Source organism: Limnobacter sp. UBA7229 (assembly GCF_002473065.1).
In the GTDB taxonomy this organism is placed as follows: Bacteria; Pseudomonadota; Gammaproteobacteria; order Burkholderiales; family Burkholderiaceae_B; genus Limnobacter; species Limnobacter profundi.
This window is the reverse complement of sequence record NZ_DKTN01000022.1, coordinates 56,344-113,707: the sequence shown is the minus strand read 5'-3', so window position 1 is coordinate 113,707 and position 57,364 is coordinate 56,344. Positions and strand designations below refer to the sequence as shown.

Genomic DNA, 57,364 nt, shown 5'->3' with positions numbered 1-57,364 from the left:
AACCCTATGAATTTCCAGACGCCACCGGCCATTTCGGCCCCTACGGCGGTACTTTTGTGTCTGAAACCCTGGTTCACGCCCTGGAAGAACTGAAAAGTGTGTACGCCCATTACCAAAACGACCCCGAATTTTTGGCGGAGTTTGAAAGTGAACTGAAACATTTTGTGGGTCGCCCCAGCCCCATTTATCACGCCAAGCGCTGGTCTGATTTGGTCGGTGGTGCACAAATTTACTTCAAGCGGGAAGACCTGAACCACACAGGTGCCCACAAAGTGAACAACTGCATTGGGCAGGCCATGCTCGCCAAGCGCATGGGCAAGCCCCGCGTAATTGCGGAAACAGGTGCGGGCCAGCACGGTGTGGCCACGGCCACTGTGGCTGCGCGTTATGGCATGAAGTGTGTGGTGTATATGGGTCAGGAAGATGTGGCCCGGCAGGCACAAAACGTGTTTCGCATGAAGCTGTTGGGTGCCGAGGTTATTCCGGTCACTTCTGGCTCCAAAACCCTGAAAGATGCGCTGAACGAAGCCATGCGCGACTGGGTTACGAACGTGGAAGACACGTTTTACATTATTGGCACCGTGGCGGGTCCACACCCATACCCCATGCTGGTTCGTGACTTCCAAAGCGTGATTGGTCGCGAATGCATTCAGCAAATGCCGACCATGGTGGGCAAGCAACCTGATTATGTGCTGGCCTGTGTGGGTGGCGGATCGAACGCCATGGGTATTTTCCATCCCTACTTGAACGTGGATGGCGTGAAGTTGGTGGGCGTGGAAGCTGCGGGCGAGGGCATTGAAACTGGCAAGCATGCTGCATCGCTGAGCGCTGGCACGCCAGGCGTGTTGCATGGTAACCGTACCTACCTGTTGCAAAGCGATGATGGGCAAATTATTGAAACCCATTCGGTTTCCGCGGGTCTGGATTATCCCGGTGTTGGCCCTGAGCATGCATGGCTGAAGGATTCTGGCCGGGCTGAATACGTGGGCATTACCGATGCCGAGGCGCTTGAAGCCTTCCACCAGTGTTGCCGCATTGAGGGCATCATCCCGGCGCTGGAAAGCAGCCATGCCTTGGCGCATGCTGCGAAGCTGGCCAAAACCTTGCCCAAAGACAAGGTGATTTTGGTGAACTTGTCTGGCCGTGGCGACAAAGACATGCACACCGTGGCGCGCTTGAGTGGTGCCGAGTTTTATTGCCACCCCGATTGCAAAACAGGTGCAGAAATGGCCTGCAACAAGAAATAAATTTCAATTACAACCATGTCAAGAATCAAAGCAGTATTTGCAAAATTAAAAGAAGAAGGTCGCAAAGGCCTGATTCCGTTCGTCACTGGCGGTGATCCTGACCCTGGCCAGACTGTGGCCATGTTGCATGCCTTGGCCAATTCGGGTTCCGATGTCATCGAGCTGGGTGTGCCGTTTTCCGACCCCATGGCTGATGGCCCGGTTATTCAGCGTTCCAGCGAACGTGCGCTTGAAAAGGGAGTGACTTCCCGCAAAATTCTGGATTATGTGGCTGAGTTTCGTCAGACCAACCAGCACACACCGATCGTGCTCATGGGGTACGCCAACCCCATCGAACGCATGGGTGTGGAAAAGTACGTGGCTGAAGCCAAGAAGGCCGGGGTGGATGGTGTGCTCGTGGTGGATTACCCACCCGAGGAGTCACTTGAGTTTTCCAAATACCTGCGTGCAGCCGAGCTGGATCCTATTTTTTTGCTGGCGCCAACTTCTTCAGATGAGCGAATTGAAAAAGTGGCAAAGGCAGCCAGCGGTTATGTGTATTACGTGTCGCTGAAAGGCGTGACTGGTGCGCAAAACCTGAATGCCGCCGAAGTCAGTTCTAAATTGCCCACCATTCGCAAATTCACCGATGTACCCGTGGGTGTGGGCTTTGGTATTCGCGATGCCGAGTCGGCATGCCGTGTCGCACAATCCGCAGATGCCGTGGTGATTGGCTCTGCACTGATTCAGTTTCTAGAAGCAGGCAGCCCACAAGAGGCCGCCGCTTTGGCGGGCAAGTTCATTGCCCCGATTCGTGCTGCGCTGGATGCGCAATTTGGCATGAAACAATAACTTCCAAAAGAAATCCTCAGCAAGGGAAAGTGTATGAGTTGGTTTGACAAAATTATTCCGCCGCGCATTTCCTCAAAAACACCCGGCGACGCAGCCAAGAAAAGCGTTCCCGAAGGTATTTGGGCGAAATGCAAAAGCTGTGATGCAGTGCTTTACCAAAATGATTTGGTGAGCAATGCCATGGTATGTCCCTCGTGCACTTACCACATGCGCATAGGTTCGCGTGAGCGTTTGAATTTGTTGTTCGACAATGATGAGCGCATCGAAATTGGGCGTGAAGTATTGCCCATGGATACCCTGAAATTCAAGGACAGCAAAAGCTACACCGCGCGTTTGAATGAAGCCAAAGAGGCCACAGGCGAAACCGATGCCCTGGTGGTTCAAAAAGGCACCATGAACGGCCTGGAAGTGGTGATAGCCTGCTTCGAGTTTGAGTTCATGGGCGGTTCTATGGGTTCTGTGGTGGGCGAGCGCTTTTGTCGCGGCGTGCAGGCGGCGCTTGACGCCAATATTCCGTTTATCAGCATTGCAGCCTCTGGCGGCGCACGCATGCAGGAAGGTTTGGGTTCGCTAATGCAAATGGCAAAAACCTCGGCCATGCTGGCCAAGCTGAGCCAGGCCAAACTTCCCTATATTTCTGTTTTGACCGACCCTACCATGGGTGGCGTTTCCGCCAGTTTCGCGTTTTTGGGCGATGTGGTGGTTGCAGAACCCAAAGCCTTGATTGGTTTTGCCGGCCCACGCGTGATTGAACAAACCGTTCGTCAAACCTTGCCTGAAGGTTTTCAGCGTGCCGAGTTTTTGATGGAAAAGGGTGCGGTGGATTGCATTGTGGATCGCCGTGAAATGAAGAAAACCCTGACCAGCCTTTTGGCGCTGTTGATGAAAAAACAGATTGACCAGCCGGCCTGAAACTGAGCGGCCTGAAAACTAGCAGCCTGAGTATTTATGAACCAAGCAGTACCCCAACCAGACCCTTCCAAACCGGTCAAGCCAGCTTCCAACGCCACATTGAATGCGTGGCTGGCTTATCTGGAATCGATTCACAGCAAGCCGATTGACATGGGGCTGGACCGCTTGAAGGTGGTGCAGCAACACATGGGTTTCGCCTTGAGTGGCCTTGTGTTTACCGTAGCGGGTACCAATGGCAAAGGGTCCACCTGCGCCATGCTGGAAAGCATTCTGATTCAGGCGGGCTACAAGGTGGGCATGTACACCTCGCCGCATCTAATCCGCTTCACTGAACGCGCCCGCATCAATGGTGCCGAGGTGGCGGAGCCAGAGCTGATTTCCGCCTTCGAACAGGTGGAACAGGCCCGCATCGCAACGGGTATTTCCCTGACTTATTTTGAGTTCACCACGCTGGCGGTGGCCCTGGTGTTCTCTCGTCTGGATCTGGATGCCGTCATTCTGGAAGTGGGTCTGGGTGGACGACTGGATGCGGTCAATATTTTTGACACCGACTGCGCGATTTGCACCAGCGTCGATATTGATCATCAGGCCTTTCTTGGGCCCGACCGGGAAAGCATTGGTCGTGAGAAAGCCGGCATATTTCGGCCGGGTAAACCTGCAATTGTTGGCGACCCAAAGCCGCCACAAAGCGTGATTGACCATGCAAATTCAATAGGTGCCGACCTTTGGCTGTTTGCGCGCGATTACAACTACAGCGGTGACAAACAGCAGTGGGCCTACGGCGGGCGCAGTATGCGCCGTGCTGCCCTGGCTTACCCGGCTTTGCGGGGCACCAACCAGTTGTTGAATGCCTCAGCAGCTTTGGCTGCGCTTGAGTCTGTGCGGGATCGCTTGCCAGTACCGGCACAATCGATTCGACAGGGTTTTCTCTTGGTGGAGTGGCCAGGGCGTTTTCAGGTGCTGCCGGGTCAACCCACGGTGGTTCTGGACGTTGGACACAATCCCCACGCTGCTGCGCATTTGCGTGAAAGCCTCGACAACATGGGTTTTTTTCCATACACCCATTGTATTTTCGGGATGCTGGCCGATAAAGATGCTGTTGAGGTGGTCAAGGCCTTGAAAGACAGGGTAGACCATTGGCACCTGGTGCCGCTTGAAGGTGACAGGGGGCGCAGCACAGTGCAGTTGAAGCAACAACTTGAACTGGCCGGTGTGGACGCAGGGGCTTTTGACTGGGTTGGCAATTCCCAGGCACTGGCCAAAGGGGGTATTGCAAAGCAGCCCCCAGAAAAAAGCGTGCAGAGCTACGAAAGTGTGGGTCAAGCGTATGCGGTGGTCACTTCTGCGGTGCCACCCAATGATAGAATTCTGGTTTTTGGATCCTTCCTGGTTGTGGCGCAGGCCATGCAAGCCAAAGAAGCGCTTCGAAAACGTCCCGGTTAATTTTTTCAGGAGTGCAGGTGAGTTCAAATTCGCGTTCTACTGCCAGGAACAAAGTCAACAACGATCCGGTTGATGAGTTGAAACGCAGGTCCAGAAGGCGGTTGGTGGGCTCCATTGCGCTTTTTCTGGCAGCCATCATCATCGTTCCCGCTTTGGTTGAAAATGAACCATCCCAAACCAGCAGCGACGTGGAGTTGGTGGTACCTGATCGTCCATCTGCAGAAATTCCAGCCCAGGCTGCCAAGGTTCCCGAGCAAGCAAAGATTGAGGCACCGCAGTCGACCCAAGAACAGGCCGTGGCAATTGCACCAGTTGCGCCTGCCGTAGAACCGCCCCCTATTGTTTCTGAACCGGCGCCTGAGCCTAAGCCCAAGCTCGAAACTAAGCCCGAAACTAAGCTGGAAACTAAGCCAGCAAACAAGGTTGAGCCCAAGCCGGAACCTAAAGTTGAACCCAAGGCTGAACCCAAGGTTGAAGACCCAATTGCGGCATTTGCCAAGGCTGAGGTGTATTGGGTGCAGGTTGCTGCTGTCAGCGACAAGGCTCGCGCAGATGCACTGAGCAAAGAATTGAGTGGCAAGGGTTTCCCGGCGAAGGTGGAGTCCACAAGCACTGGCAATGGCACGGTATACCGGGTCAGGGTGGGGCCAATTTCAGGTCAGACCAAGGCCGATGAAACCAAAGCCAAGTTGGCCGCTGCGGGTTACTCCTCAGGGAGAGTAGTGCAGTGACGATATTTGATTACATCGTTATTGCGGTGGTGGTGCTGTCGGTCATTCTGGGTTTGTTCCGGGGCATGGTCAAAGAAGTGCTTTCTTTGGCCAACTGGGTGTTGGCCTTCTGGGTGGCAAATCGCTATGGCGCAGATCTGGCTGTTTACATGGATTGGGCTGAATCGCTGAGCCCGCCCATGAAAGCACTGATTGGTTGTGCCGCTGCGTTTTTTGCAACCATGTTGGTGGGTGCCATTCTGATTTCTCTGTTGGGCAAAATTGTTGCTGCAGCGGGTTTGGGTTTTGCGGACCGTGGCCTGGGTGCCACGTTCGGCTTCGCGCGTGGTTTATTTATTGTGTTGGTGCTGGTTACTGGGGCAGGCTTCACCTCGCTTCCGGAACAGCCATTTTGGCGAAATGCCATGTTGTCCCCTTTGGCAGTGGATGCGATGAGAGAAATCAAACCGCATTTGCCCGAAAGTGTGGCCAAGTGGGTGCGCTACTAGGAGCTTTCAATGTGCGGGATTGTCGGTATTGCCGGTTTTTCTCCTGTTAATCAAATTCTTTACGACAGCCTGTTGTTGCTGCAACACCGAGGCCAAGACGCCGCGGGCATTGCCACTGCGCACAGCAATTCGTTTTCCATGTCCAAAGGCAATGGGCTGGTACGCGACGTGTTTCGCACACGCAATATGCGTTCATTGCCCGGCAATATGGGCATTGGCCATGTGCGTTACCCCACAGCTGGTTCGGCCGCCAGTTCAGATGAAGCGCAACCTTTCTATGTAAACGCCCCTTATGGCTTGGTGTTGGCCCACAATGGCAACCTCACGAATAGCGAGCGTTTGAAGGCTGAATTGTTCAAGAACGATCGCCGCCACATCAACACCAATTCAGATTCCGAGGTGTTGCTCAACGTGTTGGCCCACGAGCTGCAATCCAACGCCTCGGGTTACTCGCTTGACCCGGTCACCATTTTCCGCGCGGTGGCGGGCGTGCATGCCCGTGCGCGCGGTGCGTATGCCTGCGTGGCTCAAATTGCAGGCTATGGTTTGTTGGCATTCCGCGATCCGTTTGGCATTCGCCCCTTGGCTTTGGGCAAGGCTGAAACAGAGCAGGGCACCGAGTACATGTTTGCATCAGAATCGGTGGCTTTGGTGGGCATGGGCTTTGAGTTTGTGCGCGACATTGATCCGGGCGAGGCCGTGTTTGTCGATCTCGACGGTAAGCTTCATGCCCAGCAATGTGCGGAAAAATCGTCGCTGAACCCCTGTATTTTCGAGTACGTCTATTTGGCTCGCCCCGACTCCGTGATGGATGGCATTAGCGTGTATGAAGCCCGTGTGAAAATGGGTGAATACCTGGCTGACCAAATTCGCAAGGGCATGCCTGCCGGTGAAATTGATGTGGTTATGCCCATTCCCGACTCCAGCCGTCCGGCTGCGCTGGAACTGGCGAACCAGTTGGGTGTGCCTTACCGCGAGGGTTTTATCAAGAACCGTTACATTGGCCGCACTTTCATCATGCCCGGGCAAGCTGTTCGCAAAAAAAGCGTTCGTCAAAAGCTCAATGCCATTTCTGTTGAATTCAAAGGCAAAACAGTGCTGTTGGTAGACGATTCGATTGTGCGCGGCACCACAAGCCGGGAAATTGTACAAATGGCTCGTGAAGCGGGTGCCAAGAAGGTAATTTTTGCCTCGGCTGCGCCTCCCGTGCGTTTTCCGAACGTGTATGGTATTGACATGCCCACGCGCGATGAGTTGATCGCTTCAGGTCGCACTGACGACGAAATTTGCGCTGAAATTGGCGCAGATGCTCTGTTTTATCAAGACATCGCCGACATGAAGCGTGCTGTGCGTGACTTGAATCCAAAAATTCAAACTTTCGATGCCAGCTGTTTTGATGGTTCGTACATTACCGGTGATGTCACCACTGAATACCTGGATCGCCTGGAATACATGCGCAAGCACCCAGAGGTATTGGAATCGGGTGGCTTGCAAATGAATCTAGGGTATTCGGCGAACCAGTAAGCGGGGGTTCACAATCGCTGACTTTTGACCAAGCGGAATTCATGCTTTTGTCAGTTTTAAGTCAGCGCTTGGGGTAAAATGTTCAACTGATTGATTTAAAAGCGCGAAATGGTTCGCGCTTTTTATTTGTGCAGGGCGATCTGACTATGTCACTGATAGTACATAAATACGGTGGCACCTCCATGGGGTCCACAGAACGTATCAAGAATGTAGCCAAGCGTGTCGCCAAATGGCATCGCGCGGGCTTTCAAATGGTGGTGGTGCCATCGGCCATGTCTGGCGAAACCAACCGTCTAATTGGCCTGGCCAAGGAAATTCAGGCTGAGCCTGATCCCCGAGAACTCGATATGCTGTGTTGCACAGGTGAGCAGGCATCTGTTGCCTTGTTGGCCATGGCTTTGAAGGCTGAAGGCCTGGAAGCAATCAGTTTCTCTGGCTGGCAAGTACCTATAAAAACCGACAGCAGCCACACCAAAGCACGCATTGAGTCGATTGACGACACTCGAGTGAAAGCCGAATTGAATGCTGGCAAGGTGGTGATCATCACCGGTTTCCAGGGCATTGATGAGGCGGGTAACCAAACCACGCTGGGTCGTGGTGGTTCTGATACCTCTGCGGTGGCCATTGCTGCCGCCATGGGTGCGGCTGAGTGCCTTATTTACACCGATGTGGATGGGGTGTACACCACCGACCCCCGCGTGGTGCCCGAGGCACGCCGCATGCGCGTTGTGAGTTTTGAAGAAATGCTGGAAATGGCCTCTTTGGGCTCAAAGGTTCTGCAAATCCGCTCCGTTGAATTTGCAGGCAAGTACCGTGTGCCCACTCGTGTGCTTTCTAGCTTGACCGACCCAATGATGTCGCTGGACGAAGAAAAAGTGTCTGGCACGCTGATTACTTTTGAGGAAGATGAACATATGGAACAGGCTGTTGTTTCCGGTATCGCTTTCAACCGTGATGAAGCAAAAGTGACCATTCGTGGCGTGCCTGACAAGCCCGGTGTGGCCTACCAAATTTTGGGTCAGGTTGCTGAGGCAAATATCGACGTGGACATGATTATTCAGAACCAGGGTTCGGATGGCACCACCGATTTCACTTTCACCGTACACCGCAACGAATTCAACAAAACCATGGATTTGTTGAAAAACAAGATTCAGGGTAGCGTGGGTGCACGTGAAGTGGCGGGCGACACCAACGTGTGCAAGGTATCGATTGTGGGCATCGGCATGCGTTCACATGTGGGCGTGGCCAGCCTGATGTTCAAAACCTTGTCGGAAGAGGGCATCAACATTCAGATGATTTCTACATCTGAAATCAAGGTGTCGGTGTTGATCGACGACAAGTACATGGAATTGGCAGTTCGTGCGCTACATAAGGCCTTCGGTTTGGAAAAAGAAGCGGCTTGAACTGGAGTTTGGGCTGAGTTTTGAGTGATGGGAATGCGGTGCAATTTGCGTGAAAGCGATTTGCGCCAGCATTCAACATTTTGGCCGAAACCGTGTATAATTCGGCCTTCTGGAGACGTGGCCGAGTGGTCGAAGGCACTCCCCTGCTAAGGGAGCATACCCCAAAAGGGTATCGGAAGTTCGAATCTTCTCGTCTCCGCCAGAATGAAAAAGGGATCCCGCTTGGGATCCCTTTTTTTATTCCATCGCCACAAACTGCACTGCCGGGGCGCTGCTGATTTGAATCGAAGACAATGGCGCGTGCACATCGCCATCCAGCTGCCAGGCTGTGGGCGAATCAAACTGAAATTCAATTTTGGCTACGGTACTTCGTTCCACGCCAATGCTACGCGGCATGGCACCGAACCAAATTCTGATCAAATTTAGCACCAGAGGCAGTTTGTTCGGTACACCGGCAATCAGGCACATGTCTTGTTTGGCTTTGTTACCGCCACTGGTAGAAACACGAAACCGCAATGGCAAGCACTGAATACTGAGCGCCAAGCAGGCCTGCCATGCAAACCTTTGTGGTGTGGCATTGTCGCGAGCTTGCTGCCCTTTGACCGTAGAGAACAGGTTTTCTACGAACGGACTGCGTCGAATGATTCCCCACGCTATTTTGGCCAACAGTTTTGTAGCCGCAATTGGACCACTGCCCATGCTGTAGTAAGCATGCATGAAGTTCACTGTGACGCCAAAACCAAACACAAAGCCATATTGTGCACTGGAGGTTTTAATGGGGTAACGCGGCGAGCTGTGCAGGTGCGTGTCTGCTTGGTGCTCAACCAACCACCGCAGGGCTTTGAGAGGTGCTGTTTTTGGGTACACGTCCCAGGCAATCATGTTCATGGTGCCCGCATGCAAGGGGAAAATGGCCGGTATTGCGTGGTCTCCCCACACCTTGGCTGCAGCGCCCAGTACCGCTGAAACCGTGCCGTCGCCACCAAAGGGGACAATGACCGAGGGTGGGGCGTCTTTGTAGGACAAAAGCGCCTGCTCCAGTTCTGCGGCATTTTGAGTTAATGCCACATGCCCGGCATTGCCCAAGATGCGGTGAATTTCCGCAAGACTGCCACTTGAGTTGCGTGTTTTGAGATACCCGGCTTTGGGGTTTGCAATGACAAGAATCACGGTGATTTTGTTACGTAATGATTTAAATTGAATTTAACTGATTTCTCCACCCGCAAACCGATGATTAAGCGGGCTTTTTTGTGGTTTGTAGGATGTCACTTACACCATGTTCAGAGAAGGCCGACCTACTTTCTCGCAAATGGCTTTTACAGTAGGCGTCAACCGTTTGTTAACCCGAGGAGTTGACTATGTTGCACTACGCTGTTGTGTTTTTTGTCATTGCATTGGTTGCAGCCCTGTTTGGTTTTGGCGGTATTGCTGCGGGCGCAGTGGAAATTGCCAAGGTCTTGTTTTTCATTTTCATCGTGCTTGCAGTGGTCACGTTCGTTTTTAACTTGATTAAGTCCAAACCTTAGCACCATGCCGTCATCCGTCAAACGTCAAATTCGTCCCTACTGGCTTTTGGCGTTTGGCTGCGTGATGGTGCTTGCCTTGTTGGGTATCACTTATACCCATTCCCGAATGAATGCCGAGGTGGTGGCCCTGTCGGACATCAATCAAAAGCGCATAGATCGTCTGGACCAATTGTGGGTATTGCTGGTGGATGCACAAGCCAGCGCATTGTCTTTTTTGTTGATGCGCAACGATATCTATCTTGAGCCGTACCGCAGTGCTGCGGCGCGGTTGGAGCCACTCATGGCCTCTATGAACTTCGATATTCCGCCAGGCTCGGATGACCATGCCGATTTGCAGGACTTGAAGCGTTTGGTGGATGCGAAGTTTCAGTACCTTGGTGATATGTTGAGCCAGGGCAAGGCACCTGTGGCTGTGTCAGAAGAGCACGGTGAGCTTGGCAAGCAACTGATGGACGAGATTCGGGTTCGCCTTGCGATACTAAAAGCGCGAAGGGAGAAGGCGCATCAGGATCTTGAAAACATGTATTTGGCGCGCGCCGGGAAAATTCAGTATGTGGGGTATGCGCTGGGTGCTGCCTCGCTTTTGCTGATCCTAAGCCTGTTTGTGGTGCAACAAAGGCAGGTGGCATTGCGCGCCAGAATTCAGGAGTTGTTGAAAACGGAAAACAGTCGCCTTGAGGCCAAGGTACAGGCGCGCACCGTTGAATTAAGCAATTTGGCAACCAACCTGACCACTGCGCAGGAAGCGGAGCGCCAGCACATTGCCCGCGAGTTGCATGATGAAATGGGGTCGGCGTTGACTGCTGCGAAAATGGACGCCAGCTGGTTGCGACGATCGTTGGGTGCACACGTGGACGACAGTATTCAAGAGCGGATGCTGCGTTTGATTGAAAACATTGGAAGCACCATTTCACTGACGCGCCGTTTGGTCGATGACCTTCAGCCCCCTTTGCTCAAGGGTCTCGGTCTTGTTGAAGCGCTTCGCTCATTGGGGCAGCAGTTTGAAATTGACATGCCAGTGGAGATGCACTTTTCTGAGCATTCCGTGAACTTGTCGCCAGAGCAATCGCTGGCTTTGTTTCGTGTGGCGCAGGAATCGTTGACCAATGTCCGGAAATACGCCAAAGCCAGCAAGGTTGAGTTGAGCTTGATTGAACAGCCGGGAATGGTAGTTCTTAGTGTGCGTGACAACGGCATTGGTTTTAACACCGACAACATCGAGTTGCATGGCCATGGCATTGCGGGCATGAAACACCGCGCCCAAATGTTCAATGCACGGCTGGTACTTGCTTCATGCATGGGCCAAGGCACACGCATTGAAGTGCACATGCCCATTTAAACAACCTTGGCTTGCTTAATCAAGCACCAAGCAGTGTTGGTGCGCATAGGTGGCCAGCTCGGCATTGCTGTTCACGCCCAGTTTTTCAAGTAGCCTTGACCGATAAGTACTGATTGTTTTTACGCTCAGGTGCAGTGCCTGTGCAATTGTAGACACACTTTCTCCCCTCACCAGGCGCATGAAAACCTGCATTTCTCGTTCAGACAGTTCCTGATGCGCTGGCTTGTCACTTTCGCCAGCCATTTCACGGGCCAATAGTTCAGCTGTGTTGGCGGAAATATAGCGCCGACCCTGCGCCACTGTGTGGATCGCATTGATCAGATCGCTGCGGTCGCAGTCTTTACACAAGTAGCCACTCGCCCCACTACGAATCATGGACAAGGCGTAGCGTTCTTCTGAGAAGCTGCTGATGATCAACACCTGTGTTTCTTCATGGCGTTGTTTGACTGCCCGCAGCAGGTCGATGCCATTTTGATCGGGCAAGGACAGGTCAAGCATCAACACATCACAGTTGTGTTGACGCAGCAGGCTTTGGGCTTCTTCTGCGGTGCCGGCTTCAAACTGAATGGACATGCCCAGTTCTTCATTGAGCATTTCCCGAAATCCTGCACGCACAATTGCATGGTCATCAACAATGGCCAGTCTAATCATTTGAATATTCCTTGTGTTGTTATCAGGTGGGTAGGCCAGACTGGTCCTACAAGCGAATCGTCTTTGTCGGACAGATCAACGTTTGGACACTCCGTAGTATTGAACGCATGAAGCTTGATCAATACATACCTTTGATCTCGATTTCTTGTCAGTAGTCAGTTCAATAACCTTGAAGGAGTACAACCATGAAAAAATTGATCACTCAAACCTTGATCGCCTCTGGTGTTGCGTTGTCTGCGTTGAGCCCTGTGTACGCAGCCGAGCAGGGGAAGGAACCCATGAAAGCAGTGGGACAGTATGTGGATGACGCCACCATTACCACCAAGGTGAAGGCCAAACATGCAGAGGACGAAACCGTGAGCGCCTTGCGTGTGAATGTGGAAACCAAGCAAGGTGTAGTGGTGCTGTCGGGCGAGGCCAGAACTGAAGCAGAGGTTGAGCGTGCCGAGGTGTTGGCCAAGCAGGTGGAAGGCGTGAAAGCCGTTTCCAACAAGATTGAATTGAAGCCCAAGTCATAAGCTCAGATTGAGCCGACTTTAACCCAGTGCCCTGCTGGCCCTCGTGCTGGCGGGGCGTTGCAGGTGTCTGCCCATGAAACAGAATTGTACAAATTCATTGCCTTTGCGTGTGTTGCTGGTGGAAGACTCGATTGAATTGCAGGCGATGCTACAGGCCATGTTGAGCGAAATTCCCAGTGTTGAGGTTATTGCCAGTGTGGAGTCTGAAAACGATGCCTTGGCGGTGATGAGGGATGATCACACCGATTTGGCAATTGTGGACCTGGAATTGCGGTCTGGTACTGGCTTGGGTGTGCTGAAAAACCTGCACGACAGCCTGGATGGGAACAACAGACGAATTGGCGTTGTGGTTTTTTCCAACTATTCAAATTTGATAATTCGACACCGTTGTTTAAGCTTGGGCGCGAAGGCCTTTTTTGACAAATCGTTTCAAATTGATGAGTTGCTTGAGTTTGTGCAGAAACAAGCCTCGGGCCATGCCAAAGGCTTGTCAGTCTGATTGTTGAATGGCTTTAAATGGCTTGTGCAGGCCCAAAAAACTCAAAATGCTGACGCTCGGCAGGTACGCCCAGCTTGCCCAGCATGTTCTTCACTGCGCCCATAAAGCCAACTGGGCCCAAAAAGTAAACCTGTGCATTGTTGGGCAGGTTTTTCGCAATGGTTTGGGGGTTGAGTAAACCATCCTGATTTTCATAAATGTACTCGGCAGTGATGTTGCTGTGCTGGGTACTTAATTGCTCGGTCAAGTTCTTGAAAGAGTGTTGCGCTGCATTCTTGCAGGCATGAATAAATCGTATCTCGCGTTGGCCTGCGGCTGCTTTCAGCATGGCGATGGCGGGGGTCAGCCCAACACCAGCAGTAATTAGCACCAAGGGGTCTTTGCTGTCATCGAGTACAAACTCACCGCAGGGTGGGCTTAGTTGTACTGTGTCGCCCACGGCCAGGTGCTTGTGCAAATGGTTGGAGACCACGCCGCCTTCTTCACGCTTGACCGAGATTCGATAGTGTTGCCCGTTGGGTGCGTCTGACAGGGAATAGTTGCGCATGACCGTTGTGCCATTCACGTTCAGGTGCAGGGTGATGTATTGCCCCGGCTTGAAAGCCATGATCTCTTTGCCATCCAAAGGTTTCAGATAAAAAGAAGTGACCAGTTCGCTTTCTTGCTCTTTTTCGGCAATTGTGAAAGCACGTTGCCCCTCCCACCCTCCGGTGGACATGGCTTGTTTGGCATACAGATTTGCTTCGGCGTTGATCAAAATATCGGCGAGCTGGCCATAAGCCGCCGCCCAGGCGTCGATAATTTCAGGTGTGGCCGCGGCGCCCAATACTTCCTTCATCGCTTGCAGCAGGCATTCGCCCACAATCGGGTAGTGCTCGGCCTTGACACCCAGGGCTACGTGCTTGTTGACGATGAGGGTAACCGCGTTCATCAACACGGCAGGGTTGTCGATGTGTTTGGCGTAGGCCAGAACTGCATTGGCCAGGGCGCGGGGTTGAGTGCCCTTTTGCTGGTGTGCGGGATTAAAAAAGGTGGCAGTAACAGGGTATTTACTGAACATCAGTTTGTAGAAGTGCGTGGTCAATGCCTCGCCACCCTGTTCAAGTGCGGGAATGGTTGCCTTGATCCACTGTTTCTGTTCTGTGCTGACTGACATGCTGTGTTTCCTTTCTGTTCGATTGTAAACTGACTCATGATTCTCAGTGACAAACACTATCAAGATGCATGCCAACCCATTGTCTGTTAATAAGTTATTGAAAATAAAAGTTAATAAGAAATATGATTTTGTTAAATATTTCAAATCATTGTTTGATCAACAGCGATTTGATATTGTGATTAAAACAATGGTTGTTAAATTAACAATTAAGGTATCAAACCGTGGAAATGTCCAGTTTTGTGTTGGCAGTGATTGAAGACCTGGGCGCAGACCTTGATCCATCAACCCGCTATATGCGCTATGTCAATTCCCTGGCTGCAGCATTGCCCGGCAACGCATGTGCCTTGCTGAGAAAGGAAGGCTCGGCCTTGAGGCCACTGGCTGTTCGTGGTTTGACTCCCGACAGCCTTGGGCGCCGCTTTGAATTGAATGAGCATCCACGTTTGAATGCGATTGTGACTTACCGGGGGGTGACGCATTTCCCGAACAAGTCCACCTTGCCCGACCCTTATGATGGATTGCTTGAAGGCGTGCACGCCGGGGATTTGAATGTGCACGACTGTATGGGTTGCGCCCTGCATGTGAATGGCAGATTGTGGGGTGCCATTACATTGGACTCATTGAAGGCCGGTGTTTTTGATGTGAAAGTTGAACGCGCCATGGCCATGTTTGCACGTTTGGGCGAGGCGGTTGTGCATGTGGCTGAACTGACTGAAAAAACTGAGCGACATTCGAACTCTTTGTCGCTGGGGCAGGGTGAGGGCAATGGTTTGAATGCTCTGGAAGGTGTTCAGCTGTCTCGCCGTGAAATGATCGGGGACAGCATGCCCATTCGTGAACTGAAACATGAAATTTTGACTGTTGCCAACAGTCAACTGGCGGTTCTGATTCACGGAGAAACTGGTGTGGGCAAAGAATTGGTGGCCCAAGCTTTGCACGCCATGTCCAGCCGGGCCAGTTTACCCTTGGTGGTGATTAATTGCGCGGCACTGCCAGATCAATTGATTGAAAGCGAATTGTTTGGCCACGTTAAAGGCGCATTTTCTGGTGCAGAGCGCGATCGCCAAGGCAAGTTTGAATTGGCCGACGGTGGTACTTTGTTTCTGGATGAAGTGGGAGAACTGAGCGCATCGGCACAGGCCAAGCTGTTGCGGGTTTTACAAAGCGGACAGGTGCAACGCGTGGGCAGTGACAGGGAGCATCGCGTAGATGTGCGTATTGTGGCAGCCAGCAATCGCGATTTGTCGGTTGAAGTGAAAGCAGGGCGGTTCAGGGCTGATTTGTATCACCGTTTGTGTGCCTACCCTTTGCACATTCCGCCACTTCGCGAACGCGGAGACGATGTGGTGTTGCTGGCTGGCTATTTTCTGGAGCAGAACCGCAGCCGTTTGGGCTTGCGAAACCTTCGCTTGGGGCGGGGGTGCGAGGCTGCCCTGAAGCGCTACAGCTGGCCGGGCAATGTGCGGGAATTGGAACACACTTTGGGGCGAGCCGCATTGAAAGCGCGCCGGGATGAACCAGGCCCCATGGTGACTGTAGAACTAGAGCACTTGGACCTTGTGAGTGAAGCAGGGCACACACATGCCCTGACTGCCCAAGGCCTTGCAACAATTCCGAATGCGGGAATGGTCACCCCGACAGAAGGCATGCCTTACCGGGATGCTGTGGATGCTTTTTCCAGGGCCCTGGTACAGCAGGTGCTGGATAACACGGATGGAAATCGAGCCGCAGCTGCAAGGCAGCTTGGGCTTGATTCCGGTAACTTTCACCGCATGCTCAAGCGGCTTGGCCTTTAAGCAGATACCCGTGCGGGCTCGCCTGTGGTGTTTTCCTGCAGGTATTGCAATGCTTCATTGACCTGGTCGATCAAGACCAACACCAAGTGGTCTGGGCCTGTTTCGTCCAGCGCCATTTGAATGGCCTTGAATTCACCGCGTACTTCGACCACGGATGGTTTTTTGTCGCCGGAGGCAAGTGCTATGCCCTGTTGAAGCAGTGCCAGCGTTTCACCATCTGGGCGGCCACGCTGGCAGGCGTCTTCATACAAAATAATGTGATCAAAAAACCCACCCACCAAACGACCTTGCTCGGTGATGTCCTGATCGCGGCGATCGCCTGCGGCGCTGATCACCACGGTGCGCCGAACGGCCGGGATGTTTTTAAGCGTGTTGACCAGTGTCGACACTGCATCGGGGTTGTGGCCGTAATCGGCAATCACAGAGCCCCCTTTGTGCTTGAAGAAGTTAAAGCGGCCGGGCACCGTGTCGGGAGTAGACTGAAAGCTCCCGAGCGCGGCACGAATGGTGTTGAATGGCACGTTCAGGCCCAAGGCGGCGGCCATAGCACACATCACGTTTTGCACCTGAAAGGTAAATAAACCATTGTTGGTCAGCGGTACATCCATCAGGTCAATGGTTTTTTCCATGTCGTCGTAGCTGATGTTGATAACGCGGCCATCGTGAATAATCACAGGGCGACCTTTGGCTTTGTGCGCGGCCACAATCGGGTTGTCTGGGTTGCTGGTGAAAAACAGCACGCGTCCTGGGGTCAGCTTGGCCATGTTGGCGGCATGCCGGTCATCTGCATTCAGCACGGCCAAACCGTTGGGGGCCACGTTTTGAACCAGCACGCTTTTTAGCAAGGCCAGGTCTTCAACGCTGTCAATGAAGTTCAGGCCCAGGTGGTCGCCCTCGCCAATATTGGTGACAATCCCCACATCGCACATGTCAAAGCCCAAGCCCTCACGCAGCATGCCACCACGCGCACATTCAAGTACGGCAGCGTCGGCCTCGGGGTGCACCAGCACCTTGTGTGCGCTTTTCGGCCCACTGCAGTCGCCTGTGTCGATCAGGTGCCCATTCACCACCACGCCTTCAGTGCCGGTAAAGCCAACGCGCAAATTGTGGTAACGAAGAATTTGCTCGATCAGGCGAACCGTGGTGGTTTTGCCGTTGGTGCCTGTGACTGCTACCACTGGAATGCGGCCGTTTTCATCTTTCTTGAACATCAGGTCGATCACGGCTGCGCCCACATCGCGCCCCTTGCCAATCGATGGCTCCAAGTGCATTCGCAAGCCCGGTGCAGCGTTCAATTCAACAATGCCGCCACCTTGCGATTCAAGTGATTCGTCTACGCGCTCACACACCACGTCGACACCGCAAACCTCAATACCAATTTGCTGTGCGGCCTGAATCACCATTTCTGCCATGGCAGGGTGAACGTTGTCGGTCACATCGGTGGCGCTGCCGCCGGTGCTCAGGTTTGCGTTGTTGCGAAGTACTACCCGCACGCCTTGTTCAGGCACCGATTCAGCTGTAAAGCCCTGTTTCTTGATTCGTGCAATGGCAATTTCATCCAGGCGAAGTTTGCTCAATGCACTGCCGTGACCCTCGCCACGCAAGGGGTTGCGGTTTTCAATTTCGACCAGCTGGGCAATGGTGTGCACGCCGTCCCCAACCACAGAAGGAGGTTCGCGGCGTGCGGCCGCCACCAGTTTGTCGCCCACCACCAGGAAGCGATAATCGTGGCCGGGAATGAACTCCTCGACGATGGGCACGCCACTGCCGTATTTTTTTGCAGCGTCAAAGGCAACCCGCAAGTGCTCTTCGTCCACAATATTGACAGTTACGCCTTTGCCTTGATTGCCGTCGCTGGGTTTGATCACAACACCTTTGTTGGTGGCCTTTGTTAGTTCACGAAAGGCTTCCAGGGCTTCTTCAAATGTTTTCACCAGTTTGCCGCGGGGTGTGGGAATTCCGGCTGCGGACAAAATGGTTTTAGTCAGGTCTTTGTCCTGGGCTATTTCTTCAGAAATGGCGCAGGTTGTGTCGGTTTCTGCAGCCTGAATTCGGCGCGCTTTTGAACCCCAGCCCAGTTGCACAAGGCTGCCCTGAGTAAGGCGGCGAATGGGAATGCCGCGGCGCAGGGCAGCATTTACTATCGAGCCAGTGCTTGGCCCAAGTTTGCAGTCTTCATAAATTTCTTTCAGGCGTTCAATCGCTGAATTGGCATCGAAATCGTCGCCTGCCAGCGCAGCCAGAATAAGTTGGTGCGCTTCTTCAAATGCCGCACGGGCCAAATCTTCTTCTTCGTACTGCACCACCACCCGGAAGTAGCCGGTGGTGATGTTGTCGGCCACATGGGCGAAGGTAACTTGTGACCCTGCCTCAACCTGAAAACGCAAAGCTGCGCGGCTTAATATATGCGCCAAAGCAATGTTGCTTTGCTCGAACCCGGTGGCCCGTAGCGAGCCGATGCCGGGCAGGGCGCTGCGAACACGCATTTCTATGTTGGCAAAGCGGTCGTAAAGGCGCTCATTTTCCTCGCAAAACACCAAGGCTTCCATGCTGGTGTTTTTGCTCCACAAATTGGGGCCGCGCAGGGCGCGAATGCGTTCAATTTTCATAATTCATCAACCTGTTGAGTGCATCAGCATTGGGTTTAATAGCGCTGCCGAAGATCGGCGCGCAGCAGGTGGTGTGGCACATCCATTGCCCAACCAGCGGCTGCAAGTGCCAGTGTTTTTGTAAGGCTCACTGGGGGCTGTTTCAGCGGAATCGGGCTGCGTTGCTCTGCCTCGGCCCGGCTACCCATGAAGTGAATGCTTTCACCTTGGTACACCACAGCCATCCCTCCGTTTTTCACATGTTCCGCAACAATGGGGTTGTCTGCGGTGCTGCTGATCCAGATCACCTTTCCATCGCACAGGTCTTTCAATGGCAGCAAGCTGACTTCGTCTGCGTTTACAACTGCGTGGCCGCTGCCCAGTACAAGGTCTACAACCGTGCGCATCACATTGAAGTGCTGCTCTTTGGTCAGAATATCCCATTCATCCAGCCCATCCATAGCACCGAGACTGGTGATGACTGCCAAGCTGGCACGGTCGTAAGGCAGGCCTTCCGACAAAATGGTGCTGGCCTTAACCTGCATCACCAAGGTGTCCAGGTTTTTGTTGATCAGGCAGTTGCGGCCCGATTGCCAGTTCGCTGAAGGGGCTTTGTTGATGGTGCGGCCATTCATGAGCAGGCCTTGGTCGCAGGCCAGGCCCACTTTGTGTCCCTGGTCTTCAAGAATTTCTGTGAGTTCAGGGCCAAAACCTTCTATTTCAAGGCCGCCCGAGTAAGAAATGGTAGGAATCCGGCCGTTGGCGTCACCTGGGAACAGCGATTCGATGATCGGTTTGCCCACGTTGCGGGCCTGGCCTTTCGCCGGCTTGATGTGCATAAGCAAGCCGGGTCCAGCATTGACTTCAACCACCGCCAGCGATTGCCCCTTGGGCGATTGGTCAATGTGCTCGCATACCAGGTCGATGCCCGCCACATCCAGGCCCACCACGCGGGCAGCCATACAGCACAAGCGTGCAATTTCGGGGTGAATCAAATCAGTGACGTCTTCGGATGCGTTGCTGTTGCGCTCGATCAACACTTTCACGCCATCGCCTATTACAGAGCTTGCTGTGTATCCCTGACGTTGTACTTCAAGAAATACAGCCGGGTTTTTTTCCACATTGACCGGACGCAAAGGGAAAATTTCAGATTCACCACGGCGCGGGTCGGTGTTGATTTGCTGGTTGCAAAGTTCTTGCAGGGTCGACTTTCCATCGCCCACCACATGAACCAATTCACCACGCGATACGGCAGCCACTTGGTAATTCACGACAAGAACACGGTGTTCGGTTCCGCGAATGAATTTTTCAACAATAACGCCGGTGTAACTTTCTTTGTCCGCAAGTGGCCATGCAGTTTTTACATCTTCTTCTTTGGTCAGCTCAAGTGAAACGCCGCGCCCCCAGTTGCCATCGACTGGCTTCACAACCACGGGCACGCCGATATCCTGTGCAATTTCCCAAGCGTGCTCGGGGCTCTTGGCCATTTCCCCCTCAGGAACGGGTACGCCACATTGCGCCAACAGCTCCTTGCACAGGTCTTTGTCGGCGGCAATGCCTTCGGCAATGGCTGAAGTTTTGGATGTTTCGGCAGTCCAGATTCGCTGCTGCTTGTTGCTGTGGCCCAGTTGAACCAGATTGCCGTCGTTCAGGCGAACAATCGGAATGCGACGCTCGTAAGCCGCATCCAGAATATGTTGTGTGCTGGGCCCCAAGCCATGCATGTCGCAGTGGTGCTTGATCACTTTCAGCTCGGCCTGTAGATCGTACTCCGCACCTTCGATTGCAGAGTGCAACAAACGCACACCCGCCTCCAGGCAAGCCATGCCAACGACCGGGTCGGGGGTGCGAAACACCATTTTGTACACGCCTTCCTTGCTGGTCATCCGGGCTTTACCAAACCCCACTTCAAGGCCAGCCTGCGTGTGCAGTTCAATCACGATGTGTTCGAGCATGTGGGCCGCGTAGGTGCCTTCGCGAACCCGCAAGAGGAATCCTCCCGGTTCACCAATTCCACAGCGATGGTCAACCAAACCGGGTAACAAAGCCGTTAATCGCTCGTAAAATCCTGGCAACAGGTTGGAAGGAAATTGTTCCAGTTCTTGAATATCCACCAACGCTTCAATGCAACTTCGATAGGTCCAGATATTCGGGCCGTCAAGCCACATGGTTCGGAGTATTACAAGGCGTTTTTGCGTCATAAGCTGAGTGTCGGCAGGTTTGTTTTCGAGGATTGGATTTTCGATCAATGTTAACTCCGTGTCGCTGGAAATAGTGGTGTAACATCAGCGAATTCGCGAACTGAGGGGGTAATCTCATTGAAAATCGTTGGATTTTCACCGTCTGAAAACGAAGTACAACGCCTTTCAGAGGTTTGGGCCGCAAGTTCACCAACCCAAGCGGTGTTTGTGGCTGACATGAATACTCGGCGTGAGTTTTCTCGCAGCCTTGTAGCCTTTAACGCCCATGAATTAATTGTGGTAGACAAGGAATTACAGGTGCCTGTTTTCAAAGCACCTTTCTCAAGTATTGAGAAAATTTCCATGTCCGATCATTCCGGTCTTTCTACGGTCCTGATTCAGGTCGATTCCGGGCAGGTGTTTCGCTTCTATGCAAGCTTCAGTTTGCACCGTGCGCTCGAGGAATTTGTCGAGTTGCTTGAAACCGCCGTGCGCGAATTCGAGCAGGGCACAGCACACACTGCCCAAATTCAGCACCCGGTGCCGCGCTTGCTGGCCGATGAAGAATTGGATGAGGCCGGTTTCGAAGAACCAGTTTCCTCGCGTGCATTGTTGCGCCTGTGGCGCTTTGCTCACCCTTATCGCTGGCGTTTGTTCGCCGGGCTGATTCTGACATTGCTGTCAACTGCCGCAACGCTGGTGGCGCCTTATCTTTCAATGCCGCTGATGGACGAAGTGCTGATTCCATTCCAGAACGGCCAACCCATGAACACTGAACTGGCTACGTTTTATCTCAGTGGTTTGTTGATATCGGCTGTGGTTGCCGCAGGCTTGAGCTGGGCAAGAACCTACCTTTTGGCTTTGGTTTCCGAGCGTATCGGTTCGGATTTGCGTACCACCACATTCAATCATTTGATGAGTTTGTCGCTGGATTATTTCAGCGCGAAACGCACAGGCGATTTGATTGCGCGCGTGAGTGCGGAAACTGACCGAATCAATTTGTTCCTTTCACTGCATGCGCTCGATTTCATCACCGACGTGATCATGATCGTGATGACTGCCATCATTCTCATGAACATAGATTTCGAGCTGGCTTTGCTGACTTTGCTGCCTTTGCCAATCATCGCCTGGATGATTCACCTGGTTCGCGAAAAGCTGCGCACAGGTTTTGAGAAAGTTGACCGCGTTTGGGGTGAGGTTACGAATATTTTGACCGACACCATTCCGGGTATTCGAGTTGTAAAAGCCTTTGCACAAGAACGCAGGGAGTCGGATCGCTTTTTGAAGGCCAACACCCGCAACCTCGAGGTGAATGACCGCATCAACAAAACCTGGTCGCTGTTTGCGCCCACGGTCAGCCTGCTGACTGAGCTGGGTATCTTGGTGATTTGGGCCTCCGGTATTTGGATGATCATGAACAATGACATCACGGTGGGTGTGTTAACGGCTTTCCTCGCCTACATTGGCCGCTTTTACACGCGGCTTGATTCCATGAGCCGAATTGTGTCTGTCACCCAAAAAGCGGCAGCGGGCTCGAAAAGGATTTTCGATATTCTCGATTACAAGTCGTCAGTGCCAGAAGCCGAGAACCCTGTGCACATTGATCAGCTCAAAGGCGAGCTTGAATTGCGCAATGTGTCTTTCCGGTACGGAAGTCGTCAAGTGCTTGATGGTGTGAACTTGAAGGTGAAGCAGGGTGAAATGGTCGGTTTGGTGGGCCACAGTGGTTCTGGCAAGTCAACGTTGGTGAATTTATTGTGCCGTTTTTACGATGTAAGTGATGGCGAAGTGCTGGCCGATGGCATTGACATTCGTCAGATTGAAATGGCCAGCTACCGCAGAAACATCGGCCTGGTGTTGCAAGAGCCTTATTTGTTCTTCGGTACCATTGCTGAAAACATTGCCTACGGGCGCCCCGATGCCACCCGTGAAGAAATCATCGCGGCAGCGCGGCTTGCGCATGCTCACGAGTTTATTTTACGCCTCCAGCACGGTTATGACTCCCTGGTGGGCGAGCGTGGACAAAGCTTGTCCGGGGGCGAGCGGCAGCGAATTTCCATTGCGCGTGCCTTGTTGATCGATCCTAAAATTCTCATTCTTGACGAGGCCACCAGCTCGGTCGATTCGCAAACCGAGAAGGAAATTCAAAAGGCCTTGGACAACCTGGTGCAGGGAAGAACCACTATTGCGATTGCACATCGGCTTTCAACCTTGCGCAAAGCCGACCGCATTGTGGTGATGGACCGTGGCAAGGTGGTGGAAGAAGGCCCGCACGATGAATTGCTGGCGGCGAAATCACACTTCTGGCATTTGCACCAGGCCCAGGAAAAACTGAAGCAGGAGCAAGCCCAATATGACTGACTGGCGATTGTGTGAATCAACACAGGGCAAGCTGGCCTTGTACAAAGGTCATGAATTGGTGGCAGACCAGGTGATGCCAGTGCTGGCCTTTCCGTTCTCTGCACCTGACGAAAGCATTTCGATTGTGGATGAGTACAGCAAAGAATTGGCCTGGCTGGACCGGCTTGATCAATTGGATGCCGACTCGCAGGCCGTGGTGAAAAACTACCTGGCGGTGCGCGAATTCAGGCCCACAGTGCTTCAAATTACCTCGGTATCCACCTACTCCACACCAAGCATCTGGACCCTGGAAACTGACAAAGGACCCTGCAAGTTTGAGTTGCCCACAGATGAAAGCATTCGACGCTTGGGGGGTAGCCGGCTGGTGCTGACGCATGCCAATGGCATGCAGTTCATCATCGAAGACATGTTTGCGCTGGACGCCCGAAGCCGTCAAATTCTTGCCCGCTTCATGGCTTAAAAAAAACACCTGTGAGCAATCGCTGACAGGTGTTTAAAGTGTCCTTGTACTACGGACAGGGGAGAGAGACAAAAAACAAGCTACTGCTTGGTACAACGGCACTGCAATTCAATTCTTTAAGCGGTTTCGAGCATGCTTTCTTCATTGAAGAAGCGGGTGGCTGCGTCTTGCTTGGTTTTTCCTGCCCGTGAAGGCATGTTGCACAAACCGCACTCATAGTTACCTACTAGGTCATAGGTGTGCACCACAAAGTTCCCTTCGCAGGTTTTACAGGCCGTGGTGGTCAACATGCCAGCATCAAAAAACTTCACCAGGCGCCATGCGCGGGTTAGGGACAACACTTCGGGCAGGCCCAAGGCAGTGATCTGCTCGCGATAAAGCTTATAGGCCTTGACCAGGCATTCGCCGTCTTCAAGGTCGGTGTGCTTGATGCAAGTGGAGTAAAAATTCATGAACAGCGAACAGTGAATATTGGGTTGCCAGGTCATGAACCAGTCTGTGGAGAAGGGCAGCATGCCCTTGGGTGGCGATTTTTGCTTGATTTCCTTGTACAGGCGAATCAGGCGTTCACGCGACAATTGGGTTTCGCTTTCAAGAACCTGCAAGCGGGCGTCCAGCTTGATCAAGTCAGAAGCAAGTTTGATCTGCACGGCCTCAGCCATCAAAGATTTAATCTTGGACATGTTTGTTCTCCAGCGCACCCGCAGGTGCATGAACCACGGTTGTTTTCTAAGTGCGCTTAAGCTGCAATTTGGGCGCTGCGGCCAGCCATCAAAATGGCAGCATGCATGCCTGAAATTGCGCGTTCTTTTCCGTGGTCGCAGAGGAGTTTCCACACGGCAGGGTCCTCGAACCGAATGCTGCACATGGGCACGTCGTTTGCTGCAATGCGCAAAACCTGTGCGGTGGTCAGTTGGTCCAGCAGGTCGGCTGTGTTTTCATCAATACCCAGGCGAATGATGGCCTCGGCTTTGTCTTCGTTGATGAGTTGTTTGGCCAGAAGCAGGTAAGATAAATTGGCTTCGCGAATTTGTTCCAGTAGTTCATTTGCTTTCATTTTGAACATCCTCCTATTCAAATCAAGCAATCTTTTTCAGAAGGTTTCGACGCTTCCCACAGACATCGATCCCAGTGAATGTATTGTTGATGAACCGCGAAAAAAACTAAGCCATCCAATTGCTGTAAGCGAGATCAGCGAGCAGCCATTGAGCATGTAAGAAGAAACCAGACAACGAGACAGGTGAAACAACAATGAGCAATGCGTTTATGAACTGGCTGTGCCGCAAACTGATCGACTCAAAATGCAAACAAATGGGCTTGATCAAAAGCAGCCTCAATACCGTAGACGGGCGCACCGCGTATTTCAAAGGCGGACAGGGGCCCGACATGGTGTTGGTGCACGGCTTTGGCGCCAACAAGGAAAACTGGCTGGCACTGGCCCCGCGTCTGATGCGCCATTACACCGTGTGGATTCCAGACCTGATTGGTTTTGGCGAATCTGACCGCCCCAGCAACGCCCGTTTTAATATTGCGGAGCAGGCTGATCGGGTGGTGCGTTGGCTGGATGCGGTGGGCGTTAAGAATTTCCATGTCATGGGCAACTCCATGGGCGGCTATTTGGCAGGTGCCTTGGCCGCCAACTTTGAAAACCGGGTTCTCAGCGCTTGTTTGTTAAACCCCGCTGGGGTGAAAGGTGCCGAGCACACCGCCATCGGGCGTGCGTTTGCCGACGAAGGAAAAATTATCCTTGCACCCACCAATTTTGAAGAATACGAGAAGGTGGTCAATCTTTGTTTCAATGGCAAGGCGCCGCCCATGCCTGGTTTCATGCGCAAGTATTTTGGTCGTATGTCGATCAAGAACAAGGCACTGCTCGACCGGGTATTCATGGAATTCGTGAACCCGGATGCCAATGTTAGTTTGAACGAGATGGTGGAGAAAACCACTGTGCCGTTGATGGTGGTGTGGGGCGATTCAGACCAGTTGGTTCACCCCAGCGGCCTGGCTGTGTTGAAACAGGCTCAACCCGCGATTGTCGATTTAATGCTTGAAAACACAGGCCACTGCCCCATGGTCGACCGGGCCTCTCTGGTTTACAAAGCGCACCTGGAATTCATGCCAGCATCTTGAATGGTTGGGCTTGCTCAATTTCAAGGGCAAGCTCAATCAGCCTGAATTCATGCCCCATGGCCGCGGCAAAATGTACCCCGACGGGGATACCTTCAGCCGTGTGGTGCATAGGCAGGCTGATGGCTGGCGCCCCTGCCACGTTTTGAGCAGCTGTGAATGATGCAAAGTTAACAAGCCTTTCCCGTGCTTGCTCAAAAGGCAGATCAAGTGCCAGGTAACCTAGCGGCGGTGCGGGCTGGCCCAGTGTGGGGCTCAGCAGCACATCCAGGTCGGCAAATGCCGTGGCGTATTGCGCTTCAAACTGATAAAGCCTGCGCAAAGCGAACGGAAATTTCAGCAGGTTGCGCGTGAAATGTTTGGCCAAACCGTGGGTGAGTGGTTCAAGCTTTCCGGTGTCCATGTGCCGATCAATTGCCAGTTTGCCCAAGTGTGAAATGGATGCGGCCAGCATGCCCCAGTACAGCAAGAAATCGTCAGCAAACTGGGCGCTGATGGGGACCTTGATTTCCTGCACTTCGTGGCCCAACTCCTCGCACAGGGCAGCAGCTTTATGCACCGCTTCCACACAAGCGGTATCTGTTTCATCGCCAGAAATTTTCTGGGTGAACATGCCAATTTTCAGGCGCTTGCGGCCAGGGGTGGTGATGTGGCCCAGTGGTGGCAGTGTCGGGTTTTTGTAATGCTCTTCAGCCAGGGCGAAAAACGCCGCAGTGTCCCGCACGCTGCGCGACACAATCCCGTCGCTGACAATATTGATGGGCAGGCTTTTCGCCATTTCATTCATGGCCAAACGCCCGCGGCTGGGTTTCAAACCCACCAGCCCGCAACATGCAGCGGGAATGCGAATGGAGCCACCGCCGTCGTTTGCATGGGCAATTGGAACCACACCCGCTGCCACCAAAGCAGCCGAACCGCCCGAAGAACCCCCTGTGCTGTGCCCAATGTTCCATGGGTTGTGTGCTGGCTCGGCTTTGCTGTACTCGGTGGTGGCGGTAAGCCCGAACTCGGGCAGCTTTGTTTTACCCAGCAGCACCACGCCTGTGTCGATAATCTGCTGTGCCACGGCGCTGGTGTGCTTTCTCGCCGTGTCGGGCATGGCGGCTGAACCGTGCCGAGTGGGTAAGCCTTGCAAATCCAGGTTGTCTTTCAAAAAGCCCGGTATGCCCTGAAACGCCCTGAAGTTGCCTACGTCGTCGTAAAAACGGGCTTGCGCCAATGCCGCTTCCTCTTGAAGGCACGCGGTGGCATGCAGTTCGGGGTTCACCAATTCAAGTCGTTGGTACGCGGCTTGAACCAATGCAGTTGCGCTGGTTTCGCCGCGTTGAAGTTGCCCCGCCAGGGCCACTGCATCGTGATGGCCCAAGGCATCGGCATGATTAAACGCATGCACTCGTGTAGGCTTAATTGTCATTGTTGGTGGTCATTGTTGTTGGTCTAAGGCTGGCTGTCTCTGGCTTCAGTCTAAAATGAAAAATCTGCCTGTTTCATTGCTTTTGTTCCACATGGTCCAAAAAAATAAAATACAGCCTTGCCCTTGCGGCAACGGCGTTTATCAAGCCTGCTGCCAACCGTTTCATCTTCACACTGGGTTGGCACCCACGGCCGAAGCGCTCATGCGCTCACGCTACAGCGCCTACGCCTTGGGTTTAAGTGACTATGTGTTGTCAACCTGGCACATCAGCACGCGCCCCAAGCAGCTCGATTTGCAGCAGGAACTTGCACAAGGCAAATGGCTGGGCTTGAATGTGAAAGGGCACTGGCCACTGGGCAACAAAGCCGAAGTAGAGTTTGTGGCTCGTTACAAACCCAACAATGGGCCCGCCAGTCGCCGGCATGAGCGCAGCCGTTTTGTGCAGGAAAACGGGCATTGGTATTACGTAGACGGCGATCTGTTTTGACCTGAAAAAATTGCAAAGAAAGCACTTGAAATTTTCAGGGTTGGTTCATAAATCAGGAATGTGGGAAATGTCTCCAAGAGAGTTTCCGCACATTTTGAATAACTGATTTTTTGCTTCTCAGGAGAATGAATCATGGCAACAATCGACCTTACCCCTTTGTACCGCAGCACCATTGGTTTTGACCGAATGGCCAGCATTCTGGACGCCGCAATGCGTGCAGACACTTCAACTGGTTACCCTCCTTACAACATCGAGGCGCTGGAAGAAAACCGTTACCAAATCAGTGTGGCCGTCGCGGGTTTCGAGGAAAAAGAGCTCGAACTGGAAGTCGAGCGTGGCGTGCTAACCGTGCGTGGCCGCAAAGCGGATGAAGAGGGCAAACAGTACCTGCACAAAGGCATTGCATTTCGCAGTTTTGAGCGCAAATTCAACCTGGCCGACTACGTGCAAGTGGAAGGTGCCAACCTGAAAAATGGCTTGTTGGTGGTCGAGTTGCGCAAGGTAATTCCTGAGCAAATGAAAGCACGTCGAATTCCGATTGGTGAATCGGGTCTTCGAACCATCGAGGCAGGCGAGGCAAATCAGGACAGACAAGCCGCCGCCTAAACGTGTAAAGTGATTCGCGCATCGCAAAAAAAGCAGCCCTTGGCTGCTTTTTTTGTGTTTAAACTGAACCCCTCGCTTCTTGACACGTTGAGCATCCATGCCCAGGGCTTACTTTGTTTCCGATCGTGCCATTCAGATAGACTGGGCCACAGATAGCTCTGCGACCGAGAATTACATGCCCGCCACGGAATTGGCGGTGTTTCGTCAAGAGTTAATCCAGTCCATTCAAGCTCTGGCTTGGCCAGCTTGTCAGTGCGTGCAGGCGGATCAATCAATTACCGTGTTGTTTGCGAGTCCAATACTTGCCGCCGGGAAACATGAAATATTGCTTGATCAACTCCACCAAATACTCGGCCAATTCGGGAAAGCCACATTGCTTGCAAACACCCCAGGCTGCCACCACCACATTGTTGTGAACTACGGTGGCGTTGCCGGGCAAGACCTTGCCTGGCTGGCCGGGCAAACCGGGTTAAGCCCGACTGAGGTGATTGACCTGCATTGCAGCGCCATTTATACCGTTCAATTTTTGGGCTTTCTGCCCGGCTTTGCTTACCTCACAGGTTTACCCAAACCGCTTCATTTCTCGCGTCGGGAAACGCCGCGCTCACGGGTGCCGGCGGGTACATTGGCCATCGCTGCCCATTACTGCGCGGTGTACCCCTGGGAAAGTCCAGGCGGTTGGCATTTGTTGGGGCATGTTGAGCAGGTGCTTTTTGATCCTGAACGCACCGATCAGCAGGGGCAGTCCCTTTTCAAGGCCGGTGACACGGTTCAATTCATTCGGGCTGATTATGCTTAAAGTGGTCAGGGCTCAAGGGCAGGGCATTGTCAGCGACCTGGGGCGTTGGGGCTACCAGCATGAGGGTGTACCGATCGGGGGCGTGCTGGATACTTTTTCGTTCAGCCTGGCCAACCTTGCCTTGGGCAACCAGGCCAATGCGGCTTGCCTGGAGCTGATGGGTCAATTCGATTTTGTATGCGCCAAGCCATGCCTTGTTTTGTTTGCAAACCGGGGTGCGCATGCCTTGTTAAACAACAAACCAGTGTTGTGTGGTCAGGTTTTGGGTTTGCAGGAGGGTGATGTGTTGCGCACCCAGCCCCCAGGCCTGGGTTTCTGGAATGTGCTTTGTGTGCAAGGTGGTGTGGATGTGCCCGAAATGATGGGTTCCCGCAGTACCTGCCTTGTCGCTGGTTTTGGGGGGCTACAAGGCCGGGCCTTGCAAGTGGGTGATGAACTACATTTTGCCCGGAAATTCACCACCAGTATTCGGCATGGTGTTCGTTTGGCCATGCCCCTGGCCCGCACTGAACATTCAGCCTGCTTGGTGCTTCATGTTTTGCCTGGTCCGGAATTTTTTGAACTCAGCGAAAATTCGCAGCACCTGTTTACCCGTCAACACTTCAGCTTGGGCACCCAAAGCAGTCGAATGGGGTATCGGCTGGAGGCCCTTGAATCGCCTTTGTCACTGAAGCATGAGGTTTCTTTGCGTTCACATGCTGTGCACCCGGGTTTGGTGCAGTTGCCACCTAGCGGGCAGCCGGTTGTGCTGCTGTGTGAAGCCCAAGTTACTGGCGGTTACCCACGTATTGGCAGTGTATTGTCATGTGATCTCTGGAAATTGTCACAACTTGGGGGTGGGGAAAGCGTAAGCTGGGTATTGGTCAATGAACAGCAGGCGCAGCGTCTACAGGCCAGGCATGAACTCGACCGCAAACGCTACCAGCAGGCCATTGAATACAACAAGGCAACTACCCATGTGGATTAATGCAGATTTGGGCGAAGGTTGTGCCCACGACGAGACCCTGTTCAAGATTGTTGACTGGGCCAATATTGCCAGCGGCGGGCACGCTGGCGATGAACACAGCATTCGCCGGGCTTGCATGCTGGCGCTTGAACATGGCGTGCAGGTGGGCGCCCACCCCAGCTATCCGGACCGAGCCGGGTTCGGGCGTCAAAAGCCCGAAGGCTCAACTGCACAGTTGCTGGGTGAATTGAAACGGCAAATGGATTTTTTCGACAACATCGCCACGAAGTTGGGGTGTTGCCCTGCGCATTTCAAACCCCACGGGCAGTTGTACAACGATGCGGCCTTTCAAGCGGCCGAGGCCGAGCTACTCATCAATCTGGCCCATGCTTTTCCGCACCTGAAGCTGCTGGCTTTGGCCAATAGCCCCTTGGTGGCTTGGGCGCGTTCTGCTGGCATCGAGGTGATCGAAGAGGCCTTCCCGGACAGGGCTTACCTAAGCACCGGCGCGCTGGCACCTCGAAGCCAGCCTGGCGCTGTGCTTCATGATCCGGTTCAGGTCAAGGCACAGGCTGAATTGATTGTTCGGGGCGGGCCATTGCAGTGCCTGGATGGCTCAAGCCGCGTGGTCACGGCGCAAACCCTGTGTGTACACGGCGACAATGCACAGGCTTTGGACAATGCAAAGGCTGTTCGTGCTGCGCTTACCGAACACGATCAAGACACATTCAGTGGTGCAAGCTGATTAGCTGCCGGGTTTTATTTCAGGTGTAGGCAAAGTAATGTGGTCAGGCACACCAGCAACCGGTACAAAGCGCACATTCAATGGTGCCAGGCCGTGTTTGGCGCGAGCCTGGTTACAACGCGGGTTCAATTCACCTTGGGCGTCAAATACATCGTATTCGCGGCAGGGTGAGGGGCGGTTTTCGTAAATGGTGCAGCTGACTGACTCGCCAATATTGCCCGATAGTGCAATGCAACGTGGCTTGGTTTGCGAGCTGCCTTTCATGCAGCTGCGGTACAGGTTCATTTGCTCCGTCAGTTCAACCGGCACCACGCCGCCTTCGGCTGCCGTGGTTTCGCCCCAATAGAAGCTGATTCTGAACGTGGAACAACACACGCCGCAGCTTTGGCAAAGGGCTTCAACGCCTGCGCCGTCAACAACAATTGTGGTGGGGTTTGACTGCAATTTAACCTCGGGAAAAAACAGCCATGGGGGAGAGTTGCGCGAATATATTCCTGGCACAGGCGCAAAGCAAGCACTATTTTCAAGTGACGTGGCTTGGAAGAAACAAGCTTTTTGTAAGGTGCAAAGGCTACAATAGGGAAAACCATTATAAAAACCATTTAGCCCAGCAAATGGAGAGACTGTGAATCGACCGAATGCCGCTTCTGTGGCCGATTCGGGGGTTGCTGCCCCTGATTCAGCCCAAACCAGTACCAGCCCCAGCGGGCAAATGCTGGACTACATCAAACAAAGGTTGGTCAAGCACGCGCCGTTCAGTGAAATTCCGCTTCGCGACCTGGACTGCCTGCTTGAAGGCTGCGCTGAAACTTATTTCGCACCCAACGAAGTGATTGTGCGGCCCGAGGACGGCCCACCCCAGTTTCTTTATTATGTTGAAAAGGGCTCTGCCGTGGGCCGCAAAGGCTTGGCCGACCTGTCTTCCACCGGGTTTCAATACGAAGCCGGGGAAATGTTTCCAGTCAACGCATTTCTTGCCAAACGCGCAGTTACAGCTACTTACAGCGCCCGGGAAGACACCTTCTGCCTGATGTTTACCTTCGACAGCGTGCAAGCCCTGGCGCGTAAAAGCCCAGTGTTCTCCGACTATTTAACCCGGCGCACCATGCAGTTTCTGGATTTGTCCAGAAAAGCGATTCAGGTGGCTTACTCCTCTCAAACCCTGGCCGAGCAAACGCTTGAAAAGCCCTTGCGCGATGTATGCCGTCACGAACCTTTTTCTTGCGCACCCACCACGCCCCTGAAGCAGGTGCTGGAAGTGATGCATGAGCACCGGATTGGTTCCATGATCGTGGTGAATGAGGCTATGGTGGTGGAGGGTATTTTGACTCGCCAGGATGTGTTGTCGCGCGTGGCCATGGCCCAAAAGCCCTTGAGCTCGCTGATTTCGGAGGTCATGAACACCCCGGTTCATACCCTGGATGAAAGTTGCACCGCGCAAGATGCAGCCCTGCTCATGTCCAGATTTGGCATTCGCCACGTGCCGGTAACCCGCAACGGGAAATTAAGCGGCATTGTTTCCGAGCGCGATATTTTCGCCATGCAGCGTTTGTCGCTGAAACAGATCAGCAGCAACATTCGCTCAGCGCAAGACGCCGATATGTTGCGAACCTGCGCCAATGACATTCGCAGTTTTGCCAAAAACCTGCTGGGCCAGGGCATTGCTGCCAAGCAACTTACTGAATTGATCAGCCACTTGAACGATGTGCTCACCGAACGCATTCTTGAGGTTGTGGGTAACCGGATGGGCATTGATGCCAACAGTTACTGTTGGTTAAGTTTCGGCTCGGAAGGCCGTTCGGAGCAAACCATTGCCACAGACCAGGACAACGGCTTGCTGTTTATTAGCGATCAGCCTGAAGTGGACCGACCACGTTGGCTGGCTTTTGGCAAAGAGGTGAATCAAACGCTGGACCAGTGCGGCTACCCTTTGTGCAAAGGCAACATCATGGCCAGCAACCCCGAATGTTGCATGACTGCGGGCGAGTGGTTGAACAAGTTTGCGCGATGGATCGATGTAGCCACGCCCGAGAACCTGCTGCGTGTGAACATATTCTTTGATCTTCGCGCGCTGGCAGGCAACAAAGAGCTGGCGCAGCCACTTCGGGACTACATTGTGACCCGCGCCAAGGAGTCTACGATCTTCTTGCGCTTGCTGGCTGAAAACATCATGCGTTTTCGCCCACCCCTGAACTGGCATGGCAGCATAGACACCACCGAAATTGAAGACATTCGCACGCTTGATTTGAAAAAGCAGGGTACAGCGGTCTTTGTCGATGCCGCGCGCTTTTTCTCGCTGGTTTTTGGCATTGATGAAGTCAATACCCGCCGTCGGTTCGAGGCCGTGGCCAAGCGTTTAAGCGTAGAGGAACAGCGCCGCGACGCGTGGGTGAGCGCCTTTGAGTTCTTGCAAATGATGCGCCTTCGCATACAGCTTGATGAAGGCGTGGCCGTACCCAACTTGCCCGATCAGCCCAATGTGGTGAACTACGACGTGCTCGACAACATTGACCGCCGCATATTGAAGGAATGTTTCAGGGTAGGGCGGCGCTTGCAGCAGCGAATCGAGATGGAGCACATGCGTTGAGTACCACTTTGCAAGGCCAGTTGCTGCCCACGCAAGGCTGGGCCAGCTACATCAGGAACCGCCTGGTTCAAACGCTTGATTTTTCCAGCCCAAACCCTGACCGTTGGGTGGTGCTAGATGTTGAATCATCAGGCCTGAACCCGAAAAGAGATCGCCTTATTTCGATTGCGGCCACTGCCATCGAGTTTGATGCGCAAAGACGCCCGCGAATTTCGCTCACGGACACGTTTGAAGTGGTTATCAAACAGCCCCCCGAAATCGTCGACATGATCGAGTTTGAAGCCATCGACAAAAACAATATTTTGATTCACGGCATTGGCATTGGCGCGCAGCAAAAAGGGGTGAAGGCGGAAGTGGCTTTGTCTGAATTCCTGCGTTATGTGGGCAACTCGCCGTTGATTGCTTTTCACAGTTGGTTTGATGAAATCCTGATCAACAAAGCCATGCGCAAGGTGCTGGGTCGTACAACACATCGGCATTGGCTCGATCTTGAGCATTTGGCTGCGGTGCTGCACAAGGAAAATCACCAGCTTCCGCTGGATGTGTGGATGCAGCGTTACGGCATTGAATGTGAACAGCGCCACCAGGCCGCAGCCGATGTATTGGCCACCGCCCAATTGCTCATGAAACTTTGGCCCATGCTGCAAAAGCGAAAGGCCACAGACTGGAAAGAACTGAAAACCATTGCCAACGGGCTTAAAACCCTGCCAGGGCGAAACTTGCCGACCTAGTTTTAAAACCGAAGCCCTGTTTTGCGTTATTCTGCCGGGCTGAACATTTGTTTTGAAGTTGGCCTTTTTCATGCATGATTTTTCCTCTTATGACCTGATAATTGACGCACGCTCGCCCCGCGAGTTCGAGGAAGATCACATTCCTGGTGCGGTCAACATGCCTGTGGTCAACAACGATGAATATGCAGAAGTAGGCACCCTTCATCGCACCGACAAAATGGGCGCCTACAGCATTGGTGTGCGCTATTCGCTGGCCAATATTGCACGTCACCTCAGCGAGGATTTGCCGAAATATCCCAAAGACGGCAAGGTGCTGGTGTACTGTTTTCGGGGTGGAAAGCGCAGCAAGCTGTGGGTTGATGCGCTTGAAACCATTGGTTACAACGTTCAAAAACTGCCTGGCGGCTGGAAAGCTTACAGACGTTGGGTGAATGAGCAGCTGGAAACTGCGCCCACCAAATTTGAGTATCACGTTTTAAGCAGCCCCACGGGTTGCGGCAAAACCCGCCTGTTGTATGCCTTGCGTGAAGCAGGTTGCCAGGTTGTTGATCTGGAGGCCATCGCCCGTCACAGAGGATCAATCATTGGGGCGGTGCCTGGTACTCCACAACCCTCGCAAAAGTATTTCGACACCTTACTGTTGGAAGAACTCGCGAAATGCGATCCCACACGCCCAGTGTGGGTTGAAGCCGAAAGCAAAAAGATTGGAAATGTTCAGATACCCACAGCCATGCTTGATTCCATGCGCAGGGGCAAAACCATTCGCGTGCATGCCGACATGCAGCAACGGGTTGAGCTTTGGCGACAGGATTACAAACACTTTGAAGAAGATCCAGAAGGCTTGCTGGAACGGTTGCGTTTTATCCGCAGCCTGGTGGGCGGCAAGGAATTTGAAGAATGGGAGCAATTGGCTGCCGAGCGCAAAATGCCCGAGCTGTTTGAGCGGCTGATGCGCAATCATTACGACCCAGCCTACCGCCGCTCAATTTTGCGCGAGTACCCCAATATTGATGCATCACCTTTGATTGAACTGCATGATTTGTCTCCAGCAGGCTTGCTGGAAGTGGCTAAGAATATTCGCGCGCAATACGACAGAAAGGCTTGAGCCGACCACTCACACCCAATCGTCAGACCACCAACAAAGCCAGTTTGCTGCGAATGCCATCGGGTATTGGGGTGGGGGTGTTGCTGGCCTTGTTCACAAACACGTGAATGAAGTAGCCTTCCGCGCACAATTCGCCTTTGGCGTTGAACAAACCCAATTCATAGCGCACTGAACTGTTGCCCAGTTTACCCACCCGCAGGCCGGCCGTAACCGGCTCAGGGTAGGCCAGGGGTTTCAGGTATTTGCACTGGCTTTCCACCACAAAACCCACCACCTCCCCGTTGTGAATGTCCAGCCCGCCTTCTTCAATCAGGTAACGGTTCACCACACTGTCGAAGTAGCTGTAATACACCACATTGTTCACGTGTCCGTAAATGTCGTTGTCGTGCCAACGGGTTTGAACTAGTTGATGCAGTGGGTATTGGGCCAGAGTGGTCATGGTCGACGTTTGAATATTCTTAGTAGGCTGCTTGATAAATGGCCAAGGCCTGGGCCTCGTTCACATCGCGCGGGTTATTGCTCAACAGGCGGGTTTGCAGCATGGCTGCACTGGCCATCACCGGCAAATCGTTCTCGCCAATACCCACTTCGCGCAAGCCAACCGGCAAACCTGTGGAAGGCGACAATGTGGCTGTGTAGTCAATAAAGGCCTGGGCCAGCTGCTCCGTATTGTCTCCATGGTGGCCCAGCTTCAACACTTGTGCCAGCTCGGCATACTGCTGTTCCGCAGCGGGCAAATTAAAGCGCAACACATGCGGCAGCACCAGCGAATTGCTCAAGCCGTGTGGCACGTGAAATATACCGCCGATTGGATAAGCCAGCGCATGCACCGCACCCACAGGCGCGTTGGCAAACGCCTGGCCAGCCATGCAAGAACCCAACATCATCGCCTGGCGTGCCTCGCGGTTGCCCGGTTCTTGGCACACGGTGTGCAGGTTGGCAGCCAACAGGCGCAGCGCTTCACAGGCCAAAAAATCAGCATAGGGGTTTTTCAGGCGTTTACTGGTGTAAGCCTCTATCGCATGCACCATGGCATCAATGCCGGTGGCCGCCGTTACATGTTGGGGCAGGCTGATTGTCCAGTCGGCATCCAGAATGGCCAGGTCGCCATACAACACAGGCGACACCACTCCCATTTTGGTGTCCACACCCGTGGTCACAATTGAAATTGGGGTCACTTCGCTGCCGGTGCCGGCAGTGGTGGGCACCAACACCAAAGGCAGCCTGTCGCTGGTCACATTACCCACACCGTACATGGTTTTCAGTTCTTGTTTGCCGCGCGCCAACACCGCAATCAGTTTGGCTACATCAAGCGTGGAACCGCCACCAATGGCCACCACCACATCGGCCTTGAATTCCTTGGCCAATGAAGTGACCCGGTGCACCAAAGCCTCGGGCGGGTCGGGTTCTACATCGTTGCAACTGTGAATTGCGTGGCCTGCTGTGGCCAGGTTTTCACAAATGGTTTTAAAGGCCTCGGTGCCCGCAATGAAGGGGTCAACCAGCATGAACACCCTTTCGGTTTTCAGCCCTTGCTGGGTCAGCAAGGGGGCCAACATGTCAGCCATTCGCAGCGAACTGCCCGATTCGCACACAATGCGGTTCACTGTTCTGAATTCAAATGGGGCCATGCGGGTGTCTCCTTGCCGTGTAGTTATAGCAGTAGTTTAGCCCTTGCGCTTTGGGGTCCAAGCCCAAATGGCGCGAACGAAGATAGGTTCTTTGCTTTCACCATCGATAATCGTTACCGCCACATCCACTTCACCACGTTCCTCGGTCTGCATCATGGTGATTTGTTCTTGTGTCAGCATGGCTTCAGCACGCATGTCGCCAGCGGCGCGTTTGCGGTAATCCACTTCCATGCGCTTGATCACCGGTATTGCGTTGGCTGGCACATTCAAACCCACCAATGCGCCGGTGGCCGATTCTGCAATCATGATCATGGCCACTGCATGCACGGTGCCAATGTGGTTTTGCACGTAGGGGCGATTTTTAATCACCACGATTGAATGGTTGGGTTCAATCCATTCAAACTTCAAGCCACTGGTTTTAAAATACTTCACCGCACGGCCAAACAGCAGGGTAAAGGCACGGGTTTTCAAAGGCGTGGGCAGTTTGTCCACTTGCGCATACACCTTTTGCAACATCGATTTCTCACTCATTTTTCTTCTGCCTTTACAGGGTTACAGCCAGGCGAGTGGCTTGGTTAATTGCACGTTTGGCGTCCAGTTCGGCGGCCACCGATGAACCACCCACCAAATGCACGGGTACGCCCAGTGCCTCGATTGGTTCAACCAGTTCACGCAACGGGTCTTGGCCCGCACAAATAATAATGTTGTCCACTTCCAGAATTTGCGGGCCATGCGCGCTCATCACATGCAAACCGCGGTCGTCGATTTTCAAGTACTCCACACCTTGCATGAAGTGAACACGGCGGCTTTTCAAGCTGGCCTTGTGCACCCAGCCTGATGTTTTACCCAAGCGTTTGCCCAAGGGTTCGTCCTTGCGCTGGCACAGCCAAACCTCACGTGCGGGCTTGGGTGGCTCGGCTTGCACGCCATCTATGCCGCCTGCATTCTTGGGGTCAAAGGTAATGCCCCATTCCTTTTTCCAGCTTTCCAGGTCGAGTGTGGGGGAAGGGTGGGCAAAGTCGTGCGTCAAGTATTCCGACACATCAAAGCCAATACCGCCGGCACCAATCACGGCCACTTTCTGGCCCACTTCTTTTTTGTGCAGAAGCACGTCGATATAGCTCATCACCTTGGGGTGGTCAATGCCTTCAATTCCCGGCGTACGCGGCTTGATGCCCGTTGCCAGTATCACTTCATCGAAACGCTCTTTGGAAATCAGGGCAGCATCAACCACGGTGTTCAGGCGAACATCCACTTTCTTCAATTCCAGCTGGCGTTTGAAGTAGCTGATGGTTTCATGGAATTCTTCTTTGCCCGGAATCTGTTTGGCCATGTTGAACTGCCCACCAATTTCAGGGGCTTTGTCAAACAGGGTCACGTTGTGCCCACGGCGTGCCAGTTCTGTGGCCGAAGCCAGGCCCGCTGGGCCTGCACCCACCACCGCAATTTTCTTCTTCCGCTCCAGCGGTTTGTCCACAATTTCGGTTTCGTGGCAAGCGCGTGGATTCACCAGGCATGAAGCCCGCTTCAGGCTGAAGGTGTGATCAAGGCAGGCTTGGTTACAGGCAATGCACACGTTGATTTCGTCGGCGCGGCCTTCTTTGGCTTTGATCGCGAAGTCGGGGTCAGCCAACAAAGGGCGGGCCATGGAAACCATGTCGCATGAACCCTCGGCCAACAATTGCTCGGCCACCTCAGGTTTATTGATCCTGTTGGACGCAATCACCGGAATCTTGAGCTCTTTGCGCAGGCGGGCAGTCAGTTCAGCGAAAGCCGCGCGGGGCACGGAAGTGACAATCGTGGGCACACGGGCTTCGTGCCAGCCAATGCCGGTGTTGATCATGGTGGCCCCAGCTTTTTCAATTTCGCGGGCTATGTAGCTCACTTCATCCCAGGTGTTGCCGCCTTCAACCAAGTCCAGCAGTGAATGGCGGTAAATGATGATGAACTTTTCGCCCACGGTTTCGCGAATGCGGCGAACAATTTCAACCGACAAACGGGCACGGTTTTCTACTGAACCACCCCAACGGTCTGTTCGGTGATTGGTTCGCTTGCAAATGAATTGGTTCAGGAAGTAGCCTTCTGAGCCCATGACTTCCACGCCGTCATAGCCCGCTTCTTGGGCAATTTTGGCCGAGCGTGCAAAGGCTGCAATGGTTCGGCGAATACCGAAGTCGCCAATTTCACGTGGCTTGAACGGATTGATCGATGACTTCACATTGGAGGCCGACACGCTAAGCGGGTGGTAGGCATAACGGCCTGCATGCAGCAATTGCATCACAATTTTGCCGTCGTGCTTGTGCACGGCTTCGGTTACCTTTTTGTGGTGCTTGATTGCACCGCTGCTGCTCAGCTTCGATGCAAACGGGTACAGCCAGCCTTCCAGATTGGGTGAAAAACCACCGGTCACAATCAAAGCGGTACCACCCTTGGCGCGTGCCTCAAAGTAGGCCGCAAACTTGTCAAATTCCTTGTATTTGTCTTCCAGGCCGGTGTGCATCGAACCCATCATGATGCGGTTGCGCAGGGTGGTGAAGCCGAGATCAAGCGGAGAATTCAAATGGGGAAATGCGTCAGACACGTTACCGTCTCCTTAAAAATCGGTAGTTTTTTGTAATGTATTTACTTATGTTACTGAAAAGTAATTTTTATTGTTGGAGTGAGCGTTCAAATCTGCACTCAAAATAGCACGATCGGTCAATTTTTTGCGTGTTTTATTCGTGAAGAAATTACTGCGCCGCAATAAACAGGGGAACCTGTACCCCCACGCTTTGTCCTAAACTGGTGTTTTACCCAGCAAGTGCTTCCCTCATGCAGTCTTTTCAGTACTGGGCACGGCAGTCACGCCGTGCATCGTTCCGCATTTTGTTCGTGGCTTTGGTGTTGGCCGTGGCGGCCATTTCATCTGTGGGCGTGTTCTCAGCCCGAATCGAGGCAGCCTTGGTGCGCGATGCCAGTCAAATGTTGGGCGGTGATTTGGTTATCGAGTCCAAGCGGAACACCGCCAATGCACCATGGCTTTCCATTCTTGATAAACCGGAATACGCAACACTCAAGCAGGCTGAAAGCGTTGTATTTCCAAGCGTTGTGCCCTCGGAGCGGGTCGACTTGCTGGTTTCGTTGAAGGCTGTGAACAACATGTATCCCCTTCGCGGGCAACTCACGGTTCGAAACGCACAGGGTCAAGATGAAAAAGTGTCCAGTGGCCCGCCTCAGGGCGAATTGTGGGTAGACCAAGGCGTGCTGGGTTCGCTGGATGTTCAGTTGGGTGATTCAATTCAAGTGGGCGAAATTACTCGCCCTGTGACCCGGGTTATTTTGGTAGAACCCGACCGTGGCGGTGGCTTTGTGAACTTCGCCCCCCGGGTCATGATGAATACCGCTGACCTCGAAGAATCCAAGTTGTTGGGCTTGGGATCACGGGCCACCTGGCGTATTTACTTCACTGGCGCTCAGCCGGTGATCAATCAGCTGATTTCCGAATTGACTCCAGTGCTGTCGCCTGTTGAGGAGATCGAAACCCTGGAGAACGGTCGACCTGAGGTCAGCGGTACGCTTGAGCGCGCCAATGATTTCCTGGCCATGGCTGCTTTGATCGGCACCATGGTGGCCTGTGTGGGCATTGCGCTGGTGGCGCACTTGTTTGCCAAAGAACAGGCCAGCGAATTGGCAGTATTGAAAAGCCTGGGCTACACCCCCAAACGTTTGCTGCGCATGTGGGCTATTGGCATGGGCATGTTAACGCTGGGCGCTGGCGTGCTGGGTGTGGCCCTGGGGTGGGCGGCGCATTGGGGCTTGCTGGCCCTGTTGGCTGAGCTGGTGGGCGTCGATTTACCACTGGCCGGTTTGCATTACCTGCCCATGGGCATGCTGCTGTCAGCGTTGTTGTTGCTGGGTTTTGCGGCAGTGCCCACCTGGTACGCCTTGCGCGCGCCTGCAGTCGCCGTCATTCGGCACCAAACATTGAAAAGTAGCCGGGGGCAACTGGTGCTGTCAGTGCTGTTTGGTGTGTTGACTGCCATTGCGGTGTGCTTGCTCATTGTGAACAATGTCGTGTTGGCCCTGTTGTTGTTTGCTGGTTTTGTAGGCACCTCGCTGGTGTTTGCGCTGTTGTTCTGGGGGCTGCTCAAGGCTCTCGCCTATTTGGGCAAAGGCAAAAAAAGTGCAGGCACCAATATCGCGGTTTTTCAAAGCATGTCCAAACGTGCAAGCACCCTGGTGTTGCAGGGAGTAAGCCTTGCCCTGGGGCTGGCTGCACTGTTAATGCTGGCTGTGGTTCAGGGCGATTTGATCGACCGTTGGCAAGAAGCCGTACCGGAAGACGCCCCCAATCGCTTTGTGTTCAACATTCAACCCGATCAGGTTGAAGGTGTTCAACAAACATTGAACACCGCAAGCCAAAGTCCGGTCAATTTGTACCCCATGGTGCGCGGGCGCTTAAGCGCCATCAACGGCGAAACCATCACGGCGGATACCTTTACCGATGAACGTGCCCGCAACACTGTGGAGCGTGAATTGAATTTAAGTTTTGCCGACACCTTGCCCACGCACAATACCGTCGCTGTGGGAAGCTGGTTTGATGAAACTCCCACCAAAGCCGAAGTGTCCGTGGAAGACGGTGTGGCTGAGCGTTTGGGCATAGGCCTGGGCGACAAGCTCACCTTTGACATCGCAGGTACGCCCTTAACGGCTGAAATTACCAGCATCCGCGAATTGCGCTGGGACTCCATGGAGGTGAATTTCTTCATGGTGTTTCCAACCGAGGTGCTGCAAAGTTTTCCGCAGACCTGGATTACCTCGGTCAGTTTGCAAGAAGACAAGGCCATTCCCGTGTCGCGTGAGCTGGTGCGCGATTACCCCAATCTCACTGTGCTGGACACTGAACTGGTGATCACCCAACTTCGTAAAATTTTAGGGCAGGTGGGCCAGGCTGTTCAGTTTGTATTTTTGTTCACTGTGGCTGCGGGTGGTTTGGTGGTGGTGGCCTGCGTAATGACAGGTGCACGTGTGCGTACCCGTGAGGCTGCAATTTATCGGGCCATGGGGGCATCCACTGCTCAGCTGCAACGCGCCGCTTGGCTTGAACTTTCCGTGCTGGGTGCGCTGGCAGGTTTGGTGGCAGCCATTGCTGCCCAAGGCCTGGGTTGGGGCGTGGCGCATTTTGTGTTCGAGTTTGAGTACTTTTTGTCGCCCATGCACATTGTGGCTGGTGTGGTTGCGGGTGCAGTGGTGTCGGTGTTGTTTGGTGCCTGGTCGGTCAACAAGGTTTGCCGCGCCCCCGTGATGCAAACCTTAAGGCAAGCTGCTGCCTAGCAAGCCAGCGACTAATCGAATTACAGTCGAATTTACATGGCAGTGCACGGTTACAATGTGGGATATACCCATATTCATACCGGCACCTCCATGAGCAACAACGATTCAACCAGTAACACCAGTAGCGCCAACGCGCAACCCAAGCCGCCGATTGTCTACTTCGGCAGTACGCCAGAAGAGCAGCAAGCTGGCGTGCGCAAGCTGGTTGATCTGTTCTACGACGAAATGGATCAAAATCCGAGTTTCGAGCGCATTCGCAAACTGCACCCGGTTCACCTGGACCATTCACGCGAAAAGTTTTACCTGTTTTTGTCGGGCTGGCTGGGCGGCCCCGACCTGTATTCACCGCAGTTTGGTCACCCACGCTTGCGCATGCGCCACATGCCATTTCCAATTTCCAGTGAAGACCGCGACCAGTGGTTGCTGTGCATGGTGAACGCGCTGCGCGCCATGCAACTGCCCGAGAAAGTGATTGAAGGGCTAATGCTTTCATTCTTCCGCACCGCAGACTGGATGCGCAACAAACCCGATCCCGAAGGCAGCGCCAAGGGCTTGAAGACTGTTTCGATCAAGGGCGAATAAGTTGATGGACGGACAACTGATTTGGGCCGTGGTGGGCTTGCTGTTGCTAGTGTTGTTCGGCTTGGTGCTGGTGTACCGAAGAATGACGCTCGACAACTCGACTGAACTGGCTCAGTTTCAGCAGCAGGTTCTTGCCAATCTCGATGAGCTGCTCGACGCGCAGGCACAGCAGCGTTTTGTATCTGAAGAATTGGGCAAGCAACTTCGCCTGCTTAATCAAGACATTGAAGCGCGCCAAAGCAAGCAATCTGAATTGTTGACGCAAACGTTTGCACAGGCGCGCACGGAAAGCCAGCAGGCCGCGCATGGTTTGCAGCAGGTTATCGTCGGGCAGTTCACGCAGGGCAATCAAATTCAGTCTGAAAAGCTGAACCAGTTTTCTGAAACACTGCACCGCACCAACACCCTGATTCAAGACCAGCTCACGCAAATTCGCTTGTCGGTTGAGCAGAAATTGAAAGACATTCAAGACGACAACGCCAGCAAGCTGGAATTGATGCGAAAAACAGTGGACGAGAAACTGCACGCCACACTTGAAACCCGCTTGGGCGAGTCCTTCAAGCAAGTGAGCGAACGCCTTGAGCAGGTGTACAAAGGCTTGGGCGAAATGCAAACACTGGCCACCGGTGTCGGTGATTTGAAGCGCGTGCTTACCAATGTAAAAAGCCGTGGTACTTGGGGCGAAGTGCAGCTGCAAGCCCTGCTGGAGCAAATGCTGACCCCCTCGCAATTTGGTCGCAACATCAAGCCAGTGCCTGGCAGCCACAACATTGTTGAATTTGCAGTGCGCTTGCCCGGTAAAGAAGACGATCAACCGGTGTGGTTGCCCATCGATTCAAAATTCCCTAAAGAACAATACGAGCGCCTTCAGGAGTGCTTTGACCGCGCGGACGCTGATGGCGTTGCAGTCGCTTCCAAAGCGCTCGAAATGGCCATACGCGCCGAAGCAAAAACCATTGCCGAGAAATACCTGGCCCCCCCATACACCACCGATTTCGGTATTTTGTTTTTGCCCACCGAGGGCCTGTATGCCGAGGTGGTGAAGCGCCCTGGTTTGGTCGATGACCTGCAACGCCTTCACAGGGTTACAGTTGCTGGCCCAATCACCTTAACCACATTATTAAACGCCTTGCAGTTGGGCTTTAAAACACTGGCGCTTGAAAAACGTTCAAGCGAGGTGTGGACTGTGCTCAGCGCTGTTAAAACCGAATTCGGCAAGTTTGGCGACATACTTGCCAAAACACGTGACACGCTTGAGCGCGCCGCCAAAAATATCGAGCAGGCTGAAACACGTTCACGTGTTATGCAGAAAAAACTGAAAGGTGTTGATGAATTGCCTGAAAAAGATGCGATCGAGTTGCTTGGATTAAATGACGGCAAGGTCGACCTGCTGGATGATGACGATGCGCCCGCAAACGCTTGATACCCTGCCGCGCGTGGCTTTGGTGGCCACGGGTGGCACCATCGCCGGTACGCTGATCGAGGGTTCCGAAACCTGGGCTTATGAATCGGCCCAGCGTAGCGGTGAAAGCCTTGTAATGGGAATACCCGGTTTGCTTCGCCATGCGCAGTGGCATTTTGAGCAGCCGTACAGCATTGGTAGTCAAAATCTTGAATTGGCTCATATGTTGCAACTGCGTGCTGCGTTGATCCGTTTGCTTCAGTTCCCTGGCATCGACGCAATTGTGGTGACGCACGGCACCGACACCATGGAAGACATGTTGTACTTCCTTTATCTAACTTTGCCTGCTGCGCTTTTGGTCAAACCCTTGGTTTTTACAGGGGCCATGCTGCCTTCGGATGCAGAGGATGCTGACGGACCCAGTAATCTGAGTGGTGCCCTCGATTTTGCTTTGCTCTCTTTGCCAGCGCACCTGTCCAATTGCGAAGTGCCATTTGGCCTGTTCATGCAAGGTTTGTTTACGCCAGCGCAACATGTTGAGAAACAAAGTACAGCTGGTTTTGATGCGTTTGATGGTCCGTATTCAGTGCTGCCGAATGCGAACTGGTTTAATAACTTTACCGCGTTGAACCCACCCACCGATGTGGGAATGCTGGGTCAATTTTCCAATTTGTTTGATGCAGGCACGCAAGCGCACCCATTGTTTGAGGCGATGGAGGTGCCCGTGGTGTTTTGCACACCGGGCAACGGGCCTTTGCGTCAATTGAATGATTTGCTGAATCGCAAACCTGCCTCGGTGGTGGTGGCTGCACCGGGGCATGGCAACATTCCAGAGGCCTGTGTGCCGGTGTTGCGTCGCTTGCTGTTAAATGGTGTCAGTGTGGTGCGTGCAAGCCGCGTGGCAGCAGGTGGTGTAGAGCAGGGTGGTGAGTTCAACGCGCTAAACGATTTTGAGGAAGGTGTGCTTCCTGCAGGAACGGCTGGGGTTTATTCGGAATCAGGCAGCTTGAGCCTGAGCAAGTGCGTGGTGTACGAGCGACTGCGGGTGTTGGCCCGCAGCCTGATTGGGCAGTAATTGCAAAATTAATCGACCTTGGCTTCAGCAAGATTCAGGTTTTTCCTGCCTTGGGTTTGTGCTGTGGTCACAGGCATGTTTTGTTCCCGGATAATTTGCCAAATGCCTTTGTTTTCTTTCCAGGTCAGTACCTTTTTCGAGCGTTCTTGATAAAACTTTGCACGGTAATCTTGAACAAAGCTGATTTCGTACTCATCGGGTTTGTCAAAACTTGGTATCACTTGCAAGTCAGAAATTTCGATGTCGATTCCCTGTGCTTTTGAAATTCGATCACGTCGGTTGCTGACCCATGCTTCGTAGCTGCCTTCTTCGGGCTTGAAGTTTGGCGCGTAAAAGGCGATGTAACTGTTCAAGTCTTTGCTTTCCCAAGCCTTGGCCCATGCCTTGGTTTTGTCGATCAGGCTTTTGGAGACTTCCGCAGGGTCGCCAAATGCAGCCACCTGTGGGTTGGCCACGCCACCATTGTCCAGCTGAGCCAACTGAATTGGAGGCAAGCTGTTTGTGGCATCCACTGACTTCAAGGCCTCATCGAATCCGATGTTGGGCAAATCGAAGTCTTCCAGATTAATCAAGCTGGCTGGACAACCTTCAGCTTCAGCACCACTTTGGGTTTGTTCTGTGTAGAACAGTACGTTGCGCTTGGTGGGCTCATCGGCATTGACCAGTGCATCCACCGCAAACAGTGTGGTGAGCTGGCCAGTGGCAGCCAGCAATTTCAGTTTTGAAATACTCAAATCAGCTTCAATATTGATCAGGGCACGCTGGGCCTGATAGTACTCATTTTCAGCACTCAGCAAATCGAGCAGGCTGCGTCGGCCCACCGCGAATTGTTGTTCATAGGCAGCTCGTGCTTTGGTAATTGCAGCTGCCTGTTCGCGAAAGTAATTCAGTTTTTTTTGCGAACTGACCACATCGAAAAGCGAGGTTTGGGTGGATTGTCGAATGGCTCTGCAAATGACCAGTTTGTCGTCCAGGCTGCGAAGTCGACGTTTGATCGCGGCATTTCGGGAGGCATTGTCGGCGCCACCGCGGTACAGGTTAATCGTGGCCAGCAAGTCGATTGATGAAATTTGACGTTCGTCGAATGTGGAAAGGTAGTTGCTGTACACATCGGTTTTTGCACGCAAATCAAGGCGGGGATGAAAACCCTCGCTGGCCGCAGTTACTTCCTGTTTGGCCGTGGCAATGGATGCGTTGGATGCCTTGAGCAGTGGGTGGTTGTTCAGGGCGAACACCAGACGTTCCCTGTTTTCAACTTCAAAGTTTGCGTTTACAACATACTCCCCGGCTTGGTTGACAGGCCAAACCGTGTCGGTAATTCTTTGGTAGTTGGCCATCGCAGAGAAAGTGTTGGCCTTCTCGGTGGCCAGGTTACCCAAGGCCAGGGTGTATCGGCTGCGTGCCTGTTCCAGATCAGATTGACGTGTCACGCCACTTTTGACCTTTTCTTCAATGCGGTTCATCAGGTCTTGGTGATATTTCAAGTTGTCCTCTGACAGGCGAGTCAGTGCCTGAAAGCGGGATACATCAACATGGGCGCTAGAGGCCTCAAAGGCAACCTGATTGGCTTTGTTCAGGTATCGGTAATAGCTTTGCATGGCTCCAGAGTAGGCCGCGAGGTAGCGAGCCTGGGAGGCAAAACCGTTGTACAGGTTTTGGCGTGCCTCAATGCCGTAGGAATTCGCGTTGTAGGTGCGTGTGTCTGCGTCTTCGATCCGGGTACGTTCGCGACCAGCAGAGCCCCGTGCATCGACAGTGGGTAGCAACGTGCCGAATACCACGTTGGCTTCTTCCATTTGCGCCTCGAGTGCATGCACATCGGCATCCAGTGTCGGACTGTTTTGCAGGCCTTTAATTACACTTTGTTGCAAAGGATTTGGCGCATTGTTTTCTGTTGCTTGCGTCGCTGATTGGGCTTGCACCTCGGTTACAGCCTGGCTTTCCTGTGCCCAGGCGGCAGGGGCACTCAGGGTGAGCAAGGCGAGAACCATGGCCGCAGGCAAGGTTTTCAGCGTGGGGTTGGGTGTGTGGCTTGTGTTCATGTTGGCTCGTTCGTTAAATTGCATCAGCAAACTGCGGCAGCTTCTTCAGCAGGTGCGCTGGCTGAAGAATCGAAACCACTGGAACTGAGCCCAGAAGCCCAGCCAGTTTTGCTTTGAATGTATTCGTTGGCTTGTTCCCGGGCTTGATCCAGATAGGTTTGTACCTTTTCCTGAACCGCTTCAACTACCGCATCGACTGTGTATTGTTCAGACGAGTATTCATGGTCGTTCATCTTGGGATTGCCCGCGTAGTCGTTGCTATCGGTGTATTCGGTACAGTCGGAGTAGCCGGTTGGGCAGTCGTTGTCGTTCACCGGCGTATCGTCAGGTTCAACGTTCATATACACATGGGCGGTGTCGGTCAGGCAGCTTTCATCGCCTAGGGTGTAGCTGATTACATCTTCTCCGCAAAAACCCTCGTTGGGTGTGTAGTGTAATTTGCCATCCCTGATTTCAACCGTGCCGTTTTCGGCGCTGCCCTCGGTGATTTTCAAATCACCGCAGCCGAGGTCATTTTTCAGAACGTCGACAATCACCGGGCAATCCACCTTCGTGCTGGCGCAGTCATTAACCGCGTCAACCTCTGGGCAATCAGGATCTGTTTTGCACTCAGGCTCGGGTGTACATTCAGGTTCTGGTTTGCATTCAGGCTCAGGCTTGCAGTCTGGTTCTGGCTCACAGTCCTCCTGTTCGTCCACTGGGGGGCAGGTGGGTGGCGTAGGGCATTCGCAGTCCTCTTCCTCATCCACAGGTGGGTCTACGGGTGGGGGCTCTTCATTTTCATCGACGGGCGTGGGTGGCGGCGTGTCTTTGCATTCCACGCTGGCCGGGCCTTCTTTTTCAACCACGCGAACTGTGTTGACACCATTTTCGCCAACTTCACCATCCATGCTGGGCAGCGGGTCCTGGTTAATCCGCTCCACAACATAGCCTTCGCTCAGTTTTGGAAGGTCTTCGGGAACATCGTTGTCTTGGGCACCCACGGTGATGTATTTGCGTATGACATCTTTCTCGGGTGGTGTGCCTGCGTCAAAGGGAACAATCTCACCGGTTTTTGGCTTGATCAGCCATTCCGTGGGTCCTTCAAGGGGACGAACCATTTCAGGTGCAGTAATTTGCCCGTCGGTAAAGGGTCCCAGTTGAACGACCACCTCGGTTTGCGGTTTGCGCTTTAAGGCTGGGCGCGGTTTCCTGGCCAGGCCAAGGGTACTTGGGTCGCATTCTTGGGCATTCACAACGGGCTTCTCGCTCATGGGGGTCCTCGGGTTCGATGTCATTGATAAGTGATCGAGTCGCGAGTTTGGTTCCAAATCAACTGCGTGCCAAACAGGTGATTGGGTCAGGATGAGTGAGAGTTAACTCTATGGAGTTATTGGGATGACTGGTGTTGATTTACTGTTCAGTAAATGCCTGAATTGAGCCGCGTATGACAGGTTTGGTGAGGTAGGACAATACAGTTCGATCTTCAGTTTCAATGCTGACATTGGCGACCATGCCAGGCATCAGACGAATTTTTTCATGCACTTTCAGGCGCGGCACTGTCACTTTCACACTGAAGTAAGGTCGGCCGAATTCGTCGAGCAAACTGTCCGCAGAAATACTTTCTACGGTGCCTTCAAGTGCACCGTAAATGGAATAGTCATAGGCTGTGACTCGAATGTTGGCGCTTTGTTCTGGTCGAATAAATGCGATGTCTTTTGGGTTGATTCGTGTCTCGAAAACCAGCTGTTCATCAATTGGCACAATTTCGATCACCTCTTTTCCCGCAGGCACAACGGCACCCCGGGTGTTGTACAAAATACGTTGTACAAGGCCGTCCACAGGGGTTTTTAAGGTGGCCTGGTTCACCCTGTCGTTCAGTTCGATCTGGTTTTGCTCAAGGCTGGCCAGGCGTGCCTTGACTTCCGAGAGCTCGGTGCGTGCTTCGTTGATTTGCTTTAATCGAATTTCTTCAATTTTCTGGCGGGCCTCGCGAATGGCAGAGTACAGTCGGTTGGTTTGTGCATTGGCACCTTCATAGTCGCCTTTGGCTTTGGCTACATCGCGTTCAAGTCGCAGTACTTCAACCGGGGATACAGCGCCGCTTTTTAGCAGTGGCCGCATGCTGCTCAATTCTTGTTCCGAGATTTCCAGATTCCGTTTGGCTGCGGTGGCGTTGCTTTGTGCTTCGTCGAGTTCGCGTTGCCGTTGGTCAAGCTGCTGTTCATAAATTTGCGTTTGTGCGGCCCATTCTTGCAGTTTGGTTTGTAGCAACTTGGATTCTTGCAGGTACAAATCGGGGTACTGCTGAATTAATGGGGCAGGCAGGTTTAGCGTTGTGTTGTTAAGTTGTGCCATTAACCGGGCTTCTCGAAATTGAAACGAGGCGTCGATCGCTTCCTTTTCCTTGAGGCTTGATGAAAAACGCGTGATGTCAATTTGAACCAATTTGTCACCAGCCTTCACCAGCTGACCTTCGCGGACAAACACCTGGTTGATCACGCCGCCGTCTACGGCTTGAATGACCTGCAATCGCTGCGAGGGAACCACACGTGCCTCGCCATGTGCAGCCTGGGGCACTGTTGCAATTGCAGACCACGCCAGCAGGGCCAGCAAGGTGAGGGCGCAGCCATGTACCAGGCGTTTGGTGAGCACTTGTTGTTCATGCCACAGCCTTGACTGGTCCAGCCCGGCAGTTGCCGGCATGTGATGTTCTTCATTCCGCCCGGCAAGCCAGTCGACAATTCGCTGTGCGTGATGTTGAATTTTCATGGTTCAACCTGCATTTTTTTGTTTGTGTTGTGTGGCAAGTGCATTGGCTGCGTGTAGTACTTCAGGCTTGTTGCCCTGCGCGTGAATTTGCCCCTTGTGCATCAGTGCAAGGCTGCTTGCACAAGCCAATAGCCCAAGCTTGTGTGTGGTGAATACCAAAATGCTGTGTTCTGGCAGCTGCTGCAAATGTTGCATCAGCTGGCTCTCCATGTGTTGATCAAGACACACGGTGGGTTCGTCCAGAAGCACCAATTGGGGTTGGCCCGCCAGCGCTCTGCACAGCGATACAGCCTGCTTTTGCCCTGAAGACAAGTTGTTGCCCTGGCTGTCAATGGCCATGTGAATGCCGTCCGGGTGTTGATCTACCCATTCTTTGAGCCCAAGTTGCTGCAGAATTTTCCAGCAGTTCTCGGTACTGATGTGCGGGCGCATGAAGCGAATGTTGTCGAGCAAACTGCCCTTGATCAGCACTGGGGGTTGGCTTGCATAACCCACTTTGGATTGAAATTCACTGCTGTGAAAATGTGCAATCGAAAGCTTGTTGACCGCCAGTTGGCCGTGATCGCATTTCAGTTGTTGGGCCAGCAGTTTGAGCAGGGAGGTTTTTCCAGAGCCAGTTGTACCGATGATTCCAAGCCGGTTTCCCGCGTGCAGTTGCAGGTTCACGGCGCGCAGTATGAAGTCAAAAGGTTGAGCAGTTTCGCTGTTACGGCCAGGTTTCAAAACGCTTGCAAATTCAAGGGCCATGGTGCCGATGCGTTCAAGAGCAGCGCGTTGCTCAGTGGTTTGGGTTTGTTGCCCCAAAAACCGGTCCAGTTCTTCGAAGCTGGCCTGGGCCGAATGGGTTTGTACCAGGTGGGCCTGTAATTTCTGGATAGGTGCAAAGCAGCGCATGGTGAGCATGGAGACTGCGATCAAGCCACCCACGGTGAGTTGTTTTTCAACAATGAAATAAACACCCAGCGCGATGGTCAGTACCCAACTGCCTTGTTGCAACAGGTGTATTCGTTGATTGATTAAAAACATTTGATCGCGAACTGCATTGCCGCTTAGCCGCGATTTAAGCTGAAGTTTGTTCAACAATTTGCTGTGTGCTTGCTGAACGCCGTGTGCCTGAATGTTGTCCAGACAGGCCAGCGAGTCTAGCCATTGGCTTTGGGTTTCGCGGCTTTGCCGCATTTGTGTTTGCCCGAGCCGGGAAATTGTTCGGTGAGATGTGGCGATGAACAGCAAGGTGAGTCCAATTACTCCGCCCGAGATCAACAGGAAAAGGGGGTGAATCAGGGCAATTACCGCCAGAAAAAGCAGCAGAAACGGCAGGTCAATCAGCGCAAGCAGAAACACGCCTGTAACCAATTCACGCAGTTGCTCGAACGAACGAAGGTGCTGCAAAAGCAGGGTTGGTTCGGTTTTGTGGATGGGCACATTCAAGAGTGATTTTGACAGGTGCATGGTGCAGCGGGTGTCGATGGAGGTTGCCGCAATTTCCATCAAGCGATGGCGCGCATGCTTTAAAGCATGCTCAAAACCCAGGCAAAGAAATACACCGAACAGCAATGCAATCATTGATGCATAGGCCTGGTTAGGAATGATGCGGTCATACACCTGTAGCGAGAACAGCGGGCCTGCCAGGGCCAGCAAGTTGATCAACAGAGAGGCATAGATCACCGGCTTGAAGCTTCCATTCTCAAAATCGAGTGCTTCTCGCAACCATTGGCTATCACGAAGCTGTTGCCAAAACTCAAACAGGCTTGCCGGCGCTGGTTCGCTTCGGGTGTCTTCAGTGGTTTTGGGAGCTTCAATTTGCAGGGCCCATTTCAAGGACGCTGGTGGGGAATTCGATGCAATCAGTTCTTCAAGCAAGCCACACTGGCCGTTGTGCAACATGGCCAGCGTGTGTGGACCAAGGTGTTTTATTTCACTGGTGGACACATTTTGAAACAGCTGCCGAGAAATATTGCAGGCTGATAGATAAGCCAACAATTGATTCAGTTCGGGGTCGTTTCCTGTCTCAGCCAAATTGGCTTGCAATGCCCATTGGCTGGGTAAAAACTCCAGCCCCATGTTTTCCAGCACGCTGCACAAGGCGTGTTGCAATGGTTTGATTGGGCGGGGGTCTTGGAGCATGTCAGGGGCCGAAATTCAAGTGCGCCCATGGTAGCGCTTGAATTTGGCCCTGAAAATCACTCACTTGGTTCACTCCCCCGGGTGGGGAGCGGGGGTATCCTAAATCAAACCTTCAAAGGGCAAGGCCAATACAGTATCGCCTGCTTTCAAGTCACCTTGTTCGTGATCAAGTACCAGCAAACCATCTGACTCTGACATACTGCGCAAAATTCCTGATCCTTGTGAACCCGTTAGGTGGGCAACCAGAACACCATCTTCCATGACCAGACGAGCGCGCTGATACTCAGTCCGTCCTGGGCGCTTGCGAACGTTTTGGACCAGCTTCGCGTTCAGCATGGGAACTGGCAAGGGGTTGGCATTGGCAAGTTTGAACAATGCGTCGCGCACGAATGCATAAAAGGTCACCATGACTGCGACTGGGTTGCCCGGCAAGCCGAACAAATAGGCGGAGTTGCCATTGGCTTTGTTGTGAACCTGGCCAAAAGCCATTGGGCGACCTGGACGCATGGCGATTTTCCAGAAATTCACGCTGCCCAGTTTTCCCATGACATGCTTGGTGTAGTCCGCTTCACCCACAGAAACACCGCCCGAAGTCACGATTACATCGGCTTGTTCCATGGCCTGCAACATGGCTTGTTCAAGGGCTTCCGGGGAGTCGTGTACCACACCCATATCCAGCAATTCAATGAATCGCAGTCGGGTCAGCATGCCATACAGTGTGTAGCGGTTGCTGTCATACACGCAGCCTTCATCCAGTGGCTGGCCAAGGGATCGCAATTCGTCGCCAGTGGAGAAAAAAGCAACCCGCAATTTTCTACGCACTGAAATTTCGGCAATGCCCAGCGAGGCCAGCAAACCCAGGTCGGCAGGCCGAAGCACTTTGCCTGCGGGCAGGGCGGGTTTGCCAATCGTTAGGTCTTCACCGGCAAGCCTGCGGTTGTCGCCCGCTTTGACTGCACCTGGTGGAAAGCTGATGTGGTCACCACTGACAGTGGCATTTTCCTGCACCAGCACGGTGTCGCAGTTCTGGGGCATCACTGCACCAGTCATAATGCGCACGCATTCACCATGGGCACAACTGCCGTTGAATGCCTTGCCCGCGTAGGCGGTACCAATCATTTTCAGTTGGGTGATGTCGGCGTTTTGTATGCAGTTGCTGTTGAAGGCGTAGCCATCCATCGCAGAATTGTCATGCGCGGGCACATTGATGGGGGACAATAAATCGGCAGCCAACACCTGGTCCAGTGCGTCGCGAATGGCCACGGTTCGGGTGCCTGTAATCGGCTTGAGAAGCGACAGTATTTTGATTCGCGCTTCTTCAACAGTTTGAAAATCAGTTTCCATACTTTGCCTTGCTACTCAGGATTTTTGTTCAAGTTCTTTGAGTTCTTCGAGGGTGTTGACGTTGTGAAAGGCTGACTCATCGTCAAATTCAACCGCTTCATGTGGAATGTTGGCGTACCAGGCATCAATTTTTCGACCACCCTTGCGCAAAAATTCCTCCATGTTGGGCAACAGTTCAGTGCGCATCATGCAAAACACAGGGTGGTGGCGGCCTTTTGTTGAAGCCACTGTCAGCATCAATCCCACGTTTTTTTCAAATGGTGCACTCAGTTTCTCAACCAGATTCAAAGGGAACATGGGCACATCGCAAGGCACAGTCACCAGATAAGGCAGGTTGGTGTGAGCAAGCGCCGCTTGCATGCCAGCCAAAGGGCCTGCGTAGTCGGGTTGAATGTCGCACACCACTTCAACGCCGAAGCCCTCGTACACACCGATATTTCGGTTGGCATTGATACATATGTCGCCCACTTGCCCATTGAGTCGCATCATTGCGTGCAATGCCAGTGGTGCATTCTTGAAATTGCGCAGCCCTTTGTCAACGCCGCCCATGCGGCGGCCCATACCACCAGCGAGAATTACGCCAGTGATGTCATCCAGTGAAATGCTCATGCGATTTGTGTGTCAATTAAAGTGTTGAATCGGTGTGTACCGGTGTAGAGCAAATAGTGCTTGCCCTGGCAGCGGCCCAGCATGGTGATGTTCAGTTTCTGGGCAATTTCATAGCCCATTTGTGTGAGGCCCGAGCGAGAAACCAGCACCGGTATACCCATTTGGGCACACTTGATCACCATCTCGGAAGTCAGCCTGCCAGTGGTGTAAAAAATTTTGTCTTCACCCGTCATGCCGTGTAACCACATTTGACCAGCAATGGCGTCCACAGCATTGTGTCGGCCCACGTCCTCGACGAACAGCAAAATTTCACCACGGTTTTCACCGCTGTTGGAACACAGCGCGCAACCATGCACCGCGCCGGCCTGTTTGTAAATTGACTCGTGTTTGCGAACATGGTCCATCACGCCGTACAACACATCTTGCGAAAGATTGTAAGCATTGCTCAGTTGCACTTTGTCCAGGTCTTCCATCAGGTCGCCAAATACGGTTCCTTGTCCGCAACCCGAGGTGGTGGTTTTTTTCTCAAGCTTTTGCGCTTTTTCAGTGGTTTCCCAAATGGTTTGGCCTGTGTTTTTTAGCACTGTTGAAGTGACTGCAACACTCTCTGTTTCCCAGTCCACGTGAATTGCTGCGATTTCCGAGGGGTCGGACACCAGTCTTTGATTGCGCAGCCAGCCCAGCGCCAAGGCCTCAGGCTGAGCACCCAGGGTCATGATGGTTAACAGTTCTTTCTTGTCGAAATACAGGGTGAGCGGATGTTCACCCGAAATTTGAACCGGGACCTGTTCACCGCGCTCGTTCGTGGCCGTAATTTCAACGGTGCTGGGTATGCTTGCGTGGGTGGTTTGTATGTGCGCTGCCATAACTTGTTTCAATGAATTCCTCAGCCGCCGATATACGACATTTCAATTCTGTCTTTGGGCTGTGTGGTGTTTTCAGTTCGAATTTCACTGTATCGATCAGCCCGAACAGACCACAGGTTTCTGATCGCATGATTCAGTTGTTCGCCAATCGCTTCAGGCAAGGCGTTCGAGCGAATCAAGGGCTTTAAATCGTGCCCCTTGCTGGCAAACAGGCAGGTGTAAAGCTTGCCCTCAGTGGACAAACGTATGCGTGTACAGTCTTTGCAAAAGGCTTGGGTTACCGACGAAATTACGCCGATTTCACCGGTGCCATCGCTGTATTTCCAGCGTTCAGCCACTTCACCGGTGTAATTGGCATCCAGCATTTGCAATTGCGACACTTGTTGGGAAATCATGTTGATGATGCGCGCCGATGGCACGACCTCGTCCATTTTCCAACCATTGCTGCTGCCCACATCCATGTACTCAATAAATCGAAGTATGTGGGGTGTGCCCTTGAAGTGTTTGGCCATGGGTAGCACCTGCCCGTCATTCATGCCACCTTTCACAACCATGTTGACTTTGATCGGACCCAAGCCAGCCTCATGGGCTGCTTCAATTCCATCGAGTACTTCGTTGACTGAAAAGTCTACGTCGTTCATGGCCTTGAAAACCGCATCGTCGATTGCATCCAGGCTCACCGTGACACGGTTCAACCCAGCTTCTTTCAAAATTTTAGATTTTTTGCGCAGCAGGGTGCCGTTGGTTGTCAGCGTGATTTCAACCGGTTTTCCGCCAGGCGTGCGCAAGCGTGCCAGTTGTTCTATCAGGATCTCGATGTTTTTTCGCAGCAGTGGCTCGCCACCGGTAAGGCGTATTTTCTCTACTCCCAGTGCCACGAATTCTCGGGCAACCTGCTCGATTTCTTCAAAGCTGAGCAAGTCTTTGTGCGGCAAGAACTGGTAGTCTTTGTCGAAAATCGACTTGGGCATGCAGTACACGCAACGAAAGTTGCAGCGATCCGTGACAGAAATGCGCAAGTCGTGAAGCCTGCGATTGAAATGATCTTTTGCGGGTACTTCACTGTTTTGCGGTGCGCTGAAATTCAAGGGAATTACGCGCGAATTGTCCTGGACCAGTTGAATAACTCGGTCTGTCATCGTTCAATCCCTCGCCCCATGGGGCAAACTCCTATTGTGATACTTGTGGTGTATCTTCTAATCTAATAACCATGAATTGTGCCCGTACTGGCGGGCACCGGCAACTCACAGAGGTGTTTTTTGAGCGCAAAATTTTTGGTGTTGGGTGAACTGGCTTTGAACGTCAAAATCGGGAAGGTGGCACAAAACTCCCCTTGGCAGCCCTTTCGCTGGCAAGTGCTCGAGATGGGGCCAGTGGATGTTTTCATGCCGCAGGGTGCAGACGAACGGGTTCAAACAGTCAATGTCGAGGTGTATCAAGATCAGTTACAAGGCTATTTCCTGAATCTGGACACGGAGACGCCTTTCATTTTCTTTGGGGTACGTTACCCGGAAGACAACAAAACCCAAATGCCCTCAGTATTCGAGGCCACTTTCAGTTATGACGAAGCTGCCCGCTGGATGGATTCCAACGAAGAAGTGCAAACCTTGCCCTTGCCGGCACCAGTGGCCAGTTGGCTTGCCGAGCTGGTTCAAGCCAAATATCAACCCGAGCCCAAGCAGCGTAGGCGTCCTCAGTCCTTCATAAAACCTGAAGAGCGTGGTTAAAGCGATGAGCGAGAATTTTTTAAGCCGATGGTCCAAGCGCAAACTTGAAGTTCGGGCGCGAGAAAAGCAAGCTGAAGACGCCCCGGAATTGCAGCTCAGTGCCCCTTTTCAAGGCAGCGATACCAATCAGGGTAACGCGGTCATTGAACTCGCTGATTCACAGCCAAAGGCGCAAACTCCTTCTCAGCCCGAACTTCCATTGCCCACTGAAGCAGATCTTCTGGCCGTGAAGCAGGGTGGGGACATCAAGGCTTTCATGGTGGATAAAGTTTCAACAGAACTGAAAAACAAAGCATTCAAAGCGTTGTTCTCCCGCCCGGAATTCAACGTGATGGATGGTCTGGATATTTACATCGATGATTACAACAAGTTCACGCCGCTGAGTCAGGAAGACATCGGGAAAATGACCCTGTCCAAGCAATTGCTCAGCCGACCAGACCTTGAAATACTGAAAAAAGCCGACATGGAGGAGGGACTTGAGCGGGTGGCGTCTGTGCTGTCCGGTTCTGATGATTCTGTTCCTGCCGTGTCAGACAAAACAGGTGATATTGAACAAACAGCAGCTGAAAATCCGGATGCTCTAGATGATGTTAGGGTTATCCCGGATGGTTTGCAAGGCTCTGATTTTAATAAAGAACTAGAAAAACGATCGTTCGAAACACCGGGCGAAAAATAACTAATATTTGGTACATTTT

Annotated in this window: 51 protein-coding genes and 1 tRNA gene (1 of these 52 cut by a window edge); 31 read left to right on the top strand and 21 right to left on the bottom strand. The window is 53.0% G+C overall.

Annotated features, from left to right (window positions below):
* The 9 genes from trpB to B4C79_RS12265 form a co-directional block, all read left to right on the top strand.
* Positions 1–1,247 carry the 3' portion of a tryptophan synthase subunit beta gene (gene trpB / locus B4C79_RS12305; RefSeq protein WP_171098860.1) on the top strand. Its footprint begins 7 nt before the window's first position, so only the last 1,247 of its 1,254 coding nucleotides appear in the window; its start codon lies beyond the left edge, outside the window; the stop codon is at positions 1,245–1,247.
* A gap of 15 nt (positions 1,248–1,262) precedes the next feature.
* Entirely contained in the window at positions 1,263–2,078 is an 816-nt protein-coding gene (trpA, locus tag B4C79_RS12300) for a tryptophan synthase subunit alpha (RefSeq protein WP_275271617.1), read from the top strand.
* Between the two features lie 33 nt (positions 2,079–2,111).
* Positions 2,112–2,990: an acetyl-CoA carboxylase, carboxyltransferase subunit beta gene (gene accD, locus B4C79_RS12295; protein WP_291752055.1), complete on the top strand. Its 879-nt coding sequence runs from the start codon at positions 2,112–2,114 to the stop codon at positions 2,988–2,990.
* 36 nt (positions 2,991–3,026) lie between these two features.
* A complete protein-coding gene (gene folC / locus B4C79_RS12290) occupies positions 3,027–4,433 on the top strand; it encodes a bifunctional tetrahydrofolate synthase/dihydrofolate synthase (protein WP_291740791.1) in 1,407 nt (468 codons plus the stop codon).
* Positions 4,434–4,450: 17 nt separating this feature from the next.
* A complete protein-coding gene (locus B4C79_RS12285; RefSeq protein WP_171098865.1) occupies positions 4,451–5,164 on the top strand; it encodes an SPOR domain-containing protein in 714 nt (237 codons plus the stop codon).
* Positions 5,161–5,652: a CvpA family protein gene (locus B4C79_RS12280; RefSeq protein ID WP_008248980.1), complete on the top strand. Its 492-nt coding sequence runs from the start codon at positions 5,161–5,163 to the stop codon at positions 5,650–5,652. Before B4C79_RS12285 ends, B4C79_RS12280 begins: the two co-directional genes overlap by 4 nt.
* 9 nt (positions 5,653–5,661) lie before the next feature.
* A complete protein-coding gene (purF, locus tag B4C79_RS12275) occupies positions 5,662–7,176 on the top strand; it encodes an amidophosphoribosyltransferase (RefSeq protein WP_105028964.1) in 1,515 nt (504 codons plus the stop codon).
* A gap of 146 nt (positions 7,177–7,322) precedes the next feature.
* The gene (locus tag B4C79_RS12270; protein ID WP_105028965.1) at positions 7,323–8,579 is read left to right on the top strand and encodes an aspartate kinase; all 1,257 of its coding nucleotides are present in this window, start codon (positions 7,323–7,325) and stop codon (positions 8,577–8,579) included.
* 111 nt (positions 8,580–8,690) lie between these two features.
* Positions 8,691–8,781, top strand: a tRNA-Ser gene (locus B4C79_RS12265).
* Between the two features lie 35 nt (positions 8,782–8,816).
* Here B4C79_RS12265 and B4C79_RS12260 read toward each other — a convergent pair.
* Entirely contained in the window at positions 8,817–9,749 is a 933-nt protein-coding gene (locus B4C79_RS12260) for a diacylglycerol/lipid kinase family protein (RefSeq protein WP_291741043.1), read from the bottom strand.
* A gap of 188 nt (positions 9,750–9,937) precedes the next feature.
* Here B4C79_RS12260 and B4C79_RS12255 point away from each other — a divergent pair, with 188 nt between their 5' ends.
* Together B4C79_RS12255 and B4C79_RS12250 are read left to right on the top strand one after the other, a co-directional pair.
* Complete coding sequence (locus tag B4C79_RS12255) at positions 9,938–10,105, top strand: DUF1328 domain-containing protein (protein ID WP_105028967.1); 168 nt, start codon at positions 9,938–9,940, stop codon at positions 10,103–10,105.
* Between the two features lie 4 nt (positions 10,106–10,109).
* Positions 10,110–11,444: a CHASE3 domain-containing protein gene (locus B4C79_RS12250; protein ID WP_291741041.1), complete on the top strand. Its 1,335-nt coding sequence runs from the start codon at positions 10,110–10,112 to the stop codon at positions 11,442–11,444.
* Between the two features lie 15 nt (positions 11,445–11,459).
* On the opposite strand, the gene B4C79_RS12245 is transcribed toward B4C79_RS12250, so the two are convergent.
* Positions 11,460–12,095 (bottom strand): response regulator, encoded by a 636-nt coding sequence (locus B4C79_RS12245; RefSeq protein ID WP_291741039.1) that lies wholly within the window; start codon positions 12,093–12,095, stop codon positions 11,460–11,462.
* Between the two features lie 185 nt (positions 12,096–12,280).
* Here B4C79_RS12245 and B4C79_RS12240 point away from each other — a divergent pair, with 185 nt between their 5' ends.
* Both B4C79_RS12240 and B4C79_RS12235 read left to right on the top strand, forming a co-directional pair.
* Positions 12,281–12,613 (top strand): BON domain-containing protein, encoded by a 333-nt coding sequence (locus B4C79_RS12240; RefSeq protein WP_105028971.1) that lies wholly within the window; start codon positions 12,281–12,283, stop codon positions 12,611–12,613.
* Between the two features lie 73 nt (positions 12,614–12,686).
* Positions 12,687–13,112 carry a response regulator gene (locus B4C79_RS12235; protein ID WP_105028972.1) on the top strand — a complete coding sequence of 142 codons (426 nt, stop codon included), beginning with the start codon at positions 12,687–12,689 and terminating at the stop codon, positions 13,110–13,112.
* 13 nt (positions 13,113–13,125) lie between these two features.
* On the opposite strand, the gene hmpA is transcribed toward B4C79_RS12235, so the two are convergent.
* The gene (hmpA, locus tag B4C79_RS12230; protein WP_291741036.1) at positions 13,126–14,268 is read right to left on the bottom strand and encodes an NO-inducible flavohemoprotein; all 1,143 of its coding nucleotides are present in this window, start codon (positions 14,266–14,268) and stop codon (positions 13,126–13,128) included.
* Between the two features lie 227 nt (positions 14,269–14,495).
* Here hmpA and norR point away from each other — a divergent pair, with 227 nt between their 5' ends.
* Complete coding sequence (norR, locus tag B4C79_RS12225; RefSeq protein WP_291752144.1) at positions 14,496–16,064, top strand: nitric oxide reductase transcriptional regulator NorR; 1,569 nt, start codon at positions 14,496–14,498, stop codon at positions 16,062–16,064.
* Here the strand turns inward: norR and cphA are convergent.
* Positions 16,061–18,673 (bottom strand): cyanophycin synthetase, encoded by a 2,613-nt coding sequence (gene cphA / locus B4C79_RS12220; protein WP_291741752.1) that lies wholly within the window; start codon positions 18,671–18,673, stop codon positions 16,061–16,063. The genes norR and cphA overlap by 4 nt on opposite strands.
* A 35-nt stretch (positions 18,674–18,708) precedes the next feature.
* Entirely contained in the window at positions 18,709–20,901 is a 2,193-nt protein-coding gene (locus B4C79_RS12215; RefSeq protein ID WP_291741750.1) for a cyanophycin synthetase family protein, read from the bottom strand.
* Between the two features lie 168 nt (positions 20,902–21,069).
* Here B4C79_RS12215 and B4C79_RS12210 point away from each other — a divergent pair, with 168 nt between their 5' ends.
* Positions 21,070–23,193: an ABC transporter ATP-binding protein gene (locus tag B4C79_RS12210; RefSeq protein ID WP_105029862.1), complete on the top strand. Its 2,124-nt coding sequence runs from the start codon at positions 21,070–21,072 to the stop codon at positions 23,191–23,193.
* Positions 23,186–23,653, top strand: coding sequence for a DUF1854 domain-containing protein (locus B4C79_RS12205; protein ID WP_291741746.1), 468 nt, complete (start codon positions 23,186–23,188; stop codon positions 23,651–23,653). Before B4C79_RS12210 ends, B4C79_RS12205 begins: the two co-directional genes overlap by 8 nt.
* 116 nt (positions 23,654–23,769) lie before the next feature.
* Here B4C79_RS12205 and flhC read toward each other — a convergent pair whose 3' ends face one another.
* Positions 23,770–24,336 carry a flagellar transcriptional regulator FlhC gene (gene flhC, locus B4C79_RS12200; RefSeq protein ID WP_168426962.1) on the bottom strand — a complete coding sequence of 189 codons (567 nt, stop codon included), beginning with the start codon at positions 24,334–24,336 and terminating at the stop codon, positions 23,770–23,772.
* 56 nt (positions 24,337–24,392) lie between these two features.
* Positions 24,393–24,710, bottom strand: a complete 318-nt coding sequence (gene flhD / locus B4C79_RS12195; RefSeq protein WP_240605703.1) for a flagellar transcriptional regulator FlhD — start codon at positions 24,708–24,710, stop codon at positions 24,393–24,395.
* A 194-nt stretch (positions 24,711–24,904) separates the two neighbouring features.
* Between flhD and B4C79_RS12190 the strand changes: the two genes are divergently transcribed.
* Entirely contained in the window at positions 24,905–25,783 is an 879-nt protein-coding gene (locus B4C79_RS12190; RefSeq protein WP_171098883.1) for an alpha/beta fold hydrolase, read from the top strand.
* Here the strand turns inward: B4C79_RS12190 and B4C79_RS12185 are convergent.
* Positions 25,767–27,194, bottom strand: coding sequence for an amidase (locus B4C79_RS12185; protein ID WP_291740811.1), 1,428 nt, complete (start codon positions 27,192–27,194; stop codon positions 25,767–25,769). The two genes, B4C79_RS12190 and B4C79_RS12185, sit on opposite strands and share 17 nt — an antisense overlap.
* 55 nt (positions 27,195–27,249) lie before the next feature.
* Between B4C79_RS12185 and B4C79_RS12180 the strand changes: the two genes are divergently transcribed.
* The 5 genes from B4C79_RS12180 to B4C79_RS12160 all read left to right on the top strand — a co-directional run bounded on the left by B4C79_RS12180 (position 27,250) and on the right by B4C79_RS12160 (position 30,777).
* Positions 27,250–27,681 carry a YchJ family protein gene (locus tag B4C79_RS12180; RefSeq protein ID WP_291740809.1) on the top strand — a complete coding sequence of 144 codons (432 nt, stop codon included), beginning with the start codon at positions 27,250–27,252 and terminating at the stop codon, positions 27,679–27,681.
* A 132-nt stretch (positions 27,682–27,813) separates the two neighbouring features.
* Positions 27,814–28,287, top strand: a complete 474-nt coding sequence (locus B4C79_RS12175) for an Hsp20 family protein (protein ID WP_105028981.1) — start codon at positions 27,814–27,816, stop codon at positions 28,285–28,287.
* 97 nt (positions 28,288–28,384) lie between these two features.
* The gene (locus B4C79_RS12170; RefSeq protein WP_291740806.1) at positions 28,385–29,086 is read left to right on the top strand and encodes a 5-oxoprolinase subunit B family protein; all 702 of its coding nucleotides are present in this window, start codon (positions 28,385–28,387) and stop codon (positions 29,084–29,086) included.
* Positions 29,079–30,053, top strand: a complete 975-nt coding sequence (locus B4C79_RS12165; RefSeq protein WP_291740805.1) for a biotin-dependent carboxyltransferase family protein — start codon at positions 29,079–29,081, stop codon at positions 30,051–30,053. Before B4C79_RS12170 ends, B4C79_RS12165 begins: the two co-directional genes overlap by 8 nt.
* Positions 30,043–30,777 carry a LamB/YcsF family protein gene (locus tag B4C79_RS12160; protein ID WP_171098889.1) on the top strand — a complete coding sequence of 245 codons (735 nt, stop codon included), beginning with the start codon at positions 30,043–30,045 and terminating at the stop codon, positions 30,775–30,777. Before B4C79_RS12165 ends, B4C79_RS12160 begins: the two co-directional genes overlap by 11 nt.
* On the opposite strand, the gene B4C79_RS12155 is transcribed toward B4C79_RS12160, so the two are convergent.
* Complete coding sequence (locus B4C79_RS12155; RefSeq protein WP_171098891.1) at positions 30,778–31,221, bottom strand: YkgJ family cysteine cluster protein; 444 nt, start codon at positions 31,219–31,221, stop codon at positions 30,778–30,780.
* 181 nt (positions 31,222–31,402) lie between these two features.
* On the opposite strand from B4C79_RS12155, the gene B4C79_RS12150 reads away from it, so the two are divergent.
* The 3 genes from B4C79_RS12150 to mnmH all read left to right on the top strand — a co-directional run bounded on the left by B4C79_RS12150 (position 31,403) and on the right by mnmH (position 35,200).
* Entirely contained in the window at positions 31,403–33,364 is a 1,962-nt protein-coding gene (locus B4C79_RS12150; RefSeq protein WP_105028986.1) for a DUF294 nucleotidyltransferase-like domain-containing protein, read from the top strand.
* Positions 33,361–34,095, top strand: coding sequence for a 3'-5' exonuclease (locus B4C79_RS12145; protein WP_171098896.1), 735 nt, complete (start codon positions 33,361–33,363; stop codon positions 34,093–34,095). Before B4C79_RS12150 ends, B4C79_RS12145 begins: the two co-directional genes overlap by 4 nt.
* A 70-nt stretch (positions 34,096–34,165) precedes the next feature.
* Positions 34,166–35,200 carry a tRNA 2-selenouridine(34) synthase MnmH gene (gene mnmH, locus B4C79_RS12140; RefSeq protein ID WP_291740798.1) on the top strand — a complete coding sequence of 345 codons (1,035 nt, stop codon included), beginning with the start codon at positions 34,166–34,168 and terminating at the stop codon, positions 35,198–35,200.
* A gap of 22 nt (positions 35,201–35,222) precedes the next feature.
* On the opposite strand, the gene B4C79_RS12135 is transcribed toward mnmH, so the two are convergent.
* From B4C79_RS12135 to B4C79_RS12120, 4 genes are read right to left on the bottom strand one after another with little or no spacing between them, the layout of a single operon-like run.
* Complete coding sequence (locus B4C79_RS12135) at positions 35,223–35,639, bottom strand: acyl-CoA thioesterase (protein WP_291740795.1); 417 nt, start codon at positions 35,637–35,639, stop codon at positions 35,223–35,225.
* Positions 35,640–35,658: 19 nt separating this feature from the next.
* Positions 35,659–36,831 (bottom strand): iron-containing alcohol dehydrogenase, encoded by a 1,173-nt coding sequence (locus B4C79_RS12130; RefSeq protein WP_291752047.1) that lies wholly within the window; start codon positions 36,829–36,831, stop codon positions 35,659–35,661.
* A gap of 36 nt (positions 36,832–36,867) precedes the next feature.
* On the bottom strand, positions 36,868–37,362 hold the full coding sequence (locus B4C79_RS12125; RefSeq protein WP_291739532.1) for a DUF4442 domain-containing protein: 495 nt from the start codon (positions 37,360–37,362) through the stop codon (positions 36,868–36,870).
* 13 nt (positions 37,363–37,375) lie between these two features.
* On the bottom strand, positions 37,376–39,412 hold the full coding sequence (locus B4C79_RS12120) for an NADPH-dependent 2,4-dienoyl-CoA reductase (RefSeq protein ID WP_291739531.1): 2,037 nt from the start codon (positions 39,410–39,412) through the stop codon (positions 37,376–37,378).
* A 230-nt stretch (positions 39,413–39,642) separates the two neighbouring features.
* On the opposite strand from B4C79_RS12120, the gene B4C79_RS12115 reads away from it, so the two are divergent.
* The 4 genes from B4C79_RS12115 to B4C79_RS12100 all read left to right on the top strand — a co-directional run bounded on the left by B4C79_RS12115 (position 39,643) and on the right by B4C79_RS12100 (position 45,203).
* Positions 39,643–42,144 (top strand): ABC transporter permease, encoded by a 2,502-nt coding sequence (locus B4C79_RS12115; RefSeq protein ID WP_291739530.1) that lies wholly within the window; start codon positions 39,643–39,645, stop codon positions 42,142–42,144.
* A gap of 90 nt (positions 42,145–42,234) precedes the next feature.
* On the top strand, positions 42,235–42,726 hold the full coding sequence (locus B4C79_RS12110) for a group II truncated hemoglobin (protein WP_291752046.1): 492 nt from the start codon (positions 42,235–42,237) through the stop codon (positions 42,724–42,726).
* Between the two features lie 4 nt (positions 42,727–42,730).
* A complete protein-coding gene (gene rmuC, locus B4C79_RS12105) occupies positions 42,731–44,149 on the top strand; it encodes a DNA recombination protein RmuC (protein WP_291740451.1) in 1,419 nt (472 codons plus the stop codon).
* On the top strand, positions 44,130–45,203 hold the full coding sequence (locus B4C79_RS12100; protein ID WP_291740453.1) for an asparaginase domain-containing protein: 1,074 nt from the start codon (positions 44,130–44,132) through the stop codon (positions 45,201–45,203). Before rmuC ends, B4C79_RS12100 begins: the two co-directional genes overlap by 20 nt.
* A gap of 8 nt (positions 45,204–45,211) precedes the next feature.
* On the opposite strand, the gene B4C79_RS12095 is transcribed toward B4C79_RS12100, so the two are convergent.
* The 8 genes from B4C79_RS12095 to moaA form a co-directional block, all read right to left on the bottom strand.
* Positions 45,212–47,245, bottom strand: a complete 2,034-nt coding sequence (locus B4C79_RS12095; RefSeq protein WP_291740456.1) for a TolC family protein — start codon at positions 47,243–47,245, stop codon at positions 45,212–45,214.
* 23 nt (positions 47,246–47,268) lie between these two features.
* Positions 47,269–48,498 carry an Ig-like domain-containing protein gene (locus B4C79_RS12090; protein WP_291740458.1) on the bottom strand — a complete coding sequence of 410 codons (1,230 nt, stop codon included), beginning with the start codon at positions 48,496–48,498 and terminating at the stop codon, positions 47,269–47,271.
* Positions 48,499–48,637: 139 nt separating this feature from the next.
* Positions 48,638–49,996: an HlyD family type I secretion periplasmic adaptor subunit gene (locus B4C79_RS12085; RefSeq protein ID WP_171098919.1), complete on the bottom strand. Its 1,359-nt coding sequence runs from the start codon at positions 49,994–49,996 to the stop codon at positions 48,638–48,640.
* A 3-nt stretch (positions 49,997–49,999) separates the two neighbouring features.
* Positions 50,000–52,123, bottom strand: coding sequence for an ATP-binding cassette domain-containing protein (locus B4C79_RS12080; RefSeq protein WP_291743336.1), 2,124 nt, complete (start codon positions 52,121–52,123; stop codon positions 50,000–50,002).
* 99 nt (positions 52,124–52,222) lie between these two features.
* Positions 52,223–53,467 (bottom strand): gephyrin-like molybdotransferase Glp, encoded by a 1,245-nt coding sequence (gene glp / locus B4C79_RS12075; protein ID WP_291743334.1) that lies wholly within the window; start codon positions 53,465–53,467, stop codon positions 52,223–52,225.
* 15 nt (positions 53,468–53,482) lie between these two features.
* On the bottom strand, positions 53,483–54,076 hold the full coding sequence (gene mobA / locus B4C79_RS12070) for a molybdenum cofactor guanylyltransferase MobA (RefSeq protein ID WP_291743332.1): 594 nt from the start codon (positions 54,074–54,076) through the stop codon (positions 53,483–53,485).
* Entirely contained in the window at positions 54,073–54,942 is an 870-nt protein-coding gene (locus B4C79_RS12065) for a formate dehydrogenase accessory sulfurtransferase FdhD (protein ID WP_171101418.1), read from the bottom strand. Before B4C79_RS12065 ends, mobA begins: the two co-directional genes overlap by 4 nt.
* A 20-nt stretch (positions 54,943–54,962) precedes the next feature.
* A complete protein-coding gene (gene moaA, locus B4C79_RS12060) occupies positions 54,963–56,081 on the bottom strand; it encodes a GTP 3',8-cyclase MoaA (RefSeq protein WP_171098927.1) in 1,119 nt (372 codons plus the stop codon).
* Between the two features lie 120 nt (positions 56,082–56,201).
* On the opposite strand from moaA, the gene B4C79_RS12055 reads away from it, so the two are divergent.
* A complete protein-coding gene (locus B4C79_RS12055) occupies positions 56,202–56,669 on the top strand; it encodes a DUF3305 domain-containing protein (RefSeq protein WP_171098929.1) in 468 nt (155 codons plus the stop codon).
* Positions 56,670–56,673: 4 nt separating this feature from the next.
* A complete protein-coding gene (locus B4C79_RS12050) occupies positions 56,674–57,345 on the top strand; it encodes a DUF3306 domain-containing protein (RefSeq protein ID WP_291743325.1) in 672 nt (223 codons plus the stop codon).
* Positions 57,346–57,364 lie beyond the last annotated feature (19 nt).

What these genes read in the sequence shown, in the direction of transcription:
- trpA (WP_275271617.1), top strand. Translation starts at nt 1,263, where the DNA reads ATGTCAAGAATCAAAGCAGTATTTGCAAAATTAAAAGAAGAAGGTCGC.
- accD (WP_291752055.1), top strand. Translation starts at nt 2,112, where the DNA reads ATGAGTTGGTTTGACAAAATTATTCCGCCGCGCATTTCCTCAAAAACA.
- folC (WP_291740791.1), top strand. Translation starts at nt 3,027, where the DNA reads ATGAACCAAGCAGTACCCCAACCAGACCCTTCCAAACCGGTCAAGCCA.
- purF (WP_105028964.1), top strand. Translation starts at nt 5,662, where the DNA reads ATGTGCGGGATTGTCGGTATTGCCGGTTTTTCTCCTGTTAATCAAATT.
- B4C79_RS12270 (WP_105028965.1), top strand. Translation starts at nt 7,323, where the DNA reads ATGTCACTGATAGTACATAAATACGGTGGCACCTCCATGGGGTCCACA.
- B4C79_RS12255 (WP_105028967.1), top strand. Translation starts at nt 9,938, where the DNA reads ATGTTGCACTACGCTGTTGTGTTTTTTGTCATTGCATTGGTTGCAGCC.
- B4C79_RS12250 (WP_291741041.1), top strand. Translation starts at nt 10,110, where the DNA reads ATGCCGTCATCCGTCAAACGTCAAATTCGTCCCTACTGGCTTTTGGCG.
- B4C79_RS12245 (WP_291741039.1), bottom strand. Translation starts at nt 12,095, where the DNA reads ATGATTAGACTGGCCATTGTTGATGACCATGCAATTGTGCGTGCAGGA.
- B4C79_RS12240 (WP_105028971.1), top strand. Translation starts at nt 12,281, where the DNA reads ATGAAAAAATTGATCACTCAAACCTTGATCGCCTCTGGTGTTGCGTTG.
- B4C79_RS12235 (WP_105028972.1), top strand. Translation starts at nt 12,687, where the DNA reads ATGAAACAGAATTGTACAAATTCATTGCCTTTGCGTGTGTTGCTGGTG.
- hmpA (WP_291741036.1), bottom strand. Translation starts at nt 14,268, where the DNA reads ATGTCAGTCAGCACAGAACAGAAACAGTGGATCAAGGCAACCATTCCC.
- norR (WP_291752144.1), top strand. Translation starts at nt 14,496, where the DNA reads ATGTCCAGTTTTGTGTTGGCAGTGATTGAAGACCTGGGCGCAGACCTT.
- cphA (WP_291741752.1), bottom strand. Translation starts at nt 18,673, where the DNA reads ATGAAAATTGAACGCATTCGCGCCCTGCGCGGCCCCAATTTGTGGAGC.
- B4C79_RS12210 (WP_105029862.1), top strand. Translation starts at nt 21,070, where the DNA reads ATGAATACTCGGCGTGAGTTTTCTCGCAGCCTTGTAGCCTTTAACGCC.
- B4C79_RS12205 (WP_291741746.1), top strand. Translation starts at nt 23,186, where the DNA reads ATGACTGACTGGCGATTGTGTGAATCAACACAGGGCAAGCTGGCCTTG.
- flhC (WP_168426962.1), bottom strand. Translation starts at nt 24,336, where the DNA reads ATGTCCAAGATTAAATCTTTGATGGCTGAGGCCGTGCAGATCAAACTT.
- flhD (WP_240605703.1), bottom strand. Translation starts at nt 24,710, where the DNA reads ATGAAAGCAAATGAACTACTGGAACAAATTCGCGAAGCCAATTTATCT.
- B4C79_RS12190 (WP_171098883.1), top strand. Translation starts at nt 24,905, where the DNA reads ATGAGCAATGCGTTTATGAACTGGCTGTGCCGCAAACTGATCGACTCA.
- B4C79_RS12185 (WP_291740811.1), bottom strand. Translation starts at nt 27,194, where the DNA reads ATGACAATTAAGCCTACACGAGTGCATGCGTTTAATCATGCCGATGCC.
- B4C79_RS12180 (WP_291740809.1), top strand. Translation starts at nt 27,250, where the DNA reads ATGAAAAATCTGCCTGTTTCATTGCTTTTGTTCCACATGGTCCAAAAA.
- B4C79_RS12175 (WP_105028981.1), top strand. Translation starts at nt 27,814, where the DNA reads ATGGCAACAATCGACCTTACCCCTTTGTACCGCAGCACCATTGGTTTT.
- B4C79_RS12170 (WP_291740806.1), top strand. Translation starts at nt 28,385, where the DNA reads ATGCCCAGGGCTTACTTTGTTTCCGATCGTGCCATTCAGATAGACTGG.
- B4C79_RS12165 (WP_291740805.1), top strand. Translation starts at nt 29,079, where the DNA reads ATGCTTAAAGTGGTCAGGGCTCAAGGGCAGGGCATTGTCAGCGACCTG.
- B4C79_RS12160 (WP_171098889.1), top strand. Translation starts at nt 30,043, where the DNA reads ATGTGGATTAATGCAGATTTGGGCGAAGGTTGTGCCCACGACGAGACC.
- mnmH (WP_291740798.1), top strand. Translation starts at nt 34,166, where the DNA reads ATGCATGATTTTTCCTCTTATGACCTGATAATTGACGCACGCTCGCCC.
- B4C79_RS12135 (WP_291740795.1), bottom strand. Translation starts at nt 35,639, where the DNA reads ATGACCACTCTGGCCCAATACCCACTGCATCAACTAGTTCAAACCCGT.
- B4C79_RS12130 (WP_291752047.1), bottom strand. Translation starts at nt 36,831, where the DNA reads ATGGCCCCATTTGAATTCAGAACAGTGAACCGCATTGTGTGCGAATCG.
- B4C79_RS12125 (WP_291739532.1), bottom strand. Translation starts at nt 37,362, where the DNA reads ATGAGTGAGAAATCGATGTTGCAAAAGGTGTATGCGCAAGTGGACAAA.
- B4C79_RS12115 (WP_291739530.1), top strand. Translation starts at nt 39,643, where the DNA reads ATGCAGTCTTTTCAGTACTGGGCACGGCAGTCACGCCGTGCATCGTTC.
- B4C79_RS12110 (WP_291752046.1), top strand. Translation starts at nt 42,235, where the DNA reads ATGAGCAACAACGATTCAACCAGTAACACCAGTAGCGCCAACGCGCAA.
- rmuC (WP_291740451.1), top strand. Translation starts at nt 42,731, where the DNA reads ATGGACGGACAACTGATTTGGGCCGTGGTGGGCTTGCTGTTGCTAGTG.
- B4C79_RS12100 (WP_291740453.1), top strand. Translation starts at nt 44,130, where the DNA reads ATGCGCCCGCAAACGCTTGATACCCTGCCGCGCGTGGCTTTGGTGGCC.
- B4C79_RS12095 (WP_291740456.1), bottom strand. Translation starts at nt 47,245, where the DNA reads ATGAACACAAGCCACACACCCAACCCCACGCTGAAAACCTTGCCTGCG.
- B4C79_RS12090 (WP_291740458.1), bottom strand. Translation starts at nt 48,498, where the DNA reads ATGAGCGAGAAGCCCGTTGTGAATGCCCAAGAATGCGACCCAAGTACC.
- B4C79_RS12085 (WP_171098919.1), bottom strand. Translation starts at nt 49,996, where the DNA reads ATGAAAATTCAACATCACGCACAGCGAATTGTCGACTGGCTTGCCGGG.
- B4C79_RS12080 (WP_291743336.1), bottom strand. Translation starts at nt 52,123, where the DNA reads ATGCTCCAAGACCCCCGCCCAATCAAACCATTGCAACACGCCTTGTGC.
- glp (WP_291743334.1), bottom strand. Translation starts at nt 53,467, where the DNA reads ATGGAAACTGATTTTCAAACTGTTGAAGAAGCGCGAATCAAAATACTG.
- mobA (WP_291743332.1), bottom strand. Translation starts at nt 54,076, where the DNA reads ATGAGCATTTCACTGGATGACATCACTGGCGTAATTCTCGCTGGTGGT.
- B4C79_RS12065 (WP_171101418.1), bottom strand. Translation starts at nt 54,942, where the DNA reads ATGGCAGCGCACATACAAACCACCCACGCAAGCATACCCAGCACCGTT.
- moaA (WP_171098927.1), bottom strand. Translation starts at nt 56,081, where the DNA reads ATGACAGACCGAGTTATTCAACTGGTCCAGGACAATTCGCGCGTAATT.
- B4C79_RS12050 (WP_291743325.1), top strand. Translation starts at nt 56,674, where the DNA reads ATGAGCGAGAATTTTTTAAGCCGATGGTCCAAGCGCAAACTTGAAGTT.